This is a genomic window from Megasphaera sueciensis, assembly GCF_050219315.1.
GTDB classification, from domain to species: Bacteria; Bacillota; Negativicutes; order Veillonellales; family Megasphaeraceae; genus Megasphaera_A; species Megasphaera_A sueciensis.
Genome location: NZ_CP116939.1, coordinates 1,211,101 through 1,268,771, shown reverse-complemented (window position 1 = coordinate 1,268,771; position 57,671 = coordinate 1,211,101). Strand labels below are relative to the sequence as shown.

57 protein-coding genes and 1 riboswitch (2 of these 58 only partly in view) are annotated in these 57,671 nt (G+C 45.9%); of the genes, 49 read left to right on the top strand and 8 right to left on the bottom strand.

Going from position 1 to position 57,671, the window contains the following annotated elements; all coding sequences use genetic code 11:
* The 7 genes in view from NXG62_RS06045 to NXG62_RS06015 are tightly spaced (at most 41 nt apart) and all read left to right on the top strand, a layout consistent with a single transcriptional unit that may run on beyond the window.
* Positions 1–976: the 3' portion of a radical SAM/SPASM domain-containing protein gene (locus tag NXG62_RS06045; protein WP_427114053.1), read on the top strand. It extends 86 nt beyond the left edge of the window; 976 of the gene's 1,062 nt are visible here — the last part of the coding sequence; its start codon lies off the left edge, out of view; its stop codon occupies positions 974–976.
* A gap of 10 nt (positions 977–986) precedes the next feature.
* Positions 987–1,937 carry an NAD-dependent epimerase/dehydratase family protein gene (locus NXG62_RS06040; RefSeq protein ID WP_427114052.1) on the top strand — a complete coding sequence of 317 codons (951 nt, stop codon included), beginning with the start codon at positions 987–989 and terminating at the stop codon, positions 1,935–1,937.
* 38 nt (positions 1,938–1,975) lie between these two features.
* Positions 1,976–3,106, top strand: coding sequence for a methyltransferase domain-containing protein (locus tag NXG62_RS06035; protein WP_427114051.1), 1,131 nt, complete (start codon positions 1,976–1,978; stop codon positions 3,104–3,106).
* A 41-nt stretch (positions 3,107–3,147) separates the two neighbouring features.
* Positions 3,148–3,528: a GtrA family protein gene (locus NXG62_RS06030; RefSeq protein ID WP_427114050.1), complete on the top strand. Its 381-nt coding sequence runs from the start codon at positions 3,148–3,150 to the stop codon at positions 3,526–3,528.
* A gap of 16 nt (positions 3,529–3,544) precedes the next feature.
* Complete coding sequence (locus NXG62_RS06025) at positions 3,545–4,507, top strand: glycosyltransferase family 2 protein (protein WP_427114049.1); 963 nt, start codon at positions 3,545–3,547, stop codon at positions 4,505–4,507.
* Positions 4,500–6,416 carry a DUF7657 domain-containing protein gene (locus NXG62_RS06020; protein WP_427114048.1) on the top strand — a complete coding sequence of 639 codons (1,917 nt, stop codon included), beginning with the start codon at positions 4,500–4,502 and terminating at the stop codon, positions 6,414–6,416. The genes NXG62_RS06025 and NXG62_RS06020 overlap by 8 nt, the downstream gene beginning before the upstream one ends.
* A 16-nt stretch (positions 6,417–6,432) precedes the next feature.
* Entirely contained in the window at positions 6,433–7,374 is a 942-nt protein-coding gene (locus NXG62_RS06015; protein WP_427114047.1) for a glycosyltransferase family 2 protein, read from the top strand.
* Between the two features lie 5 nt (positions 7,375–7,379).
* Here NXG62_RS06015 and NXG62_RS06010 read toward each other — a convergent pair whose 3' ends face one another.
* The 3 genes from NXG62_RS06010 to NXG62_RS06000 all read right to left on the bottom strand — a co-directional run bounded on the left by NXG62_RS06010 (position 7,380) and on the right by NXG62_RS06000 (position 12,040).
* Positions 7,380–8,915: a hypothetical protein gene (locus NXG62_RS06010; protein ID WP_427114046.1), complete on the bottom strand. Its 1,536-nt coding sequence runs from the start codon at positions 8,913–8,915 to the stop codon at positions 7,380–7,382.
* Between the two features lie 168 nt (positions 8,916–9,083).
* Positions 9,084–10,301 carry a bifunctional 3,4-dihydroxy-2-butanone-4-phosphate synthase/GTP cyclohydrolase II gene (locus tag NXG62_RS06005; protein WP_427114248.1) on the bottom strand — a complete coding sequence of 406 codons (1,218 nt, stop codon included), beginning with the start codon at positions 10,299–10,301 and terminating at the stop codon, positions 9,084–9,086.
* 102 nt (positions 10,302–10,403) lie between these two features.
* Positions 10,404–10,523: riboswitch (FMN riboswitch) on the bottom strand.
* Between the two features lie 113 nt (positions 10,524–10,636).
* Positions 10,637–12,040, bottom strand: a complete 1,404-nt coding sequence (locus NXG62_RS06000) for an FAD-binding oxidoreductase (protein WP_427114045.1) — start codon at positions 12,038–12,040, stop codon at positions 10,637–10,639.
* Positions 12,041–12,233: 193 nt separating this feature from the next.
* Here NXG62_RS06000 and NXG62_RS05995 point away from each other — a divergent pair, with 193 nt between their 5' ends.
* The 15 genes from NXG62_RS05995 to NXG62_RS05925 all read left to right on the top strand — a co-directional run bounded on the left by NXG62_RS05995 (position 12,234) and on the right by NXG62_RS05925 (position 27,020).
* Positions 12,234–12,551 carry an FtsB family cell division protein gene (locus NXG62_RS05995; RefSeq protein WP_427114044.1) on the top strand — a complete coding sequence of 106 codons (318 nt, stop codon included), beginning with the start codon at positions 12,234–12,236 and terminating at the stop codon, positions 12,549–12,551.
* A gap of 94 nt (positions 12,552–12,645) precedes the next feature.
* The gene (locus NXG62_RS05990; protein WP_427114043.1) at positions 12,646–13,113 is read left to right on the top strand and encodes a S1 domain-containing RNA-binding protein; all 468 of its coding nucleotides are present in this window, start codon (positions 12,646–12,648) and stop codon (positions 13,111–13,113) included.
* 108 nt (positions 13,114–13,221) lie between these two features.
* A complete protein-coding gene (locus NXG62_RS05985; protein WP_427114042.1) occupies positions 13,222–14,106 on the top strand; it encodes a Ppx/GppA family phosphatase in 885 nt (294 codons plus the stop codon).
* Between the two features lie 151 nt (positions 14,107–14,257).
* Complete coding sequence (tilS, locus tag NXG62_RS05980) at positions 14,258–15,646, top strand: tRNA lysidine(34) synthetase TilS (protein WP_427114041.1); 1,389 nt, start codon at positions 14,258–14,260, stop codon at positions 15,644–15,646.
* On the top strand, positions 15,639–16,178 hold the full coding sequence (hpt, locus tag NXG62_RS05975) for a hypoxanthine phosphoribosyltransferase (RefSeq protein WP_427114040.1): 540 nt from the start codon (positions 15,639–15,641) through the stop codon (positions 16,176–16,178). The genes tilS and hpt overlap by 8 nt, the downstream gene beginning before the upstream one ends.
* A gap of 96 nt (positions 16,179–16,274) precedes the next feature.
* Positions 16,275–18,227 (top strand): ATP-dependent zinc metalloprotease FtsH, encoded by a 1,953-nt coding sequence (ftsH, locus tag NXG62_RS05970; RefSeq protein WP_427114039.1) that lies wholly within the window; start codon positions 16,275–16,277, stop codon positions 18,225–18,227.
* Between the two features lie 164 nt (positions 18,228–18,391).
* Positions 18,392–19,363 (top strand): biotin--[acetyl-CoA-carboxylase] ligase, encoded by a 972-nt coding sequence (locus NXG62_RS05965; RefSeq protein WP_427114038.1) that lies wholly within the window; start codon positions 18,392–18,394, stop codon positions 19,361–19,363.
* Positions 19,364–19,465: 102 nt separating this feature from the next.
* The gene (locus NXG62_RS05960; RefSeq protein WP_427114037.1) at positions 19,466–20,047 is read left to right on the top strand and encodes a biotin transporter BioY; all 582 of its coding nucleotides are present in this window, start codon (positions 19,466–19,468) and stop codon (positions 20,045–20,047) included.
* 105 nt (positions 20,048–20,152) lie between these two features.
* Positions 20,153–20,917, top strand: a complete 765-nt coding sequence (locus NXG62_RS05955; RefSeq protein WP_427114036.1) for a type III pantothenate kinase — start codon at positions 20,153–20,155, stop codon at positions 20,915–20,917.
* Positions 20,901–21,875 (top strand): tRNA dihydrouridine synthase DusB, encoded by a 975-nt coding sequence (dusB, locus tag NXG62_RS05950; protein ID WP_427114035.1) that lies wholly within the window; start codon positions 20,901–20,903, stop codon positions 21,873–21,875. The genes NXG62_RS05955 and dusB overlap by 17 nt, the downstream gene beginning before the upstream one ends.
* A 197-nt stretch (positions 21,876–22,072) precedes the next feature.
* On the top strand, positions 22,073–22,558 hold the full coding sequence (gene greA / locus NXG62_RS05945; RefSeq protein ID WP_427114034.1) for a transcription elongation factor GreA: 486 nt from the start codon (positions 22,073–22,075) through the stop codon (positions 22,556–22,558).
* An 18-nt stretch (positions 22,559–22,576) separates the two neighbouring features.
* Positions 22,577–24,082 (top strand): lysine--tRNA ligase, encoded by a 1,506-nt coding sequence (gene lysS, locus NXG62_RS05940; RefSeq protein WP_427114033.1) that lies wholly within the window; start codon positions 22,577–22,579, stop codon positions 24,080–24,082.
* Positions 24,083–24,158: 76 nt separating this feature from the next.
* Entirely contained in the window at positions 24,159–25,454 is a 1,296-nt protein-coding gene (locus NXG62_RS05935; RefSeq protein WP_427114032.1) for a hypothetical protein, read from the top strand.
* A 115-nt stretch (positions 25,455–25,569) separates the two neighbouring features.
* Positions 25,570–26,034, top strand: coding sequence for a BREX-3 system P-loop-containing protein BrxF (gene brxF / locus NXG62_RS05930; protein WP_427114031.1), 465 nt, complete (start codon positions 25,570–25,572; stop codon positions 26,032–26,034).
* Between the two features lie 155 nt (positions 26,035–26,189).
* Positions 26,190–27,020 (top strand): undecaprenyl-diphosphate phosphatase, encoded by an 831-nt coding sequence (locus NXG62_RS05925; RefSeq protein ID WP_427114030.1) that lies wholly within the window; start codon positions 26,190–26,192, stop codon positions 27,018–27,020.
* A 77-nt stretch (positions 27,021–27,097) separates the two neighbouring features.
* Here the strand turns inward: NXG62_RS05925 and NXG62_RS05920 are convergent, their stop codons facing one another.
* The gene (locus NXG62_RS05920) at positions 27,098–27,547 is read right to left on the bottom strand and encodes a hypothetical protein (RefSeq protein WP_427114029.1); all 450 of its coding nucleotides are present in this window, start codon (positions 27,545–27,547) and stop codon (positions 27,098–27,100) included.
* 197 nt (positions 27,548–27,744) lie between these two features.
* On the opposite strand from NXG62_RS05920, the gene NXG62_RS05915 reads away from it, so the two are divergent.
* The 10 genes from NXG62_RS05915 (at position 27,745) to NXG62_RS05870 (ending at position 37,883) form a co-directional block, all read left to right on the top strand.
* Positions 27,745–28,299: a DUF805 domain-containing protein gene (locus NXG62_RS05915; protein ID WP_427114028.1), complete on the top strand. Its 555-nt coding sequence runs from the start codon at positions 27,745–27,747 to the stop codon at positions 28,297–28,299.
* Positions 28,300–28,343: 44 nt separating this feature from the next.
* On the top strand, positions 28,344–28,562 hold the full coding sequence (locus NXG62_RS05910) for a FeoA family protein (protein ID WP_427114027.1): 219 nt from the start codon (positions 28,344–28,346) through the stop codon (positions 28,560–28,562).
* A gap of 5 nt (positions 28,563–28,567) precedes the next feature.
* Positions 28,568–30,676, top strand: coding sequence for a ferrous iron transport protein B (feoB, locus tag NXG62_RS05905; protein WP_427114026.1), 2,109 nt, complete (start codon positions 28,568–28,570; stop codon positions 30,674–30,676).
* Positions 30,677–31,223: 547 nt separating this feature from the next.
* The gene (locus NXG62_RS05900) at positions 31,224–32,063 is read left to right on the top strand and encodes an energy-coupling factor transporter ATPase (RefSeq protein WP_427114024.1); all 840 of its coding nucleotides are present in this window, start codon (positions 31,224–31,226) and stop codon (positions 32,061–32,063) included.
* Entirely contained in the window at positions 32,048–32,917 is an 870-nt protein-coding gene (locus NXG62_RS05895) for an energy-coupling factor transporter ATPase (protein WP_427114023.1), read from the top strand. Before NXG62_RS05900 ends, NXG62_RS05895 begins: the two co-directional genes overlap by 16 nt.
* The gene (locus NXG62_RS05890; protein ID WP_427114022.1) at positions 32,907–33,707 is read left to right on the top strand and encodes an energy-coupling factor transporter transmembrane component T family protein; all 801 of its coding nucleotides are present in this window, start codon (positions 32,907–32,909) and stop codon (positions 33,705–33,707) included. The genes NXG62_RS05895 and NXG62_RS05890 overlap by 11 nt, the downstream gene beginning before the upstream one ends.
* On the top strand, positions 33,704–34,492 hold the full coding sequence (truA, locus tag NXG62_RS05885) for a tRNA pseudouridine(38-40) synthase TruA (protein ID WP_427114021.1): 789 nt from the start codon (positions 33,704–33,706) through the stop codon (positions 34,490–34,492). Before NXG62_RS05890 ends, truA begins: the two co-directional genes overlap by 4 nt.
* 174 nt (positions 34,493–34,666) lie before the next feature.
* Positions 34,667–35,674, top strand: a complete 1,008-nt coding sequence (locus NXG62_RS05880) for a C4-dicarboxylate ABC transporter (RefSeq protein ID WP_427114020.1) — start codon at positions 34,667–34,669, stop codon at positions 35,672–35,674.
* Between the two features lie 84 nt (positions 35,675–35,758).
* The gene (trpD, locus tag NXG62_RS05875) at positions 35,759–36,805 is read left to right on the top strand and encodes an anthranilate phosphoribosyltransferase (RefSeq protein WP_427114019.1); all 1,047 of its coding nucleotides are present in this window, start codon (positions 35,759–35,761) and stop codon (positions 36,803–36,805) included.
* A gap of 346 nt (positions 36,806–37,151) precedes the next feature.
* On the top strand, positions 37,152–37,883 hold the full coding sequence (locus NXG62_RS05870; protein ID WP_427114018.1) for a TVP38/TMEM64 family protein: 732 nt from the start codon (positions 37,152–37,154) through the stop codon (positions 37,881–37,883).
* Between the two features lie 65 nt (positions 37,884–37,948).
* Here NXG62_RS05870 and NXG62_RS05865 read toward each other — a convergent pair whose 3' ends face one another.
* Entirely contained in the window at positions 37,949–38,647 is a 699-nt protein-coding gene (locus tag NXG62_RS05865) for a hypothetical protein (RefSeq protein WP_427114017.1), read from the bottom strand.
* A gap of 625 nt (positions 38,648–39,272) precedes the next feature.
* Here NXG62_RS05865 and NXG62_RS05860 point away from each other — a divergent pair.
* The 12 genes from NXG62_RS05860 to phoU all read left to right on the top strand — a co-directional run bounded on the left by NXG62_RS05860 (position 39,273) and on the right by phoU (position 51,182).
* The gene (locus NXG62_RS05860; RefSeq protein ID WP_427114016.1) at positions 39,273–39,827 is read left to right on the top strand and encodes a ferritin family protein; all 555 of its coding nucleotides are present in this window, start codon (positions 39,273–39,275) and stop codon (positions 39,825–39,827) included.
* Positions 39,828–39,941: 114 nt separating this feature from the next.
* On the top strand, positions 39,942–40,373 hold the full coding sequence (locus tag NXG62_RS05855; protein ID WP_427114015.1) for a hypothetical protein: 432 nt from the start codon (positions 39,942–39,944) through the stop codon (positions 40,371–40,373).
* Positions 40,374–40,451: 78 nt separating this feature from the next.
* The gene (locus NXG62_RS05850; protein ID WP_427114014.1) at positions 40,452–41,666 is read left to right on the top strand and encodes a hypothetical protein; all 1,215 of its coding nucleotides are present in this window, start codon (positions 40,452–40,454) and stop codon (positions 41,664–41,666) included.
* A 13-nt stretch (positions 41,667–41,679) separates the two neighbouring features.
* Positions 41,680–43,221 carry a hypothetical protein gene (locus NXG62_RS05845; protein ID WP_427114013.1) on the top strand — a complete coding sequence of 514 codons (1,542 nt, stop codon included), beginning with the start codon at positions 41,680–41,682 and terminating at the stop codon, positions 43,219–43,221.
* Positions 43,222–43,407: 186 nt separating this feature from the next.
* Positions 43,408–44,088, top strand: a complete 681-nt coding sequence (locus NXG62_RS05840; RefSeq protein WP_427114012.1) for a response regulator — start codon at positions 43,408–43,410, stop codon at positions 44,086–44,088.
* Positions 44,088–45,806, top strand: a complete 1,719-nt coding sequence (locus NXG62_RS05835; protein WP_427114011.1) for a sensor histidine kinase — start codon at positions 44,088–44,090, stop codon at positions 45,804–45,806. The genes NXG62_RS05840 and NXG62_RS05835 overlap by 1 nt, the downstream gene beginning before the upstream one ends.
* Before the next feature lie 209 nt (positions 45,807–46,015).
* Positions 46,016–46,474, top strand: coding sequence for an IS200/IS605 family transposase (tnpA, locus tag NXG62_RS05830; RefSeq protein WP_427113633.1), 459 nt, complete (start codon positions 46,016–46,018; stop codon positions 46,472–46,474).
* A 433-nt stretch (positions 46,475–46,907) separates the two neighbouring features.
* Positions 46,908–47,840, top strand: a complete 933-nt coding sequence (locus tag NXG62_RS05825; protein ID WP_427114010.1) for a phosphate ABC transporter substrate-binding protein — start codon at positions 46,908–46,910, stop codon at positions 47,838–47,840.
* A gap of 27 nt (positions 47,841–47,867) precedes the next feature.
* Positions 47,868–48,788 (top strand): phosphate ABC transporter permease subunit PstC, encoded by a 921-nt coding sequence (gene pstC / locus NXG62_RS05820; RefSeq protein ID WP_427114009.1) that lies wholly within the window; start codon positions 47,868–47,870, stop codon positions 48,786–48,788.
* 1 nt (position 48,789) lies between these two features.
* Positions 48,790–49,671 (top strand): phosphate ABC transporter permease PstA, encoded by an 882-nt coding sequence (pstA, locus tag NXG62_RS05815; RefSeq protein WP_427114008.1) that lies wholly within the window; start codon positions 48,790–48,792, stop codon positions 49,669–49,671.
* Positions 49,668–50,513, top strand: coding sequence for a phosphate ABC transporter ATP-binding protein PstB (gene pstB, locus NXG62_RS05810; protein WP_427114007.1), 846 nt, complete (start codon positions 49,668–49,670; stop codon positions 50,511–50,513). The genes pstA and pstB overlap by 4 nt, the downstream gene beginning before the upstream one ends.
* A 15-nt stretch (positions 50,514–50,528) precedes the next feature.
* The gene (gene phoU / locus NXG62_RS05805) at positions 50,529–51,182 is read left to right on the top strand and encodes a phosphate signaling complex protein PhoU (protein WP_427114006.1); all 654 of its coding nucleotides are present in this window, start codon (positions 50,529–50,531) and stop codon (positions 51,180–51,182) included.
* Between the two features lie 418 nt (positions 51,183–51,600).
* On the opposite strand, the gene NXG62_RS05800 is transcribed toward phoU, so the two are convergent.
* From NXG62_RS05800 to NXG62_RS05790, 3 genes are all read right to left on the bottom strand, one after another.
* Positions 51,601–51,969 carry an endonuclease domain-containing protein gene (locus tag NXG62_RS05800; protein ID WP_427114005.1) on the bottom strand — a complete coding sequence of 123 codons (369 nt, stop codon included), beginning with the start codon at positions 51,967–51,969 and terminating at the stop codon, positions 51,601–51,603.
* A 385-nt stretch (positions 51,970–52,354) separates the two neighbouring features.
* Entirely contained in the window at positions 52,355–52,723 is a 369-nt protein-coding gene (locus tag NXG62_RS05795; RefSeq protein WP_427114005.1) for an endonuclease domain-containing protein, read from the bottom strand.
* Positions 52,724–52,920: 197 nt separating this feature from the next.
* Complete coding sequence (locus NXG62_RS05790) at positions 52,921–53,835, bottom strand: YitT family protein (RefSeq protein WP_427114004.1); 915 nt, start codon at positions 53,833–53,835, stop codon at positions 52,921–52,923.
* Positions 53,836–54,095: 260 nt separating this feature from the next.
* Here NXG62_RS05790 and ispE point away from each other — a divergent pair, with 260 nt between their 5' ends.
* From ispE to NXG62_RS05765, 5 genes are all read left to right on the top strand, one after another.
* Positions 54,096–54,965, top strand: a complete 870-nt coding sequence (ispE, locus tag NXG62_RS05785; RefSeq protein ID WP_427114003.1) for a 4-(cytidine 5'-diphospho)-2-C-methyl-D-erythritol kinase — start codon at positions 54,096–54,098, stop codon at positions 54,963–54,965.
* On the top strand, positions 54,955–55,692 hold the full coding sequence (locus NXG62_RS05780) for a GntR family transcriptional regulator (protein ID WP_427114002.1): 738 nt from the start codon (positions 54,955–54,957) through the stop codon (positions 55,690–55,692). The genes ispE and NXG62_RS05780 overlap by 11 nt, the downstream gene beginning before the upstream one ends.
* 29 nt (positions 55,693–55,721) lie before the next feature.
* Complete coding sequence (locus NXG62_RS05775; protein ID WP_427114001.1) at positions 55,722–55,880, top strand: hypothetical protein; 159 nt, start codon at positions 55,722–55,724, stop codon at positions 55,878–55,880.
* Between the two features lie 33 nt (positions 55,881–55,913).
* A complete protein-coding gene (larA, locus tag NXG62_RS05770; protein WP_427114000.1) occupies positions 55,914–57,203 on the top strand; it encodes a nickel-dependent lactate racemase in 1,290 nt (429 codons plus the stop codon).
* A gap of 240 nt (positions 57,204–57,443) precedes the next feature.
* Positions 57,444–57,671 carry the start of an FAD-binding oxidoreductase gene (locus NXG62_RS05765; RefSeq protein ID WP_427113999.1) on the top strand. The gene runs 1,176 nt beyond the window's last position, so only the first 228 of its 1,404 coding nucleotides appear in the window; the start codon lies at positions 57,444–57,446; its stop codon lies off the right edge, out of view.

Below are 57,671 nucleotides of genomic sequence, written 5' to 3'. Positions count from 1 at the left end.
ATATAACAAAGGTGAAAGTATAGCTATTATTCAATTACAGTACAATTATGCGTGTAATATGAAATGTGAACATTGTTCTATTAAACACTTTCAAAATAAAAAAAATGGACGGAAAATTATGCCAAAAGATGTGGCTTTATTAGCTAAACAAGCTGATAAAATGGGATTGGCTAGATTTGTAATTAGTGGAGGAGAACCAACCATTTTTCCAGACCTTGATGAAGTAGTAGCAGCAATTGATCCAGAAAAGTTTTATATTAATAGTGATTCAAATGGATATTTGCTGGCAGAAAAGGCAGAACATATGAAAAATATAGGAATTGATCGTATTCAACTCAGCATTGATAGTTTAAATGCTGAAGAACATGATGAATTTCGTCATATGCCTGGCGCTTTTAAACATGCGATGGATGGCATTAAGGAATGTCAGCGGATAGGATTGCCATTATATATACAAACGGTGGTGACTAAAGAACGGTTGCATTCTGATGAATTTATTGAGTTTTTAAAATATTTTAACACAATGGGTCTTAATGTATTTGTTTCGTACGCAAAACCCGTTGGAGCATGGGAAGGACATTTTGATAATTTAATTAATCGAGCAGATATGAGTTATATGTGTGAATTAGAAAAAAAGTATATGGTTTGTACACATTTAACACCTGGATATGGGTTAAATATGGGGTGTATAGGTGTTAAAGGGTTTATTTCTGTAACAGAATATGGTGATGTTCAACCTTGTCCGTATATTCATACTTCTATCGGTAATATTTTTCAAACACCGCTTAAGAATATTATACAAAACGGAATGAATATTAAATTTTTTGGAGAACATGTAGATACTTGCTTGATTGCAGAAGATTTGCCTTTTATTAAAAAATATGTAGCAAATCGCATTTATGGTAAATCAGTACCAGTTCCTTTTACAGAAGTATTTAGTGAGGAAGATGTAACAAGAAATCCATATTGGAAATAGGAGTTTGTCAATGATGCATAAAATTCATTCTGCTATTGTTACAGGTGGAACAGGTGTAACTGGAAACGCATTAATTCGTTACTTATTGAAAAATGAAGTACAGGTTACAGCACTAGTCCGCCCAAAATCTATAAGGCGGAAATATTTACCAGACGAAAATTTGCTTTTTAATATAATTTATTGTGCGATGGAAGACTATCATTCGAGTGTTCAACTGTTAAATAATAAGAGTTATGATGTGTTTTTTCATTTGGCCTGGGAGGGGTCTATGGGAAGTCATAAGATAGATAATCGCAATAATTTTAAGTTACAAAGCCAGAATATAATATATGCTATAGATGCCGTTGAACTTTGTCATGCTATTAGTTGTCCTGTATTTATTATGACAGGGTCACAAGCTGAATATGGTAGAAAAGATAATATAATTACCGAGAAAACAGAAAAAAAACCTGAAAATGGATATGGCATGGCCAAATTGTGTGCAGAAAGTATGACTCGTCTTTTATGTAAATCATATGGGATACAACATATTTGGCCAATTTTGTTTAGTGTGTATGGGCCATTTGATTCAACACAGAGCCTTGTAGATATAACTATTAAAAAACTTTTGCAAGGGGAAGAGGTTGCCTATACGTCTGGTGAACAGGAATGGGATTATTTATATTCTTATGATGCGGCTAAAGCGTTAATGCTATTAGCTCAAAAGGGCAAGGATGGAGAAACGTATAATGTGGCAAATGGAAGGACATATGCACTTCGCGATTATATAAGAGCAATTTACCATATTGTAGCTCCAGATAAAACTCCAAAATTAGGTGAGATTCCATATAATAGTCAACAGCTAATGTTTTTAAGAGCCGATATTGCTAAGTTAAAAAAAGATACAAATTTTGTACCGGACTATTCGTTTAGACAAGGGATAAATGAAATTTATGAGAGTATTTTGTTTTCAGTTAAGTGAAATATTTTAATTTATTAAGAATAGGTAGTGATATCTATATGAAATGTCGTTGTTGTGGTTTACAATTACCCGAAGTAGCTTCGATTCATTATAGTAATATGCCTAAATCTGCACAGTATTTTCCTGATGCAGAACATGTCAAAGCAGAGAGAGGTGTAAATTTAGAATTATTTCAGTGTCATTATTGTGGAATGATTCAACTAGGGGGATATCCCGTTCCATATTATCGGGATGTAATTCGAGCTTCCGGTGTTTCGAAAGAAATGCGTGAATTTAGAAAAAATTTTTTTTCAAAGTGGATAAGAAAATATAGGTTACAGGGTAAAAAAATTCTGGAGATTGGTTGTGGAGCAGGTGAGTATATAAGTATAATGCAAGAAATAGGTGCAAATGTTTATGGCATAGAACATTTGGCTAGTTCCGTGGATAAGGATATATTAAATGGATATAAGGTTTTTAATGCATTTATTGAATCGGAAGAATTTCAAATTCCCAAAGCACCATATGATGCATTTTACATTTTAAATTTTTTAGAACACATCCCTTGTCCAGGAGAATTTCTTAGAGGAATAGCCAATAATTTATCAAATGGAGCAGTTGGAATTATAGAAGTTCCCAATATGGATATGATATTAAAACGACATCTTTATTCTGAACTTATTCAAGATCATCTTTTATACTTTACAGCTGATACATTAAAATTACTTTTATCAATGAATGGATTTGAAATACTTTCTTGTTATAGTTGTTGGCATGAATATATTTTACGAGCTGAAGTAAAAAAAAGAGAAGCATTAGATTTGAAAGAATTTTATAAAAGTCAAAAATATATTCAAAATGATGTAGATAAATTTTTAGATTTAATGAAATCACAAAATATTAGCGTTGCGATATGGGGTGCAGGACATCAGTCATTAGCGAATCTCTCCATATTGAATATAAAAAAATATGTGTGTTGTGTAATTGATTCGGCAGAATTTAAACAAAATAGATATACACCTGCAACTCATATTCCTGTTGTCTCACCAGATATTTTAGAAAAAGGAAAAATTGGAGCAGTGTTAATTATGGCTGCAGGATATTCTAATGAAATAAATGAAATTATAAAAAGAAAATATCCTGAAATTATTTCAGTAACATTAGGTGTAAATGGCATCGAAAAGAATTGATAAGGAGAAAGCAAGTATTCAAAAAGGTAGTCATTATGTATATGGAAAAAAAAAATTTTTTTATACAATTTATGAAATTTGGACTAGTAGGTATCTCTAATACTATTATTGCTTTAATAACGTATTATTTATTATTATTTATTGGAGTCCATTATTTAATTGCCAATTTTGTTTCTTGGATAATTAGTGTTTTTAATGCTTTCTTTTGGAATAACCGTTATGTGTTTAAAAATACTGGAACATGGAAGACTACTTTAATTAAAACTTATTTTTCTTATGGGTTATCTTTTCTTTTGGGAACATCATTATTAATGATTATTGTTGAATGGTTTGAATTTTCTGCTTTTATAGCACCACTTTTGATATTATTTATAACCGTTCCATTGAATTTTTTTATGAATAAATTTTGGGCTTTTAAATAACTTATGGAGTGAAAATATGAAAAAAATTAGTATATTAATTCCTTGCTTTAATGAAGTTGATAATGTTGTTCCTCTAAGTGAAGCAATAATTTATGAATTCAAAGAAAACTTATATCAATATAATTATGAGATAATATTTATAGATAATTTCTCTACAGATGGAACAAGAAATAAATTAGAACTTTTATGCAAACAGACTAAAAGAATAAAAGCTATATTCAACGTTAAAAATTTTGGACAAGCTAACTCACCTTATTATGGATTGTGCCAAACCACAGGAGATTGTTCGATTATAATGTGTGCAGATTTTCAAGATCCCGTAGAAATGATTCCTCAATTTGTAAAAGAATGGGAAAAAGGATTTAAAATCGTTATCGGCATTAAAGTGAACAGCAAGGAAAATCCTTTTGTCTATGCTCTGCGGTCTTGTTATTATAAAGCGATCAAGAAAATGGCATCTGTTGAACAAATAGAACATTTTACCGGATTTGGCCTGTATGATAAAAGTTTTATTGATGTCATGCGGGAACTCGATGATCCGCTGCCGTATTTTCGGGGGATCGTTGCCGAACTGGGACCGGAACGTAAAGAAATACCGTATGTACAACCAAAACGAAGGAACGGCAAGACGCATAATAATCTGTATACTTTATATGATTTTGCTATGTTAGGTTTTACTTCCTATACTAAAATAGGATTACGCATCGCTACTATTGCCGGTTTTTTATTTTCTGCCATGACGATGATGATTGCGCTGTTATATTTAATAGCTAAATTGATTTGGTGGGATGCATTTCCTTTCGGGATGGCACCGCTTTTGATCGGTATCTTTTTTATTGGTTCCGTTCAAATTTTCTTTATTGGGCTTTTAGGAGAATATATTCTCAATATCAATGCCCGCATATTGCACCGGCCGTTAGTCGTTGAAGAAAAAAGACTGAATTTTGATGAAAATACACAGGAAAAGTATAATGTATAAAATATTTTCGCATCGCTGGACCATCGGAATTATAGTATGGATCCTATTAGTTATTTTTCAAATACATGGATCCTCCATAGGGTTTTATGCACATATATTGCAAGCACCGGACTTGGATACGGCACTTATAGGTACGAATCACTCCTTTCAGCTGGATGAATGGGCGGTCTTCACGCCGCTTGCTTTTTCGCAGTATTTTGATGGATTTTCTTATTTCAGTCATGTATCCAGAGCGGCTGTTACGGATGTTGCCTTGGTTTACGGGCAGCCCTGTTGGGATATGATAACGGTGTTCCGTCCTTTTTTATGGGGCTATTTGTTTTTGCCTGCCGGTAATGGATTGTCCTTTTTTTGGACGGGACGACTTATTTTTCTTTTTCTTATTTCCTATGAATTCGGCATGCTTTTTTTTCAGCAAGATAAGAAAATATCTTTGAGTTATGCGCTGTTAACAGCGTTTTCCCCTATGGTACAATGGTGGTTTAGTATCAACGGTTTTGTAGAGACGCTCCTTTGGGGACAGCTGGGAGTGCTTGCGGTTAATGGCTATATCCATACTTCTCTTTATAAAAAAAGGATTTTATATATGTTGGGGTTGGCATATGTCATGGTGGCGTATGCCGTATCTTTTTATCCGGCTTGGCAGGTTTCTTTTGCGTATGTATTCTTACTCATGGCAGGCTGGATTATTTATAAAAATCGCAAAAATACGTATAGGACATATAAAGATATTTTTTTGGGAATTATTCTTATCTGTCTTACTGCTCTTCCGATAGTACATGTCCTTTTTAAATCCTGGGATACGATTCTAGCTTTTGCCAATTCTATCTATCCGGGACAGCGCCGGGATTTGGGCGGCGGTTTTTCCTTTGACTGGCTGTTTCATTATATATTGTTGTATATGGCGCCGTTTGGTTGGGATATGGGCTATGCGCCGACTGGCGCCGCAACGTTTATTAGTTTCGCCCCGATGGGGATTATGCTGGCTGGCTGGAATTATTGTAAAACGCATTTTCGGGATAGTCTTACCGGTACACTGATTATATTGCTCGTTGTGTATATCACTCACTTTTTATATCCGTGGCCCAACTTTCTGGCGCGTGTAACCTTGCTTGCTTTTTCGCCTGCGGCGAGGATGATACCTGCTATAGATTTTTTGCAAGTACTCATTTTGCTGCGGGTATTGTCTTTCCGGCCAATTGCTTGCAGCAAAAAGACGACGGCTTGCATGACGGTGCTTTTTACAGGGTTTGAGCTATGGATGGTATTGCCGGTCATTAAACCGGAACATGCTGCTTTATGGATTATAGTCGTATCTATGTTTTCTGTTTGTGCGGCGTTGTATATACTGCGGTTGCGGCATGGATTGGTGTTGTTCATTGTTTTGACCGCATTTGTATCCGGTATGGCCGTGAATCCAGTGGCACGGGGCGTACAAAGTGTATATGGCACGCACTTGGCACGAGAAATCACGGAGATCGCAGCACAGGATAAAGGATATTGGATTGTTGATAATGGGGATACATGGAATACAGAGCATATTAACTATATGAATAGTTATCCTATCATGTTTGGAGCACCTACCATTAACAGTGTTAATTTATATGTGTATTGGCCGCGTTGGGAACCGTTCGGGCTTACAGAAAAGGAACGCAGCATACTGAACCGGTACGCACATATGAATATCACGCTGGATAATACAAAACCGACAAAATTTCAAAATCCGAAAGGAAACTCTATTATTGCGGATATTGTCAATATTAGATTAAATATCGGCGATTTAAAAAAATTAAATGTATCGTATGTATTAAGCAACCGCGATTTAAGCGTAATGCATAATGATACGGTCGTCTTAGTACCCCTGGATGCAGCCAATGGGTATACGGTATATCATGTTGAATATAAGTAAAATAGAGGGAACGCATATGGATAAAATAGCAGTGTTAATACCGTGTTACAATGAAGGCCAGACAATAGAAAAAGTAGTGCACGATTATCAGAGAGTATTGCCGCAAGCGGTTATTTATGTCTATGATAATAACTCGGCGGATAATACGGCTGCGATTGCGCGGGCGGCCGGTGCGATAGTCCGTGAAGAATCTCGTCAGGGAAAAGGAAATGTAGTCCGGGCTATGTTTAGAGAGATAGAGGCAGATTGCTATCTGATCGTAGATGGAGATGATACCTATCCAGCAGAAAGTGCAGGGGAAATGTGCAAACTGGTGCTGCGGAATAAGGCGGATATGGTAATCGGTGATCGCTTGTCTTTGACGTACTTTAAAGAAAATAAGCGGCCTTTTCACGGGGTCGGCAATATGTTAGTCCGTAAATGCATCAATATGTTTTGGGGAAAACGCTGTCATATAGAAGATGGCATGACGGGATTCCGTGCGTTTAGCCCTTTGTTTGTAAAAAGTTTTCCCATTCTTTCTCACGGTTTTGAAATTGAGACAGAAATGACGGTACATGCCTTGGATAAGAATTTACGTATTTGCAGTGTGCCTGTCTCTTATCGGGATAGACCGGAAGGCAGTTATAGCAAGCTGAATACTTTTTCCGATGGATGTAAAGTAATGGGAACTATATTTAACTTGTATCGTGATTATAAGCCTCTGAAGTTCTTTGGATATGCAGCTTGTTTGATGTTTTTTATATCTATAATCTTGTTTATTCCTGTGTTTATTGAATACATAGAAACGGGATTAGTACCGCGTATGCCGACATTAGTTGTCAGTGTTGTTCTTATGCTGGCGGCGTTTTTGTCTGTTGTTTGCGGTCTTATTTTGGATACAAACGCAAAAAATAACCGCAAGAACTTTGAAGTCCAGATGAATATTATCCGGATGCTCTTGCGGCAGCAGCGCTGATTCAATTATTTGGCGATATAGCGGTAGAATGGCTTGTCTTTATAGTATGGATTCATGAAGTTTCCATATGTACGGATAACACTGTCTCTGGGTTTATCGCTTAAGGTATCTTCTAACTTCGGTACATTGACATATACAAAATAAGTACCGGCAGTATAACACTTGATACATTGAGACGTTAATTGCAGAAACGGTGTTGTCACAGCAATGAACAGGACGACCATTGTGATGACAAAATGGCGGCTTCTATCGTGCTCCCGGAATAACCGCAGGATTTCCTGCATAAGAAAAACCATAATTATATAAAAACCGGGAATAGAAGCATTCCAGCAAAAATCTAATGAGCGTCCGATTTTGAAAAAAGGAATAATCATCAATGTAAGAATTACAGAACCCAACAATACAGAGTCTTTTGTATGCGAACGGCATAAATCTGCGAAAATAATAAAGTAGAACATATAGTATAAACCTAATATCGTAATTCGTATGATCGTGTAATCGGCTAAGGGGGCTGACCACAAGCTGTTGGTTTGATCCAAAGACGTATTTGCTGTAAAGTAGAGGGAAAAAACAGGTAAAACGGCAACAACGGCAAGAATATTTGCCGGACTGATGAGTTCTTTAAAAAAAGAGTGCGACTGATGCGATTGGAATGCAGAGAGACCTTGTCTGACGATGTCAATCCCTGCCAGCAGGCACAAACCGACAGCTCCGAAAGGAGAGTACGGCAGGAGCAATGCGATAAATAATGCATAGGATGCTGGCTGGCGATATTTTAAAAACAGTACGGTGCATAAGACAATGGGAATCAGCTGGTTATAAATATTGGATAACCCGTCAAACGTGGAGCGGATCATGTACCCCATAGTATACCCGTTTTGCGTAATGGCGGTAAACTGCCAGGCGTGCCAGCCCCAATCAGCGTCTATATAAAAAGGCATAATACCGGTGGCAGATACGATAATCATTCCGATGGTACTTAATCCACTCCAGAATAGAAATATAAGGGTAATGTAGATATAGTATTTTTTTTCTGCCTTTAAGAAATTCCACAAGAGAGAAAGAAAAATCCGCAGGCCTATATATGTCCATAAAAACAGGATAATGTTTGCCAGGAGCGTATGTGATCCAAATACATACGTAATACCGGCCGGAGCAAGCCAATATGTCAGATAATATATCAAGGCGCTTTGCGAATATTCATATAGAACAGGCCAGGATTGCTGTATCAAATCATAATACATGGCGTTCCGCCAGGGAATATCATAGCCGGAACCGCCGATAAACATGCCGTGGCCGGTCAAAAGGAGAAATAGAAATAAGAGGATAGAAGCGATAAGACTTTCTTTTGACCATGAAATAGAAGAATCTGCCGTTTTTTCTTTTGGGATAGAGTGAAGAAATCGATAGGAAGCATATACTAAAAGAATCGCTGCAGGTACTCCATAATACCAGTGAAGCCAAGTCATAAAAAATATAACGATGGAAATAAGCAGGTAGGTAATGGCAGCTGTTGTCATATACGGCCGCAGATTTATCAATAAAAACACCTCTTTTTAGCAAGTCGTTACCTGCATTATATAAATATTTGTTTTTCCATGTCAAATTAAACGGTGCATATTCATATGAGAATTGCATATATGTATTTTTGAGTAACAAGAAAAAAACGACGTAACTGATTTTTCGTTGCGTCGTTTTTTCCGTGGCTGTTAATCAATATTATTCAAAAGATGGCCCATTTTATTTTTCTTTGTTTCCAAGTAGAATTCATCGTGTTCCTGGGCGGCGATTTCAATGGGAACCCGTTCTGTAATTTCAACGCCAAAGCCTTCGAGACCGTATATTTTTTCGGGGTTATTGGTAAGGAGACGCAGTTCTCTGGCACCAATGTCTTGGAGAATTTGTGCGCCGATCCAGTATTCGCGCAGATCTGGTGCAAATCCCAGTTTTTCATTTGCTTCAACGGTATCATAGCCTTGTTCTTGCAGCGCATAGGCTTTCAATTTGTTAATGAGTCCGATGCCCCGTCCTTCCTGACGCATATAGAGGAGGATGCCGCGGCCTTCTCTGTTGATCTGCTTTAATGCGGCAGCTAGCTGCTGGCCGCAGTCGCAGCGCAGCGAACCAAAGACGTCACCGGTCAGGCATTCGGAATGGACACGGCAGAGTAAATTCTTGCCGTCGCCGATATCGCCTTTTACAAGAGCTACATGGTGTTCCCCCGTGAGGTCGTTAATATACCCGTAGATTTTAAAATCGCCGAATTTCGTCGGCATCTGAGCGAGGGCTTCACGGACGACGTGTTTATCATGGCGGCGGCAGTAGTTCTGCAGATCATGAATAGTAACAAATTTCAAGTTGTACTTATCGGCGACTTCCCATAATTGCGGGGTGCGCATCATGGTGCCGTCGGCTGCCATCACTTCACAGCATAGGCCGACTTGTTTAAGACCGGCAAGACGAAGAAAATCGACAGTGGCTTCCGTATGACCATTGCGAGTTAGTACGCCGCCTCTGCGGGCGGTGAGGGGAAACATGTGTCCCGGACGCCGGAAGTCTTCGGCAGATACGTCGTCTTCGACTGTCTTGCGGGCCGTTAAGGCACGTTCGACAGCGGAAATACCGGTCGTTGTTGTTTTGTAGTCAATGGATACCGTAAAAGCGGTACAGTGGTTATCTGTATTTTCACTGACCATTTGCGGTAATCCCAGCTTATGAGCATAATCCATGCTCATCGGCATGCAGATCAAGCCTTTGGCTACGGTGGCCATAAAATTTAAATTTTCCGTGCTGCAATATTGAGCGGCGCAGATTAAGTCCCCTTCATTTTCTCGATCGGGATCATCCGTTACCAAAATAACATGACCGGCTTGCAGCTCTTCGATAGCTTCTTCTACTGTGTTATACTGTCTTTTTGCATTTTTCATTACGAAATACCTCCTATACAATAAAACCCTGACAACTGCGGTGCAGTATCAGGGCTTTGGATTTCACAGGCAATAATGCCGTCAATGCGGCTGCCTAAAAAACGGTATCTTCTTTCATCCAGACTGTACTGTCGGTTTTGGACTTGCACCAAATCAACACGCTGTAACGCGTTCGCGGACTTTACCGCCGATCGGGAATTTCACCCTGCCCTGAAGATATACTATGCAATTATGTTACGCTCTCTATTATAAAGGGTAACTGCAGAAAATGCAATAGGGGGATCTATGTGAAACGATGTGTGCGGCAGCTCTTTCACCGAAGAGACCGGCCGCTTTTATTCTACATCAAAAATTTTGCCGGGATTTAATATAGTATTGGGATCCAGTGCTTTTTTTATGGCTTTCATCCATGCCAGTTCGTTAGGATCTGTGAATTCTTCCATCAGATGCTTGCGTTTATAGCCGATACCGTGCTCACCGGACAGGCGGCCGCCAAGCGCATAAATCGTCTTGTATAATTCCTGCTGCATAGCTTTTATGTTTTTGTCCCAGGTTTCATAGTTGAGATCTTTGTTTTTTATGATGTTCAGATGAACATTTCCGTCACCGGCGTGACTGGCAATACGAGTAATGAGATTGTATTTTTTGGCCAGCAGGAGAATTTCATGCAGCAGCTGCGGTTCTTTATCAACAGGGACAACAACATCTTCTTTGCAGACGATGAGACTTTCGGCACGCACCGCTTCGGCAAATGACTTGCGTGCCCGCCAGATTTTTTCGGAATCAGCGACGAGGACGGAAGAGGAACCGCTTTCCGTGCAGATTTCATCTAAGGCGACCGCTTTATCATCCAAATCATTTTCATTGATGCCTTCGACTTGAATAATAAGGTAATTGCCATTTTCACTGCCTTGCAGTTTTTCGTTTAAATAGCGTTCTATGGATTGGATGGTAATGTTGTCCATGAATTCCACGCACGTTGGCATAATACCGGCTTTGATGATTTTGTTGACGACCCCGATCGCGGCGTCCACCGTATGGAATATGGCGAGCAGATCGAGGGTAAATTGCGGCTTGGGCAGCAGTTTTACCGTAGCTTTAGTGATGATGCCCAGTGTGCCTTCGGAGCCGATGACCAGTTGATCCAGGCAGTATCCGGTAGATTGTTTCTGCAGCCGGGCCCCGAGAGTCATGATCTTTCCCGTAGGAGAGACGATTTCGATGGCATACACTTGATGTCGGGTCGTACCGTATTTGACGGCGCGGTTGCCGCCGGCATTGGTCGCGATATTGCCGCCGATAAAACAGGAATCCCCGCTGCAGGGATCACCGGCATAAAATAACCCCTTTGCTTCTGCGGCTGCCTGCAGATCAGCGGTGCGGACGCCGGGTTCAACGACAGCATATAAGGCATCTTCGTTGATTTCCAGAATTTTATTCATTTTTGCCAGGGAAAGGACTAAGCCGCCGTAGATAGGAACGGCTCCACAAGCAAGACCGGTACCCGCCCCTCTGGGTACGACCGGAAAGTGGTGCTCGTTTGCCAGTTTGACCAAATCAGCTGCTTGTTGAGCCGATTCGACATATGCCACGACCTCGGGCATGTGGTGATATGCCGGGTCTGTCACTTCGTCATGGGAATATGGCTGAATTGTATTAGTATCGGTAATAACGTTTTTTTCTCCGACAATAGATTTGATGTTGCCGAGTGTTTCCTGGCTGATTTTTTTATATTTCATGAAGCAATGCCCCCCTTAAGTATCGTTTCTATTATTATAAGAAAGGTTTATCCATTTTAAAAGGGGAAATTTCAAAATAATAACAAGAATATGAGGGGCAAAACATGACAAGAGATAAAAAAAGCTTTAATTTAAAGCATTTTCAAGGTATACTATATAATAAAGACATGGTAGGAAGGGGCTGAAAACGATCGTGAGACCGGAAGCACAGCAGAGGGCAGTCAGAAGACCGAGACGGCGACGCAAAAAAAAGTCTTCCCTGAGTCTGTATAAGCTTGTTGTTATTGTGATTCTCATTTTCGGCGGCCTGTTCATTAGTCTTAAAATGTATCAATTGTGGAAAATCCATCAGGACATGGAAATTACAGTACAGCAGGAGGAACGATTGATAGAGGAACATCAAAAACTGCAGCAGGAAAAGCAAAATTTAGATGATCCTGATGAGATAAGCAAACGGGCAAGGGAGCAATTTGGTCTTGTAAAACCGGGTGAAATTCCTTATAAGCGATAACATTTTATAAATTACGGATTGAAATTTTCCGTTTTTATGATTATAATGTGGATAAATGCTTTTATTTATATTAAGAGGAGGATAATTAATTAGCATGACAATCGAAGTAGGTAGTGTACTGGAAGGTACCGTTACAGGAATTACAAAATTTGGGGCTTTTGTTGAGCTTCCTGACAAGAAGGTCGGCTTGGTCCATATTTCGGAAGTAGCCAATGAATATGTAAAGGACGTACATGATTTCCTGAAGGTACAGGATAAGGTTAACGTCAAAGTGTTATCGATTGACGATAAAGGTAAAATCGGGTTGTCCATTAAACAGACACAACCTGCTCCAGAAAAAAAAGAATTCAAACCTAAAAACGACTTCCGGTCGAAAAGTGAATTTAGACCGAAAAATGATTTCCGCCGAAACGCGGGCTTTGACAGCCATCGTCCGCCGGTACATTTGTCCTTTGAAGACCGTCTAAGCAAATTTCTCAAGGATAGCGATGAAAGATTGACGGATCTGAAACGGAACACAGAATCAAAACGCGGCGGTCGTGGTGCCAGACATGCTGATTAATATCGTATTCTGGGAATCAAAATGAATGCAGAGAGTATTCCTACGGGAGTACTCTTTTTGTGTTGGAGATAGAAAAAGACCGGGTACGGTCCAGTCCGGAGGTGTTTTATGCAGCAATATACACAGGCCGTCATCGATATCGGGTCCCACTCGCTGCGGTTGATGAAAGGCTTTTGTGACGCAGCGGGAAGGTGGCATTTCAGCCCTAAGGAATTAGCGACGACACAACTGGGAAGAGAAATAGATAAGACCGGAGCATTATCTCCGCAAGGGGTACAAGCATCACTGGCGGCCATGAGCCGCTGGCAGGAAACGTTGCCGGATATACCCGTTTTGGCCGTTGCCACCAGTGCTGTCCGGGAAGCGGCAGATGGGGCTGCCTTTATGGAGACCATAGGTAGACAGTTCCATTGGAAGCATCGTATTATTTCCGGGAAAGAAGAAGCCGCTTTGAGTTTCAGCGGAGCGGTTTCTATCACGGATCAGGGAAGATATGACGGAGTGCTGGATATCGGCGGCGGCAGTTCGGAGACGGCGCTGGGCAGGAACCATGCCGTAGTATGGTCGCACAGCTATCCGCTGGGAGCTGTGCGGCTTTCTTCGCCGGATGGCCGTTTCCGCACCGGCGAAGCGGAACAGATATATAAGCGGTGCGAAGCGGCCTTTCTTCCCCTGCCTTACACACCGGAAGTATGGATCGGCGTAGGCGGGACCCTTACGTCGCTGGCGGCCATGGAACTCTCGCTGGAACCATATGACCCGCAGCAGGTCGATGGCTATATCGTGACAGCGGATGCACTGCGCTGCCGCATAGCACAGCTTTCAGATATGACAGCCGAGGAACGAAGGCATATACCCGGATTGCAGCCTAAGCGGGCCGATGTCATTCTGGCCGGACTGCTTATAGCCGATGCCTTCATGCGTCATTATGATGTCTCGGCAATTCAAATCAGTGAACATGACTTGTTGGAAGGCGTATTTTATGCCCTATGAAATCCGGCTTATTTGCTGCAGAAGATAGGAAATGAAGACCATCCGGTACAGAACGGCTCTTTTCAGGTGTTTCCGGATTATGTATAATTGTATTAGGTTCGCTAAGCTGAATACTATATAAATAAGGCGGAAAAATAGGCAGGGATCAGGTATGCTGGAGATAGTAGAAGCATTTTGCTTAAAACATAATTTATTTGCACCCGGAGATACGCTTGTCGTCGCGTGTTCAGGCGGACCGGATTCACTGGCGCTGCTGGATGTGCTGGCTCGGCTGAAGGATGCGTATGCTTTGAAATTGGTCGTTTGCTATGTTCATCACGGCATACGCAAGGCCGCAGACCGTGAAGTTGGGTTTGTCCGCCGCGCAGCGCAGGACAGGGACTGTTTATTTGTCACTGCGCGGGTCGATGTTCCGGCTTTGGCAGCGGCACGGCACGAATCGGAAGAAACGACGGGCAGGATAGAACGATATCGTATTCTGCGCCGGACGGCGGCGGAGCATCATGCGGCAGGGATTGCCGTGGCACACCACCAGAACGATCAGGCCGAAACGGTACTGCAGCATTTGCTGCGCGGCAGCGGACTGACCGGGTTAACCGGGATGCGGCCCAAGAGCGGAGATATTATTCGCCCGTTTCTGGCGGTTACGCGAAACGATATCGAAACGTATATTGCCGGTCGAGGACTGGTTCCCTGCGATGACGAAACAAATCATTGGGATATATATATGCGAAATCGCATACGGCGGCGGCTTTTGCCCGAACTGATGCAGTATAACCCGAATATCGTCAGTGATTTGAACCGCCTGGCAGATATTGCGCAGGGCGAAGACGCATATATGGAAAAGGAAACAGAGACGGCATATGCCGCATGGGTGTGTCAGGATACTCCGGGGTGCCATATTGCTAAAAAAAAGCTGACATCCTTGCCGGTGGCCTTGCAGCGGCGTCTAGTACGAAAAATGTTTCAGCAGATTTCCGGACAAGCCGGCAATATTCCGTTCCATTATACGGAACAGCTGCGGATGATGGCTTCTCAGTATACGGGACGGCAGTTCCGGTGCCGGACGATATGGGCCTATACGACGTATGACAATTTGCATATGATTCCGGCAGGTACTGCGATTCCGGTGATTCCCGATGTCCGGCGCCAAGATGATACCATTGTACCGCTGGACGGACCGGGAACCTATCGATTAGGGCCGTATACTGTTACCGTTACGCTTTCACGGAAACGGCCGCAGGAGAAGGATTTGCGGGTATGTGTGCTTGATTATAATAGACATTCTGCTTTTTATGTATTGCGTTATCGTCGTCCCGGTGATAAAATTCGACTTGGACCACATAACGGCAAAACGTTGAAAAAGTATTTTATTGATAAAAAGATACCTCTGTCGCAGCGGGACAGTATCCCGCTGATAGCACATAATGAGAATATTTTTTGGATATTCGGACAGGCAGCGGCATTTGAAGCTTCGGTACAAACGGAGACAACATTCTATATGATAGGCACTATTACAGGAGGAGATTTGCATGCATAGCGATTTACAAAAAATTCTTTTTACGGAAGAACAAATCAAACAGCGGGTACGAGAAATGGGAGCGCAGATTACCAAGGATTATGCGAATGAAGAAATCGTACTGGTCGGTGTCCTGAAAGGTGCCGTTACTTTTTTTACGGATTTGGCGAGAATCATTGATCGTCCCGTGGCCTTTGATTTTATCAGCTGTTCGAGTTATGGATCGGGTGCGACTTCTTCCGGCCAGGTGGCAATAAAAAAAGATCTCGATAAATCAGTGGAAGGCAAAAACGTATTGCTTGTCGAAGATATTATAGACACCGGCATCACGCTCAGCTGGCTGCTGCCGCTTCTGAGAGCCCGCAAAGCGAAATCCGTCAAGCTTGCGACGCTGCTGAGCAAGCCATCGCGGCGTAAGGTGGATGTACCTGTTGACTATAATGGGTTTGAAATTCCCGATGCCTTTGTAGTAGGGTATGGACTGGATTATGACGGACGGTACCGTAATCTTCCGTACATCGGAGTTTTGAAACCTGAAATATATTCTAAATAAAAATCATTGTTGGTTTCATTGAATTGTGGTATGATACAATTGTATCGGTATGACTAACCAATAACAGTTCTAGATTGGAATGAAAGGAGCAGTATTTTGAGTAAATTTGTACGCAATGTAAGTCTTTACTTGCTTATTATTATTGTTGCCGTGTCCCTTATAGATGCCTTTACGACCAATAAAACCGATAAATCGGAAATTACGTATACGAATTTCCTGAATCAGGTCCAGCAGAAGAAGGTAGACACCGTCCAGATTACCAACGACCATGCTATTTCCGGTAAACTGAAAGATGGGACGGCTTTTACCTCGTATGCTCCCACGGATGTGGCGCTTATGCCAGCACTGCGTGATGCAGAAGTCAACGTTATTGCCAAACCGCCGGAACAGCCTTCTTGGTGGATGAGCATGTTGAGCTCTGTATTGCCTATCCTGATTCTCATTGGCGTATGGTTCTTTATCATGCAGCAGACGCAAGGCGGCGGCGGCAGGGTGATGAACTTTGGTAAAAGCCATGCGAAAATGCATGGAGAAGGTAAAATCAAAGTGTCCTTCAAGGATGTGGCCGGTGAGGATGAAGCAAAGGAAGAATTAGCAGAAATTGTAGAGTTTTTACGCAACCCCAGTAAGTACAACAGTATTGGTGCCAAAATCCCTAAAGGAGTTCTCCTTTTCGGACCTCCGGGGACCGGTAAAACCTTATTGGCCAGAGCCGTTGCCGGTGAAGCCGGCGTACCGTTTTTCAGTATCAGCGGTTCTGATTTTGTGGAAATGTTTGTCGGTGTCGGTGCTTCCCGTGTGCGTGACCTTTTCACACAGGCAAAGAAAAACGCACCTTGCATCGTCTTTATTGATGAAATTGATGCCGTAGGCCGTCAGCGTGGTGCCGGTCTCGGCGGCGGCCATGATGAACGGGAACAGACCTTGAATCAGCTCCTGGTGGAAATGGATGGGTTTGGCGCGAATGAAGGTATTATTACCATTGCCGCTACCAACCGCCCGGATATCTTGGACCCGGCGCTGCTGCGTCCTGGTCGTTTTGATCGCCAGATCACCGTAGACCGTCCGGATTTACGCGGACGCATTGCGATTCTGGAAGTCCATGCCAAAGGAAAACCCTTGGCGAAAGATGTTGATTTAAAGACGATTGCTAAGAAGACACCGGGATTCACGGGTGCCGATTTGGGCAATCTTCTGAACGAAGCAGCACTGCTGGCTGCCCGTGCCAATAAAAAGATTATCGGCATGCCTGAATTGGAGGAAGCCAGTGAAAAAGTATGCTTTGGTCCGGAACGCCGCAGTCATGTGATCAGCGAAAAAGAAAAACGTCTGACAGCGGTCCATGAATCGGGTCATGCCATTGTAGCGCAATTGCTGCCGGAAGCAGATCCGGTGCATAAAGTCACGATTATTCCGCGTGGCCGTGCCGGTGGGTATACGATGATGCTTCCGGAAGAAGACCGCTCCTATGAAACGAAATCGTATATGCTGGCACAGATCCGTGTCGCTTTAGGAGGACGAGCTGCGGAACAAATCATTTTTGATGAAATCAGCAGCGGGGCTTCCGGTGATCTGCAGAGTGTTACCAATATCGTACGGCAGATGATCATGCGTCTCGGTATGAGTTCCAAGCTGGGCCCGATGGTATTCGGGGAGCAGCAGGAACAGGTCTTCCTGGGCAAGAGCCTGGGGCATGAGCGGAATTACGGCGATGGCGTAGCCGAACTTATCGACAAGGAAATGCACGATATGGTATCGGAAGCATATGCAGATACGCTTAAGCTTCTCCATGCCAATATAGACGCCTTGAAATGTATGGCCGATGCGCTGATGCAGGTAGAAACCATTGACCACAGCCAAGTGGAAAATATTATTAAATATGGTTCTTTGAAGGCTCCTGAAGAACAGGCTCCGGCTAAAACGGAAGAATCCGCAGTACCGCCGGCAGAAGAACCGAAAGCACCGGAACAGCCGGTCAAAAAAGAAACAGAAGACGATCATATTGGCATCAGCCCGTGGGGCAATGTCATTTCGGATAACAAAGAGTAACATGTAAGAAACAGTATGCAGCAGAGTAAAGACGGCGCACTTTTTTGCGTCGTCTTTTGCGTAAAAATGCCGTAAAGCGGGATACTGGGAGTAATTGACACATGAGTCATATATGCTACAATGAAATTGTCAACATCATTTATTTTTGAAAATGAGGTGAAACTGTGAGAAAAGATATCTTGGAATATTTACTTACTCATAAAGGTGAATACGTATCCGGACAAAAAATTTCTGAAGAACTGGGAATTTCCCGTACGGCCGTGTGGAAGCACATACGCGTTTTAAAAACGCGGGGATATGTCATTGAATCATATACCAAACGGGGCTATTGTCTGCTGGAAGCCCCGGAGCTCTTATTATCGGAGTTAGTCAGTGAAGGACTAGAGACAAAAATTTTCGGCAGAAAAATTCACTATTTGGAAAAAGTAGACTCTACCAATAATGTGGCTAAAAAATTAGCGGAAGAAGGCGCAGAGGAAGGAACAATCGTTTTGGCGGAAGAACAATCCGGCGGCCGCGGCCGGCTGGAACGGAGCTTTTTGTCGCCCTTTGCACAGGGAGTGTGGTTTTCCCTGATTCTTCGTCCCACTTTTCTTCCTATGGAAGTCTCCAAAATGACACTGCTGGCGGCGGTTGCTCTGACCAAGGCACTGCATAAAATGGGATTAGTGGAATGCGGCATTAAATGGCCGAATGATATTCTTGTCAAAAATCGTAAAGTGGTCGGTATCCTGACAGAACTGAATGCGTCTATGGAACATATTAACTATCTGATCATGGGAATCGGCATCAATACCTCGCTGACTAAAAAAGCACTGCCTAAGGACCTTCGAAAAACGGTTACGAGTTTTACCATTGAAAATATCCCCGTCCATCGCCAGACTCTCTTGCAGGAGGTATTGCTGCAGTTGGAACGGTATTATGAAATTGCGGAAACGGAAGGATTTAAACCTATTCTTGCGGAATGGAAAGTGTTATCCATGATGATGGGCAAGGACGTGGAAGTAATCGAACCGGGGCGGTCTTTTAAGGGCAAAGCGGTAGATCTCGATGCCAACGGCAATCTTATTGTCGAAACAGAGACAGGGCGGGAAACAGTACTTGCCGGAGATGTACGGGTACGTGCCGTATCATAATGTATTGTTAACTATTTACAGATAATAAAAATTGACAATTGATTCTTTTTTTGCTACCATAAGAAGCGGACATCATACTAGTTTGATAGGGGAGGGACGTATATGCCTATTCAAAAAATGATTGGTGCCGCTTTTTTTGCGGCTATTATTGCTGTTTTATCTCAATTTGCGATTCCTATCGGAGCGGTTCCGCACACCCTGCAGGTGATGGCGGTGACTTTGGCCGGTGTTGTTTTAGGACCGCGCTATGGGGCATTGAGTGTCCTTGTATGGTTGTTATTGGGCGCCTTTGGCCTGCCTGTATTTGCTATGGGCGGATCCGGATTGGGCTCGTTGTTTGGTCCGCTGTGCGGATTTTTTCTTGGTTTCCTCTTGGAAGCTTGGATTTGCGGGTATTGCTATATTCCCGGACAAGCCAAAAGGAAAGAACAACTGCGGGCATTTGCGTTTGGCGTTCTTTCTATCCTGCTGGTGTATATAGTGGGCGTACTGGGGTTTACGGCGTATTTTCATTGGATGCTGCATAAGCCGATGACGTTGTATCAGGCCATATTGGTCTGTGCCGCTCCCTTTGCCCCGTTTGATTTGATTAAGATGGTCATCGGCGTGACTGCCGGATCTAAAATTACCCAGGCTTTGGAAAAAACAGGATTGGGGTTTCGGAATATGGTGAAAAAAGCATAGCATATATTTTGTTTATACCTTCAAAAAGTTCTGTATTTTTCATACAAACAATGGTATTATATAGGGCGTAAGCTAGAAATTGAAAATGTATGGGAGATAAAAGCTATGCTACTTGTAATTGATGTAGGAAATACCAATATTGTTTTAGGTGTGTTCGACGGAAGAGATTTACTTGATCATTGGCGCATTTCCACGGATCGTCTGCGGACAACAGATGAATACGGTGTATTGATCCGCAACCTTTTTAATTTTAACGAGGTCAATGCCGATCAAATCGACGCTATTATTATTTCTTCCGTGGTGCCGCCTGTTATGCCTACACTGGAACGCATGTGTCAGCGTTATTTCGGGGTTATGCCGCTGGTAATCGGACCGGGCGTTAAGACTGGTATGGATATTAAATATGATAATCCCCGTGAAGTAGGAGCCGATCGTATTGTAAATGCCGTAGGCGCCTATGCCAAATACGGCGGACCACTCATTATTATTGACTTTGGAACGGCTACGACCTTTTGTGCCGTATCAGCCGGCGGTGATTATCTGGGCGGGGCGATCGCTCCCGGTATCGGTATATCGACAGAAGCGTTGGTACAGCGGACAGCCAAACTTCCACGCATCGAAGTTGTTACGGCGGAACGCGTTATCTGCCGCAATACCGTGCAGAGCATGCAGGCCGGCGTCTTCTTCGGTTTTGTCGGCCAGGTAGAAGGCATCGTCGGAGAGATGAAAAAGGAATTGGGCGGCAAGGCTAAGGTCGTAGCGACCGGCGGATTGTCCGTCATTATTGCCCCGGCTGCCAAATCGATTGATGTAGTAGAACCTATGTTAACGTTGGAAGGACTCCGGATTATCTATGATCGGAACAATTAAACCTCTTTCTATCGGCAGTGTTACCCTGGAAATGCCGGTAATCCTGGCACCCATGGCCGGCGTCTGTGATCTGCCGTATCGTGTGATTGCACGGCGGTATGGCGCGGCTATGGTGTGTGCAGAAATGGTTAGTGATAAAGGGCTGTTATATCATAATAAGCATACACAAGAGATGCTCCGCATAGATCCGCGCGAGCATCCTCTTTCTATGCAGATATTCGGATCCGATCCGTCGACTATGGCTAATGCGGCGCAGGAGGTAGAAAAAGCAGGAGCAGATATTGTGGATATCAATATGGGCTGTCCTGTGAATAAAGTCGTAAAAAATCAAGAAGGCTCGGCCCTTATGAAAGATCTGCCGCGGGCAGAAGCTATTATTGCCGCCGTCGTATCGGCAGTTTCACTGCCGGTAACCGTAAAGATGCGTACCGGCTGGGATGCAGAACATAATACGGCAGTCGAACTTGCCAAACGGGCTGAACAAGCCGGTGCGGCTGCAGTCACCGTTCACGGACGGACCCGGGAACAATTTTACATGGGAAAAGCCGATTGGACAAAAATAAAAGATGTTGTTCAGGCTGTAAACATCCCTGTCATTGGCAACGGGGATATTACCGACGGGCCTTCGGCGTTGCGAATGTTGGAAGAAACGGGTTGTCAGGGAATTATGGTCGGCCGCGGCGCACAAGGAAACCCTTGGATTTTTCCGCAGATCATCACCTATCTGAAAACGGGAAGAATCCTGCCGCCGCCGACAGCTGCGGCACGCTATGAACAATTACTGGAACATTTTGAAAGCCTTCTGGAGTATAAAGGGGAATACATTGCGCTTCGGGAAATGCGAGCTCATGCCTCTTGGTATACGAAGGGACTGCACGGATCGGCTGCTCTGCGCGAACGGATCAACCGGGCAGCGGGAGTAGACGAATTCAGAAACATAATCCGAGGACTGCTGTAAAGTATTCTTATCGACGCATGCTTGCCGGAGCAGGCCCCATCCTGCGCATTTTTCTGCAAGTTACCTCTTATTGACAGACGAGGCATATAAGAATATAATAAAATGTACTTGCAATTGAATAGATACACGTATAGTGCCAAGGGTCGCTTGACACTATTTTCTGTATATGACCACTATACGAGCAAAGGAGCATAGTTATGACTGAAACATTAATCACTGAAGAAGGTTTGAAAAAACTAACCGATGAACTGGAAGAATTAAAATCTGTTCGCCGCATTAAAGTTTCGCAGCGTATTCAAGAAGCCATCGCGTTAGGTGACTTAAGCGAAAACTCTGAATATGATGATGCTAAAAACGAACAGGCCTTTATTGAAGGGCGTATCGCTGAATTGGAAGGCAAAATCCGCACGGCTAAAATCATAAAAGAATCGGAGGACAGCGCGGCCAGAGTAGGCTTGGGCTCTAAAGTCGTTTTGGAAGATATCGAAACAGGCGACCGTTTTGCCTATACTGTTGTTGGCACAGCAGAAGCCGACCCGTTCAATAATCGTATTTCTAATGAATCCCCCGTAGGCGCGGCGATTTTGGGTAAAAATATCAGCAAGCAGCATCCTGTCATTGTATCTGTAAAAACACCGGCGGGACAACTCAAGTATCGTATACTACCGCCCAATGCGGAATAAGAAGCAGGAGGGAACTACATGTCCGAAGAAAAACAAGCAACACCTGTTATAGAAGAAGAACAGCTAAATGATCAGATGATCGTACGCCGGGAAAAAATGAGGGAATTCAGTGAAGCCGGTGTCTATCCGTTTGGTGAAAAATACAACTGGGATCATCATGCCCAGGACGTAAAAGACAACGCCGAAGCACTGGAAAAGAATGAAGGAAAAGTACGGGTTGCCGGACGTTTAATGGCGATCCGCCGTCATGGCAAAACGGCATTCTGCGTACTGCGTGATATTACCGGTGAAGTACAGCTGTATTTCCGTAAGGATATTCTCGGAGAAGATTCCTATACTCTCTTTAAACTGTTGGATATTGGTGATATAGTAGGAGTGGAAGGAACGGTATTTACGACCCATACAGGAGAAACGACAGTCCGGGTCGACGAATGGAAGTTGTTATCCAAATCACTGCGGCCGCTGCCGGAAAAATGGCATGGCCTGACGGATACGGAAACCCGGTACCGCCAGCGCTACTTGGATCTCATTGTCAATCCGGAAGTAAAAGATACTTTTATCAAACGGTCCAAAATTATTAAAGGAATCCGCAAATACCTGGATGAACGGGACTTCCTGGAAGTAGAAACACCGATGCTTCATACGATTGCCGGCGGAGCTGCGGCCAGACCGTTCAAAACGCATCACAATGCACTGGACATGGACATTTTCCTGCGTATTGCACCGGAACTGCATTTGAAACGTCTCATCGTCGGCGGCCTGGAACGCGTATATGAAATGAACCGCTGCTTCCGCAATGAAGGCATTGATACCCGCCACAACCCGGAATTCACGACCGTGGAATTATACCAGGCCTACGGTGATTTGGAAGATGTGATCCGCATTACCGAAGAAATGACGGCGGAATTAGCCAAAATGCTTTATGGAACAACAAAGATCACCTATCAGGACATGGAAATCGACCTCACGCCGCCGTGGGACCGCATGACCATGATCGAAGCGGTTAAAAAATATACCAGTGAAGATTTCGGGCAGGTTACTGCGATTGAAGAAGCCAGAGCCATAGCCGACAAGCTCCATGTGGAATATACGGAACACTGCGGCATCGGCAAAATCATCAACGCTTGCTTTGAAGACTATGTAGAAGAAAACCTCATGCAGCCTACGATCATTACGGGGCATCCGCTGGAGATTTCTCCGCTGACCAAGCAAGACCGTGAAAATCCTCTGCTGACGTATCGCTTTGAAGGGTTTATCTACGGACGCGAACTGGCCAATGGATTTTCCGAATTAAATGACCCTATCGACCAGCGGGATCGTTTTGTCCAGCAGATGAAAGAACGGGCCATGGGTGATGACGAAGCACACCAGATGGATGAAGACTTCGTCCGTGCCTTGGAATACGGACTGCCGCCGACAGGCGGGTTAGGGATCGGGATAGACCGTCTCGTCATGATTCTGACGAACAACGCCTCCATCCGAGATGTATTGTTATTCCCGCTGACACGGCCGGAACAGAAATAATATAATCAAACACCCTTTGAAAGAATGGCTTCAAAGGGTGTTTTTACTCTTTACATAGAGAAAGGAAGATATTACTATGAAGCGCTCACGAAAGATTTTGGGTGCCGCACTACTGATTGGTGTTTTTTATACGGCTGCAGCGTGGGCCGCATCGGATGAGCCGGATTCGATTATTATCCGCAAGCACCCTATGCCGATAGAACAGCCCGTAGGGAAGACTGCGGGAAAAACGACGACGACAGCAACGACGCAGGCCGGCGATAAAACGAAAGCGAACGGAACACCACCGTATGATGACACCGTAAAAAATGATACGGCCAAGGACGCCGACGTACCTAAAATCGAAGGGAAAGACCATTATGAAGATGAAGTAATAACCAACCCTAAACTATCCGATATGGCGGTAACTCCCTTGTATATTTTCCCACTGGTGGAAAAAGACTTTACTATTGCCGGACTGGCAGCCGGAGATACCCTGGCAAAAGTGCGGCGTGTGCTGGGCAGTCCGGAAAAATATTTGAACAGTGAACATTATACGACGCTGCGGTACAATGATGACACACAAAAACTGCGGGTCGTCCTGCGCAATGATACGATCGATATGCTGAAACAGCCGAACGAGCAGGGAGACCGTATACAAGTCGGTGTCAATTCTATTTTCTTGGCCCAGGGAACGGATATAGCGGCCGGCCGCGACATCCATCTGGGATATCCGGTGGAATCGGTTATGCGGCGGTATGGTGCACCGACCAATCTTTTGCGTGATACGGATTCCAATATCTATTATCTGGTATATGAGAGTCCGCAAAAGGATACGATGCTTGTTTTTGCCATCTATAACCGGAAAGTAGAACGGATCGCACTGATGCCGCCGCGTGCACCGTACATTAATCCGTCCGCTGAGACAGTACTGCCGATCCATGCCGGTTTTATCCCCAGAGATTTTTCCCTTATGGGATTCTCACTGGAAAATCCATTTGAAGCCAATAAATATAATATGTGGACTAATATGATAACAAATAAGGGCAACAAATTTTGGATTTACGGTGATTATGGGGTGGAAATAGATCGGTACAATACGATAAAGCGTGTCTTCCTGATGACCAATAACGCGTATACGAACCGCGGGGCGACGTTAGGCTATCATGCCTCGACGATTTTAGGGCTGTATGGACTGCCGCAGCGGCTGGAAAAAGGTCCTGACGGCATTAAATCTGTCGATGGATACTTCTATGACAACCCATACCAAAAAGGGATATACTTGTTATTCGTGATCGACCATGTGCAAAATTATGTGGAGGATGTGCTTCTTCTAAGTGCTCCTATCGAAGATTTGCAGAATCCCAAGAAACGATATGGTTTGGAAGCATAAGGCTGCATTTCCGCTTAGGAGAACCATGTAAAATTTAGATAGACAAAAGCCTTTACTTATGCAGGCCAATTCCAGTATAATAAAGATAACAATAAAGCAGATGAAGGTGATTCCTATGGTTACAGATGCAGAGGTTTTGAAACGCTGGAAGTACATTGCCCAGGACGAAGAAAAGTTACTGATTATTATCGGCGGCCCGGGTTCCGGCAAAAGTAGACTGATTCGAGAATTAACGTATCAGGAAGGATGGAAGATCGTCGATGCAAAAGAACTGTTCGACGACGAATTTTTGGAAATTCCACGGGCGGATCGTCCCGAACAAGCAATTTCTCTTATTTCGGCTGCCATTCACAGACTGAATGCACGTGTGGTAATGATTGACAATGTTGGCTTTTTATTTGCACCAATTTTGAACCTGAATCCCATAAAGATGCTGAAACATCTCAGCCATGAATGCCCCCTGATCGTGAGCTGGCGCGGACACATTGAAAAAGATACGTTGTACTTTGAACATAATGGGGATCCAAAATATGCTAAGTTTAAGGTAGAAAACAAGAACCATGTCATTTCTTTGGATTAAGATGCACCATGACAAGGCTGTACGGACATAAGATATTGTCAGTACAGCCTTGCTTTTTTACTGGTAGAAACACTTTTTTTCTTTTTTTCCGCGTGGTATAATATTTCAGTATGGTTTATATTATTTTGTTGTATATATAAAGGAGAAATCATCGAATGAACGATTATATCATTGCGGTTATACTCGGCGTTGTCGAAGGGGTGACAGAATATCTTCCTGTTTCTTCTACGGGGCATATGATCCTCGTCGGCGACTGGTTGGGATTTGACGGGCCGCGGGCCAGTGTTTTTGAAGTTTTTATTCAACTTGGAGCTATTTTATCTGTTCTGGTAATTTATAAGGAAAAATTCTTACGCATGGCACGGCAATATCGGTGCTGGAATATGTATCGCCGGGAAAACTGGTTCCGCCACGATACGGGACTGACCTTAGCCCATGTCGCTGCCGGCATTGTGCCGGTCATGGGCATTGGTTACTTGGCACACCATGCGATCAAGACGTATTTGTTTTCTCCCGGCACCGTTATCATCGGGCTGATTCTCGGCGGTTTTTTTATGCTGGCTGCTGAAAGAGCGCATATGCGGGTCGTGTGTGACGATGTGGAAAAAATGACGATCATGCAGGCCTTTTTGGTAGGGGCCTTCCAAATACTCGCATTGTGGCCGGGGTTTTCTCGTTCCGGATCGACGATTTCCGGTGGATTGTTCTTGGGATTGAGTCGTAAATGCGCTGCCGACTTTTGCTTTATTATCGCTGTGCCGGTCATGGTCGTGGCCTGTATTTACGATCTGCTTAAAAATCTGAGTGACCTTGCCGGCGGTGATTTGATCATGATCGCTATCGGCTTTGTCGTGGCCTTTGCCGTGGCGTATGTCTCGGTACTGTGGTTCCTCAAATTCTTGAATAAGTCCAGTTTGGCCAGTTTTGCTTATTATCGGTTTGTAGTCGCGCTGGTTTCTTTCCTGCATTTTTTTGTACTGAACTAACGGCGATATAAAGAAAACGGGTACCTATTGTCGCAGCGCAGGCTGCAGCAATAGGTACCCGCTTTTTGCGGATATGCTTATTGAATAAACTCGGTCATCATTTCATCCATGAAGTCATCGGCGCGGACACCCTCCGGCAAATCCATAGAAATATTTTCGAGCAGGGTAGGAAACATGATTTTGATTCCCTGTTCAAACACGAAGTAGTAATACTGCAGTTCATCGCTGCCGTGTGTCACAACGGGAACCATGGTTTCGTTCACGGCAAAAGCGACATTATAAAAATCGACCATTTCCGTTTTGAGCCGGTCGAGATCCACTTTTTCTTCACTATAATCCTGCATGAGGTTCGTACCCATTTTAGCCAGCATATCAGGAATCGACGCCAGCTGTTCCGGCGGATCCAGTTCGGCATGTTCCATGATGTGCAGCAAGGTATGCAAGCTGCTGATGATGGATTCACAGAAAAAATTGTAGGTGAATATCCCTTCCGAATTCACCAGATTTGTATATACATGTTTTCCCATATAATAGTCTCCTTTAAATAATCAAGATACGTTCATTATATCATGATACGCTGTAATCGGGAACGGATAAAACCGGTAAGATGGTTTAATTTATATCTTCCGGTCAAATTCATTTGAGTAAGATCGTAGAATATGATACCATTATTATGACAACTAAATATAAGCACGAGCTTTTTGAGCGCCGTTAGGAGGAAACTATGTCTCAAGAAAAAAAGATTAAATTAAAAAAACGGTCGGATCAATCGATCAAAATCCGTAAAGGCCTTGCCATGCCGGTCGGCCGCGTAGGAGAAAACAACGCGGTGAGTTTTCGTGATTGGCAGGATCTCAAAGCCAAATATTATGCGTTTCACGGACGGGTGCAGCGCCGCCCCTTTATTTTGCGCACGCTGGTCCTTGTCTTTGCGCAGATCATGTTTTCCTTGATTCTGTACAGCAAGTTTGTGGAATCACTGATTATCGGACGACCAGAACTGGCCGCTGTTTTTGCAATTATATTTATCGCATTGACGATTCCTGTTGTCTGGGCAGAAATATCCTTGGGTATCAGACGCTGTCATGATTTCAATAAATCCGGGGCGTTGTTTGCCATACCGTATATCTGCTATATAGGAAGCTTGACAGCTCCCGTGCTGGGACTGCACAATCTGGAAATCCTGGTGCAATCCATTACCGCCGTATCGTATTTGGCACTCTTTACTATAAAAGGAAACTCCGGCGACAATGCATACGGAGCCGAGCACGCACGCTGAGGAGATAGCGTGCCGATGTGACGAGAAAGGGGGAGGGCGGACGAATGACATTGGATCAAGGAAAAGTAGGAATGACCTATCTTGTAGAAGAACTGTCTTTGCCGACTAAAATGGAAAAACGCCTGCAGGCTTTGGGTATGACGAAAGGAACGAAAATCGCAGTTCTGAATAATAAAAATGCCGGTACCCTTATTATTAAGGTACGCGGGACACGGCTGGCTATCGGTAAAGGGATTTCCAGCCATATACAAGTTAGGAGTTGAATATAGTGGAACAGGATGTATCAAATGCCTCGAGAGGACGCAAGCATTTACACCGCTATCGGCATGGCATAACACACAAAGATTTGACAGTGGCGTTTATCGGAAATCCGAACTGCGGTAAAACGACACTATTTAATGCGTATACGGGAGCCAATCTCAAAGTGGCTAACTGGCCGGGTGTAACGGTAGAGAAAGTAGAAGGTTCTGTTGTCAATCACGGTGTCACTATACATCTTGTCGATTTGCCCGGAACATACAGTTTGACCTCCTATACCATGGAGGAACAGGTATCACGTAATTTTATATTGAGCGATGAAGTCGATGTTATTATTGATGTGGTAGATGCATCGGCACTGGAACGAAATTTGTATTTGACCTTGCAGCTGCTGGAACTGGGCAAACCGGTTGTCATGGCACTCAACATGATGGATATTGTAGAAAATCGGGGCATGGAAATCGATCTGCACCGGCTGCCGGAAATGCTCGGTATTCCTATCATTCCCGTATCGGCTTTGAAGCGGCGCGGACTAAGCGTGCTCCTGCATGCGGCGATTCATCATCGGGATCATGTCCATCCGGACCGGCTTATACACGATCATTCCAGCCATACCCGGCATCGGCATAACCATCATAGCGAATTTGCCATGGTATACAGTGATTTGCTGGAAGACAAGATCGACGTAATCAGAGAACAGCTCAAGCTGCATTATCCGCAGATGTTCAATCACCGCTGGCACGCACTCAAGCTATTGGAGCAGGATGCGGAGGTCACTAAGAAATATCCGATCGATGAAGAAGCCAATATTATTGATAGAAGCTACGAAACGGATATTATTAATCAAAAATATGATTTTATCGAAGAAATCATCCATGAAGTAGTCGTCAACCGAGAGGAAAAAGTAGCTGCCACAGAATACGCAGATCGTATATTGACCAACCGCTGGCTGAGTATACCCGTATTTCTCCTGATCATGGCCGGCGTATTTTTTCTGACCTTTTATATTGGGGACTATTTAAAATCTTACTTTGAATTAGCACTGGATGTCATATCGGAACAAGCGACCAACGGATTGACGATGCTCGGTGCCAATGATATGCTTATATCGCTGGTCGTCGAAGGAATTATTGCCGGAGTAGGCGGTATTCTGACGTTCTTGCCCAATATCTGCATCTTGTTTTTGACGCTGGCTTTTTTGGAAGACAGCGGCTATATGTCGCGCGTTGCCTTCATTATGAATGACATTATGGAACGGCTGGGGCTCTCGGGACGTGCTTTTATTCCCATGATACTGGGTTTTGGCTGTTCTGTGCCGGCAATCATGGCCTCACGGGCACTGGAAAATAAAACAGATCGGTATCGTACGATGCTCGTGACGCCGTTTATGTCCTGCAGTGCCAGACTGCCGATTTATATCCTGTTTTCAGGCATGTTTTTTCCGCAGAATTCGATGCTGGCGGCCTATTCCATGTATATCATCGGAATCGTCGTAGCTCTTCTTTCCTTACTGGGCATGAACCTTGTGGAAAAACGGACGCAGGAAAACGCCCTGCTCATCGAACTGCCGGAATATAAACGTCCCAGCAGCCGTACTGTGGGTATTTATGTATGGGAAAAAGTCAAGGACTATCTGAGCCGGGCCGGTACCATTATCTTTGCCGCCTCTATTCTCATGTGGTTTATTCTCAACTTTGGCCCCGGCGGCTACGGAGAAATGACCAATAGTTATGGCGCCCTTATGGGAAAATGGCTGGTGCCGTTCTTTGCCCCCATTGGTCTGGGATACTGGCAGATATCCTTAGCGCTTATCGCCGGGATATCTGCCAAAGAAGTTGTCGTATCCAGCTTTGTCGTTCTTTTTGACGGACTCAACATTAACTCCGATGCAGCACTGACAAGTTTGGCAGGAGCGCTGGGAAGTGTAGGGTTTACTCCGCTCAATGCGTATTGCATGATGCTGTTTTCCCTGTTGTATATTCCCTGTGCCGCTACGCTGGCGACGATACACTCGGAATCGCACAGCTGGAAATGGACTGTTTTTTCCGCCTTCTTTCAAATTGCCGTGGCCTGGATCGTCACCTTTATCGTATATCAAGTAGGCAGCCGGATACTGTAATACACAAGCAGGCGGAAAAACGAAAGGCAACCTCTCAGTCACCTGCGGTGCCAGCTCCCCTTTCAAGGGAGCCGATTAAGCGCGGAGACAGGGCGTAAACAAACTAGGTGATGCATTCTTTTTTAGGCGTCACGTTGTTCCTTAAAAAAGTTTTCTATCTATCCCTTTTCAAGGGAGCCGATTAAGCGCGGTGCCAGGGCGTAAACAAACTAGGTGATGGATTCTTTTTTAGGCGTCACGTTGTTCCTTAAAAAAGTTTTCTACCTATCCCCTTTCAAGGGAGCCGATTAAGCGCGGAGACAGGGCGTATTTTGGGGATTTTTTATCTGCAGTTCTTTCCGTATGAGTCAATGGGATTATGGCGGATTTTACCGTTAGGATGGGGCATGGAAGCAGATCGAGAACGTATTATGTAAACGATAATGTGATTTTAAAAAAGTTTACATAAATAATAGACAAGCTGGGTAAAACACTGTATAATAATTGCGTGTAAAAACGGGAGCGTTTTTTCACTTTATCTATTATATAGGAGATGTAAGGAGATACGATGAGTATACCTATGATAAAACTGGACCACATGAGCCATTCTTATACGGATGAAGAAGGAAAGAAAGTATACGCCGTGCAGGATGTATCCTTATCGATCCAGGCCGGGGAATTCGTGGCGATTATTGGCACGAATGGTTCCGGAAAATCTACCTTGGCCAAACATTTCAATGTTCTTCTCGTACCGACAGAGGGAACCTGTGAAGTCTGCGGCATGCGTACGGATGATCCTGATTTGACTTGGGATATTCGGCAGAAAGTCGGCATGGTTTTCCAGAACCCAGATAATCAGATCGTGGCCGCCATTGTGGAAGAAGATGTAGCCTTCGGACCGGAAAATCTGGGAGTGCCGCCGGAAGAAATAAAAAAACGTGTCAAAGCGGCGCTGGAACGCGTCAACATGACGCAATACGCTCACCATGGTCCGCATCTTTTGAGCGGCGGCCAAAAGCAGCGTATTGCCATAGCGGGCATTTTGGCCATGCAGTCGCAGTGCATCGTTCTCGATGAACCGACAGCGATGCTGGATCCTATGGGCCGCAAGGAAGTAATGGATACGATTCACCAGCTCAATACAGAAGGAATCACCGTTATTTTGATTACCCATTTTATGGAAGAAGCCGTTACGGCAGATCGTGTTATTGTCATCAATAAAGGCAGATTGCAGATGGATGGCAAGCCGCACGATATTTTTACCCATGTGCGGGAACTAAAGAAAATGGGACTGGATGTACCGGTTTCGGCTGAATTGGCCTTGCGCCTGCGGGAAAAAGGCATTTCCCTGCCCGATACTATCATAACAAAAAAAGAATTAGGGGACGCATTATGTCAATACAGTTAGAAAACGTGTCGTATACCTATGGAGTAGGCACGCCGTTTGAAAAGACAGCACTGCGCAATGTAACGATGGAAATCAGCAGCGGCGATTTTGTCGGGATCATCGGTCATACGGGATCCGGCAAATCTACCTTGGTCCAGCTGCTGAACGGTTTGTTGCAGCCTACGATGGGGCAGGTCACAGTCAACGGCATGGATATCAGCCAAAAATCAAAAGCAGCGATGGATATGCGCCATAAAGTAGGTATGGTATTCCAATATCCGGAATATCAGTTATTTGAAGAGACCGTTGCCAAGGATATTGCTTTTGGTCCGCGCAATATGGGATTGGCTGAAGAAGAAATAGAACAGCGTGTCAAGGAAGCGATGGAATTCGTCCATCTCGATTATGAAGAATACGGCAATCGCTCGCCCTTTCGGTTGAGCGGCGGTCAAATGCGCCGTGTTGCCATTGCCGGTGTCATTGCGATTCATCCGGAATATCTGATTCTCGATGAACCATCGGCCGGACTGGATCCCGTAGGCCGTGAAGACATATTTGCCGAGGTTAAGCGCTGGCATGAAGAAAAGAATATTACGGTTATCCTTGTTTCCCACAATATGGAGGATATTTCCCATCTGGCCAACCGTTTGATCGTTCTGGACCACAGTGAAATTATTCTCGATGGAGAACCGCTGGAAATATTTGCAAAACAGCAGGACCTGCTGCATCGTGCCGGAGTCAGTGTACCGCCGGTTACCGAAGTGCTGCAGTATCTGCAGAAACGCGGCCTGCCGGTCGAGGACCGTGTACGGACCGTAGAAGAAGCCGCGGCTTCCATTTATGCGGGGGTAAGGGGGAATACGCATGCTCACTGATATTACGCTGGGCCAATATTTTCCCGGACACTCCTTTTTGCATAAGCTGGATCCGCGAGCTAAAATTATGGCGACGATGATTTTTATTATAGCGATATTTTTTGCGGAATCCATACCGGCCTATGGCGTCGTTACGGCGTTTGTGGTGCTTAATTTTGCGTTATCGCGATTGCCGCTGAAACTCATCGTACAATCCTTGAAACCATTGTGGATTATTATTGTGTTTACGATGGGTATCCATATCTTTACGACGCCGGGGGTCGTGCTCTGGCAATACGGATTTCTTTCCATTACGAAAGAAGGCGTATACCAAGGCAGTCTGATGACGGCCCGTCTGGTATATTTGATTGTCTTTTCCTCTCTGTTGACCTATACGACATCTCCCATCGTTCTGACCGATGGCATCGAACACTTATTGAATCCCTTTCGACGTATCGGCGTACCGGCGCATGAACTGGCCATGATGATGACCATTGCCCTGCGGTTTATCCCGACACTATTGGAGGAAACGGATCGGATCATGAAAGCCCAGACGGCTCGCGGTGCCAACTTTACGAGCGGCAGTATCTTGCAGCGCGGCAAGAACATGATACCGCTGCTGGTTCCGCTGTTTGTCAGTGCATTCCGCCGGGCCGACGAATTGGCGACGGCGATGGAAGCCCGCTGCTATCGCGGCGGAGCCGGACGGACGCGTATGAATGAATTATCCTATACCTATCGGGATGGGATTGCCATGGCAGCTATCGTACTCGTAACGGGAATCCTGATTTGGATGCGGTGGTTTGTATGAAAAAGAACATCTGTCTGACCGTTGCCTATGATGGGACTGATTTTCACGGATTCCAGCGGCAGAGCAATGCTCCTTCGATTCAGATGGAAATTGAACGGGCCTTATCCCGTATATTTTCTGCACCGATTACGATTTATGGGGCAGCGCGTACCGATGCCGGCGTCCATGCGCGCGGACAAGTTGTTAATTTTTATGGGGAAGGCTCCATCCCGACAGAGAAAATCCCCTATGCGGCCAAAGGCTATCTGCCGCCGGAAATCGTCATACGTACGGCGCAGGAAATGCCGGAACGCTTTAGCGTGCGTCATGATTGCGCAGGTAAGCACTATCGCTATACGATCAATAATGCGCAAGTCTGTGATCCTTTTCTGCTGCGGTATGCTTGGTTTATACGAAAACCACTGGATATAGAAATCATGAAAGCCGGTGCGGAACTATTGCGGGGAACTCATGATTTTTCTGCCTTTGAAGGACAGAATACGACACCCATGAACCCGCGGAAGACAATGTACGATATTACCTTTCAGCGAGAAGGGGCGGCACTGCAGATCAATGTTCTGGGAGATGGGTTCCTATATCATATGGTTCGTAATATGGCAGGCGGGTTTGTGGATCTGGGACTTCATCGTATGACGGTAGAATCTTTCCGTACTATTCTGGAAGGCCGGGACCGGACCAAACTGGGAGCGACTGCCCCGGCTCGGGGACTATGTCTGGAACGCGTGTTTTATTCCTATGAAAGGGTAAAAGAAACAGAAAAACTGCTGCGAGAACACGCATTATAACAGAAATATAAAAATTTGATGACGCATATTGAAAAATAATATGACACAATGCAAGGCGTGTATATTGATACTCGCCTTTTTGTGTGTCATACTTTAAAAGCAACGTTAAAAAAAGGTAATACATGCAAAAAATGCATGCATGTACTTGGTAATTTTGAAAAGAAGGTATTATAAATGGCACAACATATTGAAATCATAGCACCGGACGAAAGAGAAATCATACGGCAAATTGGCTTTGTTCATTTTATGTCTGTTTCTACCTTTGCCGCTTCCATGGGGTATTGCGGCATGTGTTTCGGCTGGCGCACAGCGCATCAGATTTGGGGAGTCCCCGCTTGGATTGGAGAGTTTTTCGGAATAGTCGCCATGGTGATTTACATTTGGGTATTTTTCCAATATTTCCGTAAACTGCGTATTGATGCGGCGGCCGTACGGGCAGAATGGAATTCCCCGTCTAAGGTCAATTTTTTTGGGACCTTTACCGTTTCTACGGTGCTGCTGGCAGCGGTACTGGCACCGTACAGTCATATGATTGCCAGTATATTCTGGTGGGTGGCGTTGGTGATGATTCTGCTGTTTGGCTGGATATTGCTTAGCCATTGGCTGCTGGAACGTCAGCATATCAACGAAGTCACTCCGGCTTGGCTGCTGCCGGTGCTGGGACCTATTACGATCCCGATCGCCGGGAATGTCCTTCAGAACCCTGGATTTCATGATATTTCCGTATTTTGTGTCGCCATCGGTATTGTGACGGGTATCCCGGTTATCGCCCTGCTGCTGACTCGCAGCATTATCGGCAAACCGCTGCCTGATGCGGTGCAGCCCAGCTTGATGATTCTCATGGCACCTTTTGGCATGGGCTATATCACTTACAGTGATACCTTCGGCCCGGATAATTTTACGGCGTTATTTATCTGTGCGGGTATTTTCCTTCTGGTACCCATTGTCTGCAAAGTAGCCTCTATCATGCTCAGTACTCCGTTTCGCATGGGTTGGTGGTCCACCAGTTTCCCCAGCATGGCGTTTACTAACGGCGTATTGAAGTTCAGCAACGACTACACCGTGTTCTGGACACGTACGCTGGGGTTATTCCTGTTGATTTGTGCCACTACCTTGATTTTGTGGCTGTCTTGCAAAACAATATGGGCGATACATCGTAAGACGCTTTGGAAATTATATTGATTACAAAGCCGATGTGGTATAATATAAGTATAAGAAACCTCGTTAAGATCACATGCAGGATGTACGTACAAAGGAGTGAGGGCTATGTTGAAAAATTTACTGGTAAAACTGGCAGAAGGTAATGAGTTGACCTCTCGGGAATGTGTATTTGCCATGGATCGGATCATGGATGGACGTGTTTCCAATATTCAGCTCAGCGCATTTTTAGCAGCGTTGGCGGTCAAAGGATGTACGGATACGGAAATAACCGGTTTTGCCCAAGGGATGCGTGAACACAGCCTGAAGGTGGAACATCATTTGGATTTATTTGAAATCGTAGGTACCGGCGGAGATACGGCCAAGACCTTTAATATTTCTACCACCGCAGCGTTTGTCATCGCTGCCGGAGGCGTGTTGGTAGCTAAGCACGGCAACCGAGCCAAAACTTCGCGCAGCGGTTCGGCAGATATGCTGGAGGCGCTGGGCGGCAATATTTTCCTGGAACCGGACAGTTGTCTGGAGATGCTCCATACGATCGGCATCTGCTATTTCTATACACGGTACTATTACTATATGATGAAACATATTGATTCCGTTCGCGAAGAACTGGGGATTCCGACTATCTTTGATGTGCTGCGGCCCTTGACCAACCCGGCTCGTGCCAAATATGAACTCTTAGGAGTAAACAAGAAAAAACTTGTCGAACCGATGGCCCGTGTCCTTTCTAATCTGGGTGTCGTGCGCGGCATGGTAGTATATGGGCAGGATGGATCTGATGAAATTTCGGCCTCGGCAGCTACGACAGTCTGCGAATTTACAGGAAATTCCTTTAAAACCTATGAAATCCGGCCGGAGGATTTTTGCCTGATTCGCTGCCGTCCGGACGAGCTGGCAGGTGGCACGCCGAAAAAAAATGCTGCCATAGCCCGCAGCATTTTGAACGGCGAAAAAAGTGCCAAACGGACGGCGATTATCATGAATGCCGGAGCGGGTCTTTACATCTGCGGCAAGGCGCTTACGTTGGAAGCCGGCATGAAAGAAGCCGCACGGCTTATCGATTCGGGAAAGGCGATGCAAAAACTGGATGAATTCTTGAAAATGAGTCAGCAGCTATCTGCGATAGAACGCTCCCGCGTTTCTGAATTTTTGTAAACATAACCGCCGTGTATACGGGGCTGACAGGAGAGAAAAGAAGATTTGACTCTCTCTTGCCGGCCCCTTTTTGATAAGCGGCAGACGGTTCAGGCTATGCCCTATTTGTATCTATATAGAATAGGATGTACTTGGTTGCTTAAAAGAGATGATTGAAACGGAACTAGTATTTTGGAAATGACATCACTTGTGGTATAATAGAGTATCGAATTGCCTGTTTGGCCGAATAGTATATGTTGTGCAGCGGTCAGTTCATCTATAGGTATCCCTATGACGTATTTCCTGATAGAACCATGCGGGGATAACTCATTTCGAAACTACTTGTATAAAAGGATAGATATATAATATGAAGGATAAAACAGTAGGGGTTTCGATCCACGTCTTTGGCGTTCTGGCTGTAGTAGCCGTGTTGTGGGCGATTCAACTTGTTCTGCCGGATTTCTACATGACCATGTGGAATCTCATGGTACAAGGGGATATAGACGGTCTTACGGACTATATTGCTTCCTTTGGCTATGAGGCTATATTGGTCAGTGTTTTCATGATCACCTTTGTCAATGCGATCGGATTTCCCTCCATTCCGTTCCTGACAGTGAACGGTATTATTTTTGGTTTGGTTCCGGGAATTATTATTTCTTGGGCAGGCGAAGTATTAGGCATTGAAATCAGTTTTCACCTCACGCGGACACTGCTGCGCGGGCAAGCTAAAAAAATGATCGAGCGGAATGATATGCTGGAAAAACTTGATTCTTACAGCTGTATCAAGACGATTATCATGGGACGGGCTATACCGTATTCGCCCAATGTATTAGTAACTGCATTCAGTGCGCTGAGTCATATTTCCTATAAAGATCATTTTATTGCCAACCTTATCGGCAAAATACCGGCTGTCGTCATAGAAGTCTGGCTGGGACATGATCTGCTCCGTTTTCATGAACACTGGGGACGCCTGCTGGTGTTGATTCTGCTGGTAGTTATCGTATACGGATTTATGTGGTGGAGAAGAAGACACCGCCCGAAACTGGCCCATATAGAATGCCATCATGAAGCAGATCGTATCTCTGTTACAAAAAAATAGTACAAAATCATTGCAAAAAGAGGATCGGCGCAAGCCGGTCCTCTTTTTATGCAGATCATCCGATATTACGGCGTCATTTTTTCCTTTAAGGTTTTGAAAAATGCATCAACGATTCGCTTATATACACCCATCGTATCGTCGGAACTGTACCGTGTCCGGGTTTCTTCGCGGGAAAATACGACACTGCCTGTTTTGGTATCATACACGTCAAATCGCAGCGTTACCGTCGTGTTGGGAATATATGTATCCGGTACATATTCGGGAACGGTAATCTCCTGTGATACCGTGTACGGTCTGCCGTCGCGGTCATACACGACACGATCGATCCACTGGGACCGCCACTCCGTATGGGCAGCGACAAAACTGCTATCTTGGCGATACTGCAGCAGCCGGGCTTTTATGTACACATCGGCAGCAGGAAGCGCAGGAGTGGCAGGAGACGCAGAAGACGCAGAAGACACGGGTGGTGCGCCGGCTGCGGGCAAAGCGGTCGGTTGTGATGCGGGAGGAGCGATCTGCGGATCCGTACTGACATAACTGCCGTTCTTCTTTGCGCGTGTTACATACGCATCCTGCAGCGTTTTTGCCACAATATCATTCTTGATACTTGTGGCTTCGGACGTATCCAGATTATAAACCATGACCGTCTGTATCTTTGGAAAAGCATAAGAACTATCGGACCAATCATCCTTTTCTGCATGAACAGCCAGCGGAACAGAAACAACGATCGTTATCCATGCGGCTAACAGCCAGGAACCCTTCATACAAGCACCTCCTTAAGATACCTATACACCTAGTATATACTGTATATCATAAAGGAAAACATGAAAAAAAGCTATGGATAATATACGGAAAATAGAAAAGGAATATGCTAAGAGAAGAATGGCAAGGTCTAACCTCTCCGTCTTCGGACGAAACTCATGTCCGAATCCACCTAGAAAACAAACTAAGCGATTCGCATGCCTTTGTGCGTCACTTCGTTCCTGCAAAATCAGCTCTCTGCTTATCTCCTGTCAGGAGAGGCTTTAAAAGATTCTGTGTTATAAAAACATTAAAAAACAGCCCTTGCCCTTCGGCTCCCTTGTCAGGGGATAGGTAGAGAACCTTTTTTAAAGGAACAACGTGACGCATAAAAAAGAGTGAATCACCTAGTTTGTTTGTTAGCTGGCACCGCAGGTGACTGAGAGGTTGCACTTTTCCCTGGTTTAACCGGCCGGCGAGCGGTAAATACAAAAAAATTTAAAAGTAACGAAGAAATTACAAAAAAGGCCTTGCTTTTCTAAAATACATCTGCTATAATTACATCATAACAAATAACAATTATTTGTTAGTAAGAATTTCTTAAAGCTTTCATCATATAATTGTTATATAAATTAGGAGGAATATATTATGAAAAAATTTGTTTGCAGTATCTGTGGGTATGTCTATGAAGGAGAAGAAGCTCCGGAAAAGTGTCCGCAGTGTGGTGCTCCGAAGGAAAAATTCAGTGAAATGACCGCTGGTAAAAAAGAATATGTGGATGAACACATTGTTGGAATTGCCAAAGGTGTTGATCCCCGTATTATTGAAGGTCTTCGCATGAACTTCACCGGCGAATGTTCTGAAGTCGGCATGTATATTGCTATGGGCCGGCAGGCTGACCGTGAAGGCTATCCGGAAATCGCGGAAGCATTTAAACGCTATGCGTTGGAAGAAGCGGATCACGCATCCCGCTTTGCCGAAATGCTCGGTGAAGTCGTAAACGCGGATACACTCAAGAATCTGGAACTCCGTGCTGCTGCTGAACAGGGTGCCTGTGCTGGCAAGAAAGAATTGGCAACTCTCGCAAAACAGCTCAATCTGGACGCTATTCATGATACCGTGCATGAAATGGCGAAAGACGAAGCACGTCATGGCCGTGGTTTTGATGGCCTCCTCGCTCGTTACTTTGGTCATAAAAATTAAACATATCCGGCTTTTTCCCCGCATGCTTGGCGTGCGGGGTTTTTGCTATGCAAGTTGCTTTTTATACATAATTCTTATATAATGAAATAAATGTGTACTGAAGGAGGCGACCATATGAAAAAACAACTTATCGTGGGGGCTTTAGTCATATCACTTACCGGATTCAGCGGTACGTTGGCTACGCAGGCTTTTGATTTTGGGTCTGTTCTTAAAATCGGCGGTGTTGGGGTAGTAGTCAGCAAATTTGGCGAACAACTCAACGATTTTCTGAATAAACTTTTGATGAAAAACGGCGTAGGTACCAATTATGCAACCAAAGTCGTGCCGGTGATCAGTGTAGGCGGCGGTGGGTATGTAGGTGCTGCGCAGGTAGTCGGTCCGGCAGAGCAAGTAGAGCAGGTCAAAGCTGTCGGTCAGATCGAAGCGGGGTTTAACGGTAATTTGTTTAGAGCCAAGGCATTGATTCCTATTGATGCCGAAAGTATTACGAACATGCACCGCATTCAAGGCGTGGGTGTCTCGGCTATGATCGATGTGCGTTTTTAATTCATTGCGATATACAGAAAAGCATTACAGTTGTCTTCTTTTTCGATGAGGATGACACAATTACAGGAGGAATATAGGATGCTGAAAAAGAAATTTGCCTGCATGGCGACAGTTATGGCATTATGCGGTTCTATGCTGGTCAGTGCCGCAGGGTATACTATTTTGGAAAAGGCGCAGAAGGTGGAAAGCACCGTCTATGGGACCGTACAACAAGGCGCGTTGAATGACCGGGTTGCCTCTTTGGACAAACTAATCAACGGTCAGTCGGCGGACACGGGCAGCACGGAAAACCGTGTGGATACCCTATATAAGGAAGTATACGGTAATCCGGGTTCCGACTTATCCATGCTGGCTGCTGTGAATATGATGCAGTGGAAATATGGGGGACAAGTTTCCAACGACTCTCTGCTGGCCCGCGTATCCTCCTTGGAAGAAAACTTGAACGGCCAGGTCGGGACGGGTTCCTTGAATGGACGTGTAACAGCACTGCGTCGTTCCCTGTTGGGAAACGAAAAGTTTGTTTCGCAGGCGGTAACGATTCCTGCAGGAATCATTGTTAAATTGCAAAATCTGGATGCACTCAGTTCCAAGACGTTGAAAAAAGGTGATACGGTACGGCTTGCGGCAATGGAAAATGTCATGGTAGGCAATGTAGTAGCCATTCCCAGCGGTTCTCAATGTGAAGGTACCGTAACCGATGTACGTCGGTCGGGTATTTTCGGTCGTGACGGCAAACTGGTCATTACCTATGGCAGCATCAAGGCCGTCGACGGTTCGGCGGTCCCCTTGATCGTAGGAGATAAAGCAAAAGAACAATATAAACAAATGAAGATAGCGGCTGGAGCTTCTGTTGCCGGCGCCGTTATCCTGGGACCGGTAGGACTAGTAGGCGGACTGTTTGTTAAAGGCAGTGAAGTCAATATCCCGGCGGGGACGACGATGTTTACAGAAGTTAAAACCGATACGGACGTTATGGGCTTTACAGAAACACCGGTAGACTCTTCGGAAATGAAGACGGCGAATATGGCAGCCAGCGGTGTAGCCGTTCCCGGTGTGTCCGGCGTGGCGACTCCGGTGGGTACGCAGACTGTTGCGATAGGACCGAATGCGACGACTCCTATAGCGACACCGCCGGCAGCGGATGCTAACATGCCCGTAGGAACAGCACAAGCACCGACGCAGACCGTTCCGGTGACAGAGGAAAAAGCACAGGAAACGCAAACAGCGACAGAAAATACACAAGATACCTCAAATCAAACAACGGTAGCCATTACTTCCAATGGAAAACAATAAATAGGTGACGTATATGAAAAAAAATTTGGCAGTATTTATTTTGGCTGCCGCCGTGTCTTTCACGTTGCCTGTCTTTGCCAATCAGGATGCAGCAGATGCCGGCTCCGTTATGGACAAGACAGCATGGGTAACCAAAAGCACTGCCGATCAAGTGAATAAAAAAGAAAAAAAGCAAAAAACCGTAGAACCTGTAAATCTCGACTGGGCTTCCCGACGCTACGATATCGTACTGCCGCCGCAGCCGGTAAGAGTAGCGGCGGACTCTCTGTATATGCGCAATCAGGACGGGTATGTACAAGGGCGGGGCAATGTAGATATTCAGCAGGGAATCGATGAATTTCACAGCAACTATGTGGAAGGCAATACGAAAACAAAAATGTATTATATACCGGGACAGGCTGTATGGATCCAGGGAGAAACCGCGCTGGACGGATCGGGAATTACCTATGACGGGAATACGCACAGCGGTAAAGTGGAAAGAATAGCCGGGTTTATTGCGCCCAACGTATATATCCGCGGTACAGACGGAGAATTGACTAACGGCAACGGATACATGAAACATGGGTTGATTACCACTCCCCATGCCGTAGCGGAAACACCGGATTATTATCTGACTGGGGACGACATCCACATTTATCCGGGTGTTAAATTTACCTCGGAAAATACGGCACTGTGGTTTAAGCATATCCGGCTGCTTACGTACGGCCATTATGAAGGGAATCTGGATTCGCAGCATAAGACCAATACCACTCTTTTCTCTCTGCTGCCTAGACCGCGCTATACCTCCGATGATGGTTTTGGCATATATGGCGGAGCCACGCTTCCGCTGAATGCAGAGGAAACATTCCAATTCCAATTCAAATATGCCATATATACCAAAGGCGGATTCCAGCCGACAGCCTTGTTTATCCGGGACACGAGTATCGGGCGTTTTACCTTAGGCTATTCGACAGAAGAAAGTACGCAGAGCACCGATAGAGTATGGGCAAAGAAATTCCCTGAATTAACCTACTATATGCCGCGTATTACCTTTGGCCGCACCGGTATCTATATGGACAACAGTGCAAGCTGGGGCCGCTGGTCTGAAGACGGGGTAGCAACGGGCGTGCATAAAGACTTCCAAACGGAAATAAGCCATACGCCGCTGCCGCTATGGAAAAAAGCCAATATTCGTTTCTTTGCCGGCTATCGTAAGGATACATACGGTACTGATGATTCCATCGTTCGCGATCCCTATACGGGCGTTGTATTAAATCAGGGAATCAATGAACGGGTATGGACCAGTTGGTGGTATACAAAACATAATATGAGCGGTGTGACACCCTATCGATTCGACACCATAGACCATCCGCGGCAAAAGGGTGTATCCATCGGCTACAAAATGACGCCGCTGGATACCTTTATCCTGACCTTTGATAAAGATCTGGATACCGATCAAGTAGCGGACCGTGACTTCACGTGGGTTCGTGACATGCACTCCTTTGTGGCAACGATTACATGGGAATCTGTCTCTCGCAGCTGGGATTTTCAATTAGTAGCAAAAGACTTTTTCTAATACAAAGAGGTACTCTGAAAAAAGAGTACCTCTTTTTTGCAGTATCCGTTTTGTTTTTTTTATTTTCATGGTATTATATTTCGTAATAGACGCTTTTTTACTGATTTTTTACATTACTTACCTGTAATCTGAGGCGTTTCCCTGTATAATAATAAATGATAATCGGATTTTTTGGGAGGGGATCACATGGCATTGATATATTGCGTAGAAGACGATGAAAATATTCGTGAACTCGTAGGGTATGCCTTGCGCAGTCAGAAGTTCGATGTAGGAACTTTTGCCGATGGGAAGGAGTTTTGGACCGCGATTGAAGAAAAAATCCCATCTTTGGTACTTCTTGACATCATGATGCCGGGAGAAAGCGGCGTGGAGATTTTGGGAAAACTCCGCAAGCGGAAAGATTGCAGCGCATTGCCGGTCATTATGTTAACAGCAAAAACGAGTGAATACGATATTGTTAAAGGACTCGATACGGGAGCGGATGATTATATCTGCAAGCCTTTTGGTATTGTCGAGCTGGTTTCCCGTATTCGCGCCGTACTGCGGCGGAGCACGACGCCGACCGATGAACAGACCGTGTATACGTATGAAAATGTATCGTTGGATACGGGGAAGCATGAGGTCCTGGTGGATGGAAAACCCCGTCATTTGACGGTCAAGGAGTTTGAATTGCTGCAATATTTGTTGGTCAATGTCAATATCGTTCTCAAACGGGAACAGATTATGGAAAAGGTATGGGGCTTTACCTATGAAGGCGAAAGTCGCACCATTGATATGCATATCAAAAGTCTTCGTCAAAAATTGGGAACAGGCGGACATATTATCCGAACTGTCCGCGGTATCGGATATCTCGTAGGAGGTAAATAGTGAAAAAGCGAATTTACCTGAGCCTGCTCGCCATCGGCTTGGCCTGCATGGTTATGGCCCTGGTCATTTCCGGCTGGATTTTTTGGCGGTCTGCACAGGAGCAGGCTGCCGTAGAAATGGAATCTGCTGTGGCCATGATTTCGGCAGGTATGGCCCGTGACCCGGAACCCAACGGATATCTGCAGCAAGTAGCCGATGCGGAAAAAGGGGCGCTGCGGATCACTTGGATCGATACGGATGGCAGTATCAAATTCGAATCCGATTATGACGCAGCCAAAATGGAAAATCATCTCCAACGTCCCGAAGTCCAGCAGGCCTTTGCTTATGGGACGGGATCGGCAGTCCGGGAATCCGCTACGATTGAAAAAGCACTGTATTATTCGGCCAAAAAACTTCCCGACGGAACGGTCCTGCGTGTCAGTCTGCAGCGTGCCACGCTGTATTCTCACTTTTTGTCGTTGCTGCCTATGGCACTGCTGCTGTTGCTGTTGGCGGGCATCTGTTGTATTCGTGCTTCGCGGATGCTGACGGCCAGTCTGTTATCTCCGCTGCGCAAAACGGCCCGTATCATGGAAAATATCGGCACTCCTTCGCAGCAGCTGCCGCAGGAAATGCCGCATGTATATCGTGAATTACGTCCGCTGGTGCAAAAGATCATGGACCAAAGCAATTACATCAACCATACGATCCAAACACTGGAGCGGGAGCGCAATACGGTCCGCATTATTTTGGAGAATCTGCGAGAAGGTGTCATTCTGACCGATAAAGCAGGAAAAATACTGGCTCTCAACACCTGTGCCAAGGATATCCTGCAGATCCGCAGAACGATGAAGGTCAGCGGCCTGGCCTTTGAAAAAATCCTTCCCGGTGTGGAATGGGATCAGATCAAAACAGGAGAAGACTCGCCGGTGGCCTATACACAGAAACTAGTTAAAAATGACCGGCTCTATCAATTGACGGTGCGGCCTATATATAAAGAAGAAAATTTGTATGGTGCCTTATTCATTCTCTATGACATTACGGAAAGTGAACATCGGGAACAACTGCGGCGAGAATTCACCTCCAATGTTTCGCACGAACTCAAAACGCCGCTCACCTCGATCAGCGGCTTTGCAGAAATGCTTTCGGCAGGACTGTATGAAGAAGAAAAAGACGTCCAGCACTTCGGCAAACTTATCCAGCAAGAATCACAGCGACTGCTGCGGCTGATCGAAGGCATCATCCATCTGACGAAAATAGAAGAACATAGGCCGAATATAGAAATGACATCGGTCAAACTCGATACTATCGTCGAAGAAATCGTCAATTTCATGGAACCGGTAACGCAAGAAAAACACGTTACAATACACCGGAAAATGGAAGATATCGCTGTCTTCGGCAATAACGGCATGCTGCGGGAACTCTGTATGAACCTCATCGATAATGCCGTGAAATACAACCGCAGCGGCGGACACGTATATATCACGCTGCAGCAAGAAGGCAGCAAAGCCGTCTTTGCTGTCCGGGACACGGGAATCGGTATTCCCGAAGACAAGCAAAAGCGAGTTTTTGAACGCTTCTACCGAGCCGATGCCAGCCGCAATAAGAAAAACGGCGGCAGTGGTCTGGGACTCTCTATTGTAAAGCACATTGTGGAACACCACCACGGTCAAATCAATCTGGAAAGTAAAGAAGGAGAAGGAACGAAGATAACCGTGTACCTGACACTGGCAACGTGATGCAGGTCGTGATGCAGGTGAACAAGCAAAAAACAACCATCCGTCGGGATGGTTGTTTTTTGTTGTAGTTAGAAAACCCTTGGTTAGACCAGGGGTTCCAAAAAGCTTTAGCGATGAGTCTATAAAGGTTTAAAACAAAACACCTTTAATGTAAGATAAGAATGCGGTCCGTCAACTGCAAACCTATCCACATTAAAGGAGGTCATTCAATGAATGACACACACAGTCTATCACACAGTAAATGGAATTGTAAATATCATGTAGTATTTGCGCCGAAGTATCGGCGGCAAGTATTTTATGGGCAAAAGCGATATGAAATAGGGCAAATACTACGAGAATTATGCCAGTGGAAAGGAGTGACATTACTAGAAGCAGAAGCATGCCCGGATCATGTACATCTGCTATTGGAAATTCCCCCCAAGATGAGTATATCGAGTTTTATGGGATTCCTCAAAGGAAAAAGTAGTCTGATGATTTATGAAAAATGGGGAAATATGAAATATAAGTACCGGAATCGACAATTTTGGTGTCGTGGATACTACGTAGATACCGTAGGGAAAAACGAGAAGAAGATAATTACCTATATTCGCGAACAACTTAAAGAAGATGAAATGTCCGAACAGCTTACATTAGATTTAGAAGACCCGTTTACGGGTAACCGGAAATAATATGCAAGTAACGGACCGAACATGCGCTGTAAAGCGCTGCTGGTAGACTAGGCCTTATAGGCCGCATAAGAAAAACCACCAGCTAAGCTGGTGGATCATTATTTGCTTGCCGGAAAATAAAGGAAAACAAAGTGCAACCTCTCAGTCACCTGCGGTGCCAGCTCCCCTGACAAGGGAGCCGAAGGGCAAGGGCTGTTTTTTTAATGTTTTTATAACACAGAATCTTTTAAAGCCTCTCCTGACAGGAGATAAGCAGAGAGCTGATTTTGCAGGAACGAAGTGACGCACAAGGCATGCGAATCGCTTAGTTTGTTTTCTAGGTGGCCCCGAGTGTAGCGAGGTCGGAGAGATTAGACCTTTTCCCTATCCATTTTTGCTTTTTTTTATTATTTTCACATTCTTTACATTCTTTACACAGGACACTTACATAGACTTGGTACGATGTAATCACAAAATAAAAAGGAGTGGATCATATATGAAATTGAAAAAACTTATCTTCATAGCTCTCGCCGCTGTTATGGTAGTGGGTGCTGCCGGATGCGGCAGCCAGCAGAAGGCGGACGGTGACAAGTCTAGTTCCGCCGCTGTGTCCGGGAGCATTACCGGTTCCGGTTCTTCGGCATTGCTGCCGCTGGTAAAGGATGCAGCAGATAAGTTCAAGATAGATAATCAGGGCGTTTCCATCAGCCTGAATGCCGGCGGTTCCGGAACAGGCCTCAAGCAGATCGCCGATGGGTCCGTCGATATGGGGAACTCTGATGTACCTGCTGAAACAAAATTATCCAAGGATCAGGTCGCTAAACTCGTAGATCATAAAGTCTGCGTCATGACGGTTGCCACGATCGTAAACCCCGACATCGGACAGGTCGTCAAGAGTTTGACTACACAACAGCTGCAGGATATCTTCACTGCTAAAATCACGAACTGGAAAGAGGTAGGCGGTCCGGATGAAGCGATCATCCTGGTGACACGTCCGCAGACATCCGGCACTCGGGCACTCTTCAAAGAATATGCTATTAAAGGGGCAGAAGAATCGAGCAACAAATCCCTCGAAACAGATAACTCCGGCCTTCTCGTACAGAGTGTGGCACAGAACAAAGGCGCTATCGGCTACGTCGCTCTTCCGTACTTGATCAACGATAAGACGGTCAGCACGATCGCTATCAATGGGGTAGCTCCTTCGCTGGAAAACACCTATAACGGCACCTATGCGGTATGGGGATACGAACACATCTATACCAGCAAAGAACCGAAAGCCGCTGTCAAAGCGTTCCTTGACTTTGTCCTCTCTGATACATACGGCCAGCGCATCGAAGAATTAGGTTACGGTGTATCAAGCAAAATGCAAACGAAGGAAGTTCACTAAGGTACGTCAGATAACGGAGGAAGTAATATGAATCCTATTGAAATCGCTGTTAAGAATGCACATCGTGATGAGCGGGCCGCCAGGTTCCTCATTACGATCTGTGGTATCGGAGCGGCACTGGTACCCTTCTTTATAGGAGGGTTCCTTCTGTTAAAGGGAAGCGATACGTTCCTGCTATTCGGCCACAGTCTGGGAGAATTTCTCCTGTCCGGCCAATGGGCTCCGAGTGATACGGCTGTCGGCGGCGGTCACGTTGGAGCAGCCATGTTCTTATCGGGCTCGCTTGTGACCTGCGGGCTGGCACTGCTTATTTCCCTGCCGCTAAGCATATCGACGGCTATCTTTATGACAGAAATCGCTTCGCCGCGGACGCGGCGTCTGATACAACCGGCTGTGGAATTGTTTACGGGTATTCCCTCCGTCGTTTATGGCTGGATCGGGCTGACGGTACTTATTCCGTTCCTGCGGCACTTCTTCACTATGCCGTATGGGTTTTCCTTATTGGCGGCAGGCTGTGTGCTGGCAGTCATGATCTTCCCGACGATTACCACGATGTCGGCAGATGCCATGGCAGCCGTACCCAAAACATGGCGGGAAGCCTCCTACGGATTGGGAGCGACACGGTGGGAAACTATTGCGCGGATCGTCATTCCGGCAGCCCGCGGCGGTATTTTTACCGGCATCATACTCGGTCTGGCACGTGCTTTGGGAGAAGCCTTGGCAGTAGCCATGGTTATCGGGCAGATGAAAGTATTTCCGACCTCCCTGTTCTTACCGGCCAGTACGCTTACGACTGCGATTGCCTCGGATATGGGCGGTGCCATGGAGGGCGGCGAATACAGTGCGGCCCTATGGACGATGGCACTGCTCCTGTTCCTTCTTTCGTTCTTGTTTATTTTTGTGATCCATCGCATCAATCGAGCATCACAATTGAAAGGGAGGGCTTGATATGAGCCGCATTCAACATAAGAAAAAAGTGAACAAGATCATGACGGCTCTCTTTTTCGGCGGTACGGCCTTTGCCGTGATCCTGCTTGTTGCTTTTATCGGTTTTGTTATTGTACAGGGCTTTGGCGTCATGACCCCGGATATGTTATCCTTCAGCGGCAGCGGATTGGGAAATATGCTGTTCAATACGCTGTATCTGGTCTTTTTGGCACTCCTATTCAGCATGCTGACCGGCGTACCGGCAGGGATATTTCTTGCCGAATATGCCCATCAGGGAAAAGTAACCCACTGGGTCCGCATGGCCATAGAAACGCTGGCATCCCTGCCATCTATCGTCGTCGGTCTCTTCGGGTACTTAGCCTTTATCGTGATGACCGGATCCCAATGGAACCTGTTTGCCGGATCCCTGGCCGTGTCTATTTTGACACTGCCGCTGGTAACCTCCGTGACCGAAGATGCCCTGCGCAATCTACCGAGCAGTTACCGGCAAGGCAGTCTGGGCCTGGGGGCCTCGCACTGGCAGACTATATGGCGCGTGTTGGTACCCGCCTGTTTTCCGCGGATCATGACGGGACTCATCATGGCCGCCGGACGTGGTTTCGGGGAAGCCGCGGCACTCATGTTTACCGCCGGTATGTCGACGGATATCAACTGGAACAACTGGGATATCACCTCGGCCTCATGCCCCCTGAATCCTTTCCGCCCCGGTGAAACCTTGGCCCTGCACATCTGGTCGCTGCGGACAGAAGCACTGCATCCCAACGCGGCACAGCTAGCCAGTGTATCCTCGGCAATCCTTATGGTACTCGTCGTCAGCTTTAGTCTGGCGGCCCGATATATTAGTTGGAGACTGGATAAGAAAATGGGAGGAACCAATTCATGACAGAATTAACGACGACCCTTACGGGATATGCGGCACAAGTTCACGACGACGCTCACAGTAAGGACGAAGCGGCGGCTGCCGATATAACACAAGAAAATACCTTCGACGTGAAGGGACTGAACTTGTTCTATGATAAAACACAAGCCTTGAAAAATATCAATATGACCATCAAAAAACATGAAATCACTGCCTTGATCGGACCGTCGGGCTGCGGAAAATCGACCTTTATCAAAACCCTGAACCGCATGAACGACTGGATAGAAAACTGCCGCGTTACGGGAGAAATTCTCTTTGAAGGCAGAAATATCTATAAAGAAGTAGACTCACTGGCACTGCGGTATCGCGTTGGCATGGTATTCCAGCAGCCGACGCCCTTTCCCAAGAGCGTCTTTGAAAATATTGCCTACGGTCCCCGTATCCAAGGCATTTCCAATAAAAAGAAATTGGCGGAAATCGTAGAAGAAAGCATGCATCAAGCCGCCGTATGGGATGAATTGAAAGACCGGCTGCACGAAAGTGCCCTCGGTCTTTCCGGCGGGCAGCAGCAGCGACTATGTATTGCCCGTACGCTGGCGGCGCGTCCGTCGGTTATCCTTATGGACGAACCGACCTCGGCACTCGATCCGATTTCTACACAGAAAATAGAAGATCTGGCCCTGCAGCTCAAAGAAAAGTACACGATCGTCATCGTTACGCACAGCATGCAGCAAGCCCGCCGGATATCGGACCGGACCGCGTTCTTCCTGCTCGGAGAATTACTGGAATTCAACAACACCGTCGACATGTTTACCAAACCGGCCAACCCTAAGACGGAAGCCTATATCACCGGCCGTTTCGGCTGATGGAGGAGAGACCCTATGAGAGATGCATACGTAGAATCATTGAACGAACTATCCCAAGACATGATACAGCTGGCACAAATTGTAGAAACTACGATTACCAATACTTGGACTGCCTTGGAATCCTTAGATAATCAACTAGCCAGTGAAATCTATCACGGCAATCAAAACATCAACGCAATGGTGCGCGAATGCATGAAAAAAGACCTTACTATCAGTCTCATGCAAACTCCGGTGGCCACGGACTGGCGACATCTTATGGCAACCCAGAAAATACTGTACGACATAGAACGCATCACGGATAACTGTGCCGACATCTGCCACTATATCTTCCACCTCACTAAGGAAGGCGGTGTTGTGACACCCCCCTCGGGCCTGCAGGAAATGTATCGTGTGATGGCCTCGATGGTCGTAGATGTCCTGCGGCTGTATAACGAAGGCGATGTAAAAGATATTGACGAGATAGACCTGATCTGTGATAAAGATGACATTGTGGACATGGCCTTTACCAAAAGCATGGAAGAAATCAGCCAAAAAATGGTCCAAGAACCCAACCATGTACGCCAATACATCTCCTATGTACTCATTGTCAAATACATAGAACGTATGGCTGACCACGCCTCGAATATCACGGACTGGATACTATATAGAAGTAATAATACACTGAAATGAAAAAAGATGAAAAAAAGTCTGTTCTGTATTTGCCGGTGACGACACATACAAGAACAGGCTTTTTGTGATTGCAGGGGGAAAAGGGCAACCTCTCAGACCGCTTCGCGGCCAGCTCCCCTTTCAAGGGAGCCGATTAAGCACGGTGCCAGGTAGCAAACAAACTAGGTGATTCACTCTTTTTTGCGCGTCACGTTGTTCCTTCAAAAAAGGTTCTCTACCTATCCCCTGACAAGGGAGCCGAGGGCAAGGACCTATTTTTTTGTGGATAACAGAGTCACTTAAAGCCTCTCCTGACAGGAGATAAGCAGAGAGCTGCTTTTGCAGGAATGAAGTGACGCACAAAGGCATGCGAATCGCTTAGTTTGTTTTCTAGGTGGCCGAGTGCAGCGAGGTCGGAGAGGTTAGACCTTGTCTTTTTTCAGGTCCGGATATCGATGCCGGATCGGATATATTCGTGTATGACTTGGCATACTTCTTGGAAGTTACGCTGGAGGTCCAGATTGGTGAAGCGCATGACGTAGAGTCCGCAGCGTTCCAATAGCCGGCTGCGCTGTTCATCGTACTGCAGGGCTTCTTTTTCATAGTGTTGGCCGCCGTCGATTTCGATGACTAATCGAGCTTGCCGGCAATAGAAGTCAACGATGTATTGTTCGATGCGGCGTTGTTTGTAGAATTTTACGGGGTACGATTTTAGAAAATCGTACCACAAATGACGCTCCTCCGGGGTCATTTCCTTCCGGAGATTTCGAGCGTGGGTTATATTCTCTGGACGATAGTGATAGTACATGCGTCACCTCCTTGGGAATGAAAAAGGAAAAGGGCAACCTCTCAGACCGCTTCGCGGCCAGCTCCCCTTTCAAGGGAGCCGATTAAGCACGGTGCCAGGTAGCAAACAAACTAGGTGATTCACTCTTTTTGCGCGTCACGTTGTTCCTTCAAAAAAGGTTCTCTACCTATCCCCTGACAAGAGAGCCGAGGGCAAGGACCTATTTTTTTGTGGATAACAGAGTCACTTAAAGCCTCTCCTGACAGGAGATAAGCAGAGAGCTGCTTTTGCAGGAATGAAGTGACGCACAAAGGCATGCGAATCGCTTAGTTTGTTTTCTAGGTGGCCGAGTGCAGCGAGGTCGGAGAGGTTAGACCTTGTCCTTTCCCTTCCTCCGTGTCTTTTTTCAGGTCCGGATATCGATGCCGGATCGGATATATTCGTGTATGACTTGGCATACTTCTTGGAAGTTACGCTGCAGGTCTAGATTGGTGAAGCGCATGACGTAGAGTCCGCAGCGTTCCAATAGCCGGCTGCGCTGTTCGTCGTACTGCAGGGCTTCTTTTTCATAGTGTTGGCCGCCGTCGATTTCGATGACTAATCGAGCTTGCCGGCAATAGAAGTCAACGATGTATTGTTCGATGCGGCGTTGTTTGTAGAATTTTACGGGGTACGATTTTAGAAAATCGTACCACAAATGACGCTCCTCCGGGGTCATTTCCTTCCGGAGATTTCGAGCGTGGGTTATATTCTCTGGACGATAGTGATAGTACATGCGTCACCTCTTTGGGAATGAAAAAGGAAAAGGGCAACCTCTCAGACCGCTTCGCGGCCAGCTCCCCTTTCAAGGGAGCCGATTAAGCACGGTGCCAGCTAACAAACAAACTAGGTGATTCACTCTTTTTTGCGCGTCACGTTGTTCCTTCAAAAAAGGTTCTCTACCTATCTCCTGCTCCCTTTACCGTGTGTTTTTTACATCCGGTCGGAGGGGGCTTGCTTTTTGGTTTGCGGTCTGGCGAGGGATTCGTCGTGGAGCTGGTAGAAGGCATTGCTGGGACGGGTGAAGCCTTTTCCCATGACTTCCGAGGCGTCGCTGATGATCATGAAGGCTTTGGGGTCTACTTTGTTGATCATGTCTTTGACTTTGGCTATTTCCGTCATTTTGATGACGACGTAGATGATGCGTTTTTCCTGATGGGTGTAGGCACCTTGCCCGTACATGATGGTGGCGCCGCGGCCGATGTAGCGCATGATGACGTTGGCGATTTCGTCAGCGTGGGCCGAGATGATGATGGCGGTTTTTCGCTGACTGAGACCCATGACGACTTTATTGGTGACATGGGCGGCGATGTAGGTACCGACGAAGGTCAGGACGGCGAGTTCCAGTCCGTACATATAGGCGGCGCCGATGATGATGATGGCGTTGATGCCCATGACGACGTTGCCCATTTCCAGGGCATAGAATTTTTTGATGATGGCGGCGACGACATCGAGTCCGCCGCTGTTGCCGTTATAGCGATAGATGATCCCCATGCCGATGCCGCTCATGATGCCGCCGGTGATGGTGGAGATGATGGGGTCTTTGATGACGTTCCAGCCGGACATAAAAGAGGTCGCGTCGACTAATACGGCAAAGATGATCGTACCGATGATGCTGAGGATCGTGTACTGCCGTCCCATAAATTTATTGCAGAACCACATGATCGGCAGATTCATGACGAAGAGTCCCATCCCGATGGGAAAACCGGTGGTGTAATGGATCATGATGGCAATGCCGGTAATGCCGCTGCTGAGCAGATGATGGGGGATAAAAAACGTATTAATGCCAATAGCGGATACAACAGAACCTACCAAGGTAGCAATATAGGCAATCGTGTATTTGTTCATAAGAACCTCCTATGGAAAAGAGAATATTTACGGTATCAATTTACGGTGTTATATTGTCAAGTTATCCTAAAACAGGTATAATCAAATATATAAAATATAATCATTATTAGTTATAAGGGAATTGCATATTGTGCATAGATTTTATTTATGTCTCGGCAACATGTGCTTTATATGTTAAAATTATAACATACGATTCCCCGATAATGAATATGTAGATAATAATAAACGGGGAAAAAAGATTTCAGAATGGAGATACGCGAATGATAGTAGAAAAAGCACATGCAAAATTGAATTTGGCACTACGTATTTTAGGGAGACACGAGGATGGATATCATAATATCGACACGATATTCCAATCCATTGAACTCAGTGACACCATCCACGTGGAGGCGGCGGATACGATAGAAGTAACCTGTACGGATCCGGCACTTGCCTGCGATGAAACGAACCTGGCCTACAAAGCGGCAGTGGCGCTGCGCCCTTTTTGCCGGAACAGACAAGGTGCTCGTATTCATATAGAAAAGAAGATACCTATCGCAGCAGGACTGGGCGGCGGCAGTGCCGACTGTGCCACTACGCTGCGCTGCCTGAACCGGTTATGGGGACTGAAGCTTCCCTATGAAGAATTGTGCCGTATCGGAGCCGCCCTTGGCGCCGATGTGCCGTTTTGTCTTCGCGGCGGTACGGCCCGGGGCCGGGGCCGCGGCGATATCATCACGCAGCTTCCTGATTTTCCGAGCATGATGGTCATGCTGATTCATCCGCACATAACCATCCATACGGAGCAGGCCTATGCCAAGTTTGATGAAAATCCCATTGATCTGCCGCTTCGCTTTGACCTGATGGAAAAGGCCGTATGGCACGGTTCTTTGGACGAATTATCAAAATTAATGGGCAATACCTTTGAATCACTAGTCATTCCCGACTATCCGGAGATCGAGCGCTGCAAGGACATTTTGGAAATGTATGACTTAAAGCCTATGCTGAGCGGCAGCGGTCCGACCGTGTTTGCTATCGTTCCGCCGCCGGGAGATATCGGCATGCTGAGTATCGTTGGCGGAGTATTGGATGATGCAGACGTCTTCGTCAGCAGATTTTCTAGGGGAGAAGGGTATGGAGATGAATACTGAAGTAAAACATCAGAAACTGAGTCCGATCAAGCTGGATGCCTATAAGCCGCTGCGCGAGGTCGTCAGCGAAACGCTGCGGCAGGCAATTAAAGACGGCATATTAAAACCTGGGGAACGGCTGATGGAGATCCAGCTGGCCGACGAACTGGGCGTCAGCCGTACGCCGATCCGGGAAGCGATCCGCCGACTGGAGCTGGAAGGATTCGTCGTCATGGTACCGCGGCGCGGCACGTATGTGGCCGACATTTCTCTCAAGGATATCGCCCAGGTGTTTGAAATCCGCGGGGCATTGGAGGAATTGGCGGCCGGACTGGCGGCCGAACGTATTACAGACGAAGAACTGGAAACACTGGAACGTATGATGGTAGAAATCAACGAATACATCGAACAAGGTGCCTTCGACAAAATAGTTGATACAGATGTGCGTTTTCACGACGTCCTGTATCATGCCAGCCGCAACACCCGCCTGGTAGATATCCTGAACAACCTGCGGGAACAGATGCTGCGGTTCCGTTCTATTTCCATGCATTATCCGGGACGGCTGGCCGCAACGTGGGAGGAACATCGCCAAATGGTAGAAAGCATTGCCAACCACAACAGCACGATGGCTCGCCGCGTAGCTAAAAAACATATGGAAAACTCGGAAAAGACCTTGCTCAAGGGGATGAGCAAGGACGAAAAATCAGCACAAATGGTGCATGACCTATTCCCCCATACAGATAATTAAAGAAGATGAAATACATGAGGAGGCATACTATGATAGATGTTTGGCACAGCTTGCAACGCATGTTTCACGGAGTCGATGATTTTGAAAATTTTCTGCTGATTTTGGTGACGATCCTTTTTTCTTTGCTTTTTGTACGGGTCATCGTGGCGATGATCATGGGACGCTGGAATCTGTTCCCGCCGATGTAAGACAAACAATACAGAAGGAAAGGTCGTCATTTCATGAAATCATTTTCTATTCCCTTTGGGAAAGAAGTACAGCATATAGACCTGCCGGAGGATCATATATTGTATGCTCTGCACGGCAATACGGCGGCGGTCGTGACCGAGGAAGCGGCAGCGGTCCGTAAGGCACTGCGGCAGCCGATCGAAAGCAAACCCCTGCGTGACATCGTCAAAGCCGGGGATACCGTGGCGATCGTCGTCAGTGATATTACCCGCCTAGTACATACGGAGGTAATGCTGCCGGTCCTGGTGGCAGAACTGAACGAAGCCGGTGTCAAGGATGAACAGATCACGGTCATCGTGGCCCAAGGAACGCATCGGGCCCATACACCGGAGGAAGACGCCATCGTCTGCGGTGCGGAAATGACCCGGCGCCTGCGCATGGTGCAGCATGACTGCCGGAATAAGGATACTCTATCCTATGTAGGAACAACCAGCTTCGGCAACGACGTATATATCAATACGGAAGCCCTGCAGGCAGACAAACTCATTTTGACCGGAGCCGTATCCTTTCATCCCATGGCCGGTTACGGCGGCGGCCGCAAGGCGATACTGCCGGGGATTGCCGGATTTGATTCTATCATGACGAATCATTCCCTGGCCTTAGCCGAAACCCCGGGGGGCGGGTGTAATCCGCACTGCGACACGGCAAGTCTCGAAGACAATCCGTTCCATCATGATATGCTGGAGGCGGCGCAGATGGTCCATCCCGACTTCTTGGTCAATACGGTATTTACGGCAGACGGAGATCTCTGCGACGTCGTAGGCGGACACTGGCGCAAGGCCTGGGAAAAGGGCTGTCAGGACGTATTGGCGACAGGCGGCGTGCCGATCCGGGAGCAAGCCGATATTACGATTGCCTCGGCCGGCGGCTACCCGAAGGACCTAAACCTGTACCAAGGCTGCAAGGCCTATATGAATGCCGTTTTTGCGACGAAACCCGGCGGTGTCATGATCCTGACACTGGATTGTCCGGATATCAAAGAACCGGAAATCTTTACGAAATGGTTTTTCCGCAGCGACTTGGATCAGGTGGAACAGGAACTGCGCCGGGAATTTCTCATGCCCGGGTTTGTCGCGTTCAAGACACGCTGCATCATTGCCTCGATGAAGACTTGCTATGTCGTTACGCGACCGGAGAATTTCGACATCATCCGCCAGACCGGCCAGATCCCGGCTCCCGATCTGCAGACTGCCTGGAACATGGCGCGGAAGGAAGTACCCGAACACTATACCGTGACGATCATGGGACATGCGGCGGCTACCTTTCCTGTCTATACGAAATAACACGGAAAACCAACAACTGTGTACGGTTGTTGGTTTTCCTTACTATAACAATAAGTTATACGTTTTACTGGTACCTATAAGAAAAAATCATAGGTATTCTAGCGTAATTTGTATAGGAAAGAAGCAAGACAAATGCTTCCTGTTGCGGTATAATGGGGGCAATTTACAAAACAGCCGGCTTGCAAAAAATACGCATCCTGCGTTCAGGCCGGTGCTGCACAGAGAGGAAATGATCACATCATGAGACAGTATAATCCTGTAACACCCGAAGTCGTAACGGCCCTGCAGGCGGTCGTCGGTGAAAAATACGTCAAGACCGATGCCGAAACGCTGGACAAATATAAGCTCGACGAAAATCTGGATCCCACCTTCTGGCGTCTGCCGGAGGTCGTAGTATCGGCAGGCAGTACGGAGGAAGTAGCCAAGATCATGCAGATCGCCAATCAATACGGTGTTCCCGTTACCCCG

Excerpts from the sequence above, each read along its gene's own strand:
- NXG62_RS05920 (WP_427114029.1), bottom strand. The coding sequence starts at position 27,547 with ATGGGAAAACATGTATATACAAATCTGGTGAATTCGGAAGGGATATTC.
- NXG62_RS05840 (WP_427114012.1), top strand. The coding sequence starts at position 43,408 with ATGGCATTGATATATTGCGTAGAAGACGATGAAAATATTCGTGAACTC.
- NXG62_RS05870 (WP_427114018.1), top strand. The coding sequence starts at position 37,152 with ATGAAGGATAAAACAGTAGGGGTTTCGATCCACGTCTTTGGCGTTCTG.
- truA (WP_427114021.1), top strand. The coding sequence starts at position 33,704 with ATGAAAAAGAACATCTGTCTGACCGTTGCCTATGATGGGACTGATTTT.
- ispE (WP_427114003.1), top strand. The coding sequence starts at position 54,096 with ATGATAGTAGAAAAAGCACATGCAAAATTGAATTTGGCACTACGTATT.
- pstB (WP_427114007.1), top strand. The coding sequence starts at position 49,668 with ATGACAGAATTAACGACGACCCTTACGGGATATGCGGCACAAGTTCAC.
- NXG62_RS05780 (WP_427114002.1), top strand. The coding sequence starts at position 54,955 with ATGAATACTGAAGTAAAACATCAGAAACTGAGTCCGATCAAGCTGGAT.
- NXG62_RS05910 (WP_427114027.1), top strand. The coding sequence starts at position 28,344 with ATGACATTGGATCAAGGAAAAGTAGGAATGACCTATCTTGTAGAAGAA.
- phoU (WP_427114006.1), top strand. The coding sequence starts at position 50,529 with ATGAGAGATGCATACGTAGAATCATTGAACGAACTATCCCAAGACATG.
- NXG62_RS05855 (WP_427114015.1), top strand. The coding sequence starts at position 39,942 with ATGAAAAAACAACTTATCGTGGGGGCTTTAGTCATATCACTTACCGGA.
- dusB (WP_427114035.1), top strand. The coding sequence starts at position 20,901 with ATGATCGGAACAATTAAACCTCTTTCTATCGGCAGTGTTACCCTGGAA.
- NXG62_RS06030 (WP_427114050.1), top strand. The coding sequence starts at position 3,148 with ATGGAAAAAAAAAATTTTTTTATACAATTTATGAAATTTGGACTAGTA.
- NXG62_RS05845 (WP_427114013.1), top strand. The coding sequence starts at position 41,680 with ATGAAAAAAAATTTGGCAGTATTTATTTTGGCTGCCGCCGTGTCTTTC.
- NXG62_RS05990 (WP_427114043.1), top strand. The coding sequence starts at position 12,646 with ATGACAATCGAAGTAGGTAGTGTACTGGAAGGTACCGTTACAGGAATT.
- NXG62_RS05860 (WP_427114016.1), top strand. The coding sequence starts at position 39,273 with ATGAAAAAATTTGTTTGCAGTATCTGTGGGTATGTCTATGAAGGAGAA.
- NXG62_RS05985 (WP_427114042.1), top strand. The coding sequence starts at position 13,222 with ATGCAGCAATATACACAGGCCGTCATCGATATCGGGTCCCACTCGCTG.
- larA (WP_427114000.1), top strand. The coding sequence starts at position 55,914 with ATGAAATCATTTTCTATTCCCTTTGGGAAAGAAGTACAGCATATAGAC.
- pstA (WP_427114008.1), top strand. The coding sequence starts at position 48,790 with ATGAGCCGCATTCAACATAAGAAAAAAGTGAACAAGATCATGACGGCT.
- NXG62_RS06035 (WP_427114051.1), top strand. The coding sequence starts at position 1,976 with ATGAAATGTCGTTGTTGTGGTTTACAATTACCCGAAGTAGCTTCGATT.
- NXG62_RS05795 (WP_427114005.1), bottom strand. The coding sequence starts at position 52,723 with ATGTACTATCACTATCGTCCAGAGAATATAACCCACGCTCGAAATCTC.
- NXG62_RS06005 (WP_427114248.1), bottom strand. The coding sequence starts at position 10,301 with ATGAAAAATGCAAAAAGACAGTATAACACAGTAGAAGAAGCTATCGAA.
- NXG62_RS05880 (WP_427114020.1), top strand. The coding sequence starts at position 34,667 with ATGGCACAACATATTGAAATCATAGCACCGGACGAAAGAGAAATCATA.
- NXG62_RS06020 (WP_427114048.1), top strand. The coding sequence starts at position 4,500 with ATGTATAAAATATTTTCGCATCGCTGGACCATCGGAATTATAGTATGG.
- pstC (WP_427114009.1), top strand. The coding sequence starts at position 47,868 with ATGAATCCTATTGAAATCGCTGTTAAGAATGCACATCGTGATGAGCGG.
- NXG62_RS05915 (WP_427114028.1), top strand. The coding sequence starts at position 27,745 with ATGTCTCAAGAAAAAAAGATTAAATTAAAAAAACGGTCGGATCAATCG.
- tilS (WP_427114041.1), top strand. The coding sequence starts at position 14,258 with ATGCTGGAGATAGTAGAAGCATTTTGCTTAAAACATAATTTATTTGCA.
- tnpA (WP_427113633.1), top strand. The coding sequence starts at position 46,016 with ATGAATGACACACACAGTCTATCACACAGTAAATGGAATTGTAAATAT.
- NXG62_RS05790 (WP_427114004.1), bottom strand. The coding sequence starts at position 53,835 with ATGAACAAATACACGATTGCCTATATTGCTACCTTGGTAGGTTCTGTT.
- NXG62_RS05960 (WP_427114037.1), top strand. The coding sequence starts at position 19,466 with ATGCCTATTCAAAAAATGATTGGTGCCGCTTTTTTTGCGGCTATTATT.
- trpD (WP_427114019.1), top strand. The coding sequence starts at position 35,759 with ATGTTGAAAAATTTACTGGTAAAACTGGCAGAAGGTAATGAGTTGACC.
- NXG62_RS05925 (WP_427114030.1), top strand. The coding sequence starts at position 26,190 with ATGAACGATTATATCATTGCGGTTATACTCGGCGTTGTCGAAGGGGTG.
- NXG62_RS05775 (WP_427114001.1), top strand. The coding sequence starts at position 55,722 with ATGATAGATGTTTGGCACAGCTTGCAACGCATGTTTCACGGAGTCGAT.
- brxF (WP_427114031.1), top strand. The coding sequence starts at position 25,570 with ATGGTTACAGATGCAGAGGTTTTGAAACGCTGGAAGTACATTGCCCAG.
- NXG62_RS05890 (WP_427114022.1), top strand. The coding sequence starts at position 32,907 with ATGCTCACTGATATTACGCTGGGCCAATATTTTCCCGGACACTCCTTT.
- greA (WP_427114034.1), top strand. The coding sequence starts at position 22,073 with ATGACTGAAACATTAATCACTGAAGAAGGTTTGAAAAAACTAACCGAT.
- lysS (WP_427114033.1), top strand. The coding sequence starts at position 22,577 with ATGTCCGAAGAAAAACAAGCAACACCTGTTATAGAAGAAGAACAGCTA.
- NXG62_RS05800 (WP_427114005.1), bottom strand. The coding sequence starts at position 51,969 with ATGTACTATCACTATCGTCCAGAGAATATAACCCACGCTCGAAATCTC.
- hpt (WP_427114040.1), top strand. The coding sequence starts at position 15,639 with ATGCATAGCGATTTACAAAAAATTCTTTTTACGGAAGAACAAATCAAA.
- NXG62_RS05900 (WP_427114024.1), top strand. The coding sequence starts at position 31,224 with ATGAGTATACCTATGATAAAACTGGACCACATGAGCCATTCTTATACG.
- NXG62_RS06000 (WP_427114045.1), bottom strand. The coding sequence starts at position 12,040 with ATGAAATATAAAAAAATCAGCCAGGAAACACTCGGCAACATCAAATCT.
- NXG62_RS05865 (WP_427114017.1), bottom strand. The coding sequence starts at position 38,647 with ATGAAGGGTTCCTGGCTGTTAGCCGCATGGATAACGATCGTTGTTTCT.
- NXG62_RS06015 (WP_427114047.1), top strand. The coding sequence starts at position 6,433 with ATGGATAAAATAGCAGTGTTAATACCGTGTTACAATGAAGGCCAGACA.
- NXG62_RS05895 (WP_427114023.1), top strand. The coding sequence starts at position 32,048 with ATGTCAATACAGTTAGAAAACGTGTCGTATACCTATGGAGTAGGCACG.
- NXG62_RS05955 (WP_427114036.1), top strand. The coding sequence starts at position 20,153 with ATGCTACTTGTAATTGATGTAGGAAATACCAATATTGTTTTAGGTGTG.
- NXG62_RS06025 (WP_427114049.1), top strand. The coding sequence starts at position 3,545 with ATGAAAAAAATTAGTATATTAATTCCTTGCTTTAATGAAGTTGATAAT.
- NXG62_RS05850 (WP_427114014.1), top strand. The coding sequence starts at position 40,452 with ATGCTGAAAAAGAAATTTGCCTGCATGGCGACAGTTATGGCATTATGC.
- NXG62_RS06040 (WP_427114052.1), top strand. The coding sequence starts at position 987 with ATGATGCATAAAATTCATTCTGCTATTGTTACAGGTGGAACAGGTGTA.
- NXG62_RS05935 (WP_427114032.1), top strand. The coding sequence starts at position 24,159 with ATGAAGCGCTCACGAAAGATTTTGGGTGCCGCACTACTGATTGGTGTT.